At 45.2% G+C, this 57671-nt stretch carries 57 protein-coding genes (2 of these 57 only partly in view); 31 read left to right on the forward strand and 26 right to left on the reverse strand.

Annotated elements, in window-relative coordinates; translation table 11 throughout:
- A protein-coding gene (locus L1D60_RS00790; RefSeq protein WP_239839287.1) for a helix-turn-helix domain-containing protein crosses the window boundary here: on the reverse strand, positions 1 to 523 show its 5' portion. Its footprint begins 347 nt before the window's first position; the window shows 523 of its 870 coding nt (coding positions 1-523); its start codon is at positions 521 to 523; its stop codon lies beyond the left edge, outside the window.
- Positions 524 to 638: 115 nt separating this feature from the next.
- Between L1D60_RS00790 and L1D60_RS00795 the strand changes: the two genes are divergently transcribed.
- Positions 639 to 1790, forward strand: coding sequence for a PLP-dependent aminotransferase family protein (locus tag L1D60_RS00795; protein ID WP_239839288.1), 1152 nt, complete (start codon positions 639 to 641; stop codon positions 1788 to 1790).
- 107 nt (positions 1791 to 1897) lie between these two features.
- Complete coding sequence (locus L1D60_RS00800; RefSeq protein WP_032553574.1) at positions 1898 to 2155, forward strand: DUF2999 family protein; 258 nt, start codon at positions 1898 to 1900, stop codon at positions 2153 to 2155.
- Positions 2156 to 2232: 77 nt separating this feature from the next.
- Here L1D60_RS00800 and L1D60_RS00805 read toward each other — a convergent pair whose 3' ends face one another.
- From L1D60_RS00805 to L1D60_RS00820, 4 genes are all read right to left on the reverse strand, one after another.
- The gene (locus L1D60_RS00805; RefSeq protein WP_239839289.1) at positions 2233 to 3261 is read right to left on the reverse strand and encodes a DUF1214 domain-containing protein; all 1029 of its coding nucleotides are present in this window, start codon (positions 3259 to 3261) and stop codon (positions 2233 to 2235) included.
- Positions 3262 to 3504: 243 nt separating this feature from the next.
- A complete protein-coding gene (locus tag L1D60_RS00810; RefSeq protein ID WP_239839290.1) occupies positions 3505 to 4446 on the reverse strand; it encodes a LysR substrate-binding domain-containing protein in 942 nt (313 codons plus the stop codon).
- Positions 4447 to 4590: 144 nt separating this feature from the next.
- On the reverse strand, positions 4591 to 6063 hold the full coding sequence (locus tag L1D60_RS00815) for a methyl-accepting chemotaxis protein (RefSeq protein WP_239839291.1): 1473 nt from the start codon (positions 6061 to 6063) through the stop codon (positions 4591 to 4593).
- Between the two features lie 4 nt (positions 6064 to 6067).
- The gene (locus L1D60_RS00820) at positions 6068 to 6931 is read right to left on the reverse strand and encodes a transporter substrate-binding domain-containing protein (RefSeq protein WP_239839292.1); all 864 of its coding nucleotides are present in this window, start codon (positions 6929 to 6931) and stop codon (positions 6068 to 6070) included.
- A gap of 351 nt (positions 6932 to 7282) precedes the next feature.
- On the opposite strand from L1D60_RS00820, the gene L1D60_RS00825 reads away from it, so the two are divergent.
- The 3 genes from L1D60_RS00825 (at position 7283) to L1D60_RS00835 (ending at position 9226) form a co-directional block, all read left to right on the forward strand.
- On the forward strand, positions 7283 to 8266 hold the full coding sequence (locus tag L1D60_RS00825) for a rhodanese-related sulfurtransferase (RefSeq protein ID WP_239839293.1): 984 nt from the start codon (positions 7283 to 7285) through the stop codon (positions 8264 to 8266).
- A 133-nt stretch (positions 8267 to 8399) separates the two neighbouring features.
- A complete protein-coding gene (locus tag L1D60_RS00830; protein ID WP_032553577.1) occupies positions 8400 to 8663 on the forward strand; it encodes a YdcH family protein in 264 nt (87 codons plus the stop codon).
- A gap of 92 nt (positions 8664 to 8755) precedes the next feature.
- Complete coding sequence (locus tag L1D60_RS00835) at positions 8756 to 9226, forward strand: GNAT family N-acetyltransferase (RefSeq protein ID WP_239839294.1); 471 nt, start codon at positions 8756 to 8758, stop codon at positions 9224 to 9226.
- Between the two features lie 40 nt (positions 9227 to 9266).
- On the opposite strand, the gene L1D60_RS00840 is transcribed toward L1D60_RS00835, so the two are convergent.
- Positions 9267 to 12194 (reverse strand): alkaline phosphatase family protein, encoded by a 2928-nt coding sequence (locus L1D60_RS00840; RefSeq protein ID WP_239839295.1) that lies wholly within the window; start codon positions 12192 to 12194, stop codon positions 9267 to 9269.
- 281 nt (positions 12195 to 12475) lie between these two features.
- Between L1D60_RS00840 and L1D60_RS00845 the strand changes: the two genes are divergently transcribed.
- Positions 12476 to 13633 (forward strand): diguanylate cyclase, encoded by a 1158-nt coding sequence (locus tag L1D60_RS00845; protein WP_239840420.1) that lies wholly within the window; start codon positions 12476 to 12478, stop codon positions 13631 to 13633.
- On the opposite strand, the gene L1D60_RS00850 is transcribed toward L1D60_RS00845, so the two are convergent.
- Complete coding sequence (locus L1D60_RS00850) at positions 13630 to 13911, reverse strand: hypothetical protein (protein WP_239839296.1); 282 nt, start codon at positions 13909 to 13911, stop codon at positions 13630 to 13632. The genes L1D60_RS00845 and L1D60_RS00850 overlap by 4 nt on opposite strands.
- A 305-nt stretch (positions 13912 to 14216) precedes the next feature.
- Between L1D60_RS00850 and L1D60_RS00855 the strand changes: the two genes are divergently transcribed.
- The gene (locus L1D60_RS00855; protein WP_239840421.1) at positions 14217 to 15071 is read left to right on the forward strand and encodes a pirin family protein; all 855 of its coding nucleotides are present in this window, start codon (positions 14217 to 14219) and stop codon (positions 15069 to 15071) included.
- Between the two features lie 136 nt (positions 15072 to 15207).
- On the opposite strand, the gene L1D60_RS00860 is transcribed toward L1D60_RS00855, so the two are convergent.
- Positions 15208 to 15489, reverse strand: coding sequence for a pyrimidine/purine nucleoside phosphorylase (locus L1D60_RS00860; RefSeq protein ID WP_032553586.1), 282 nt, complete (start codon positions 15487 to 15489; stop codon positions 15208 to 15210).
- Positions 15490 to 15783: 294 nt separating this feature from the next.
- On the opposite strand from L1D60_RS00860, the gene L1D60_RS00865 reads away from it, so the two are divergent.
- Both L1D60_RS00865 and L1D60_RS00870 read left to right on the forward strand, forming a co-directional pair.
- Entirely contained in the window at positions 15784 to 16248 is a 465-nt protein-coding gene (locus L1D60_RS00865; protein WP_239839297.1) for a DUF2850 domain-containing protein, read from the forward strand.
- 373 nt (positions 16249 to 16621) lie between these two features.
- Positions 16622 to 19162, forward strand: coding sequence for a glycosyl hydrolase family 18 protein (locus L1D60_RS00870; RefSeq protein WP_239839298.1), 2541 nt, complete (start codon positions 16622 to 16624; stop codon positions 19160 to 19162).
- Between the two features lie 115 nt (positions 19163 to 19277).
- On the opposite strand, the gene L1D60_RS00875 is transcribed toward L1D60_RS00870, so the two are convergent.
- Both L1D60_RS00875 and L1D60_RS00880 read right to left on the reverse strand, forming a co-directional pair.
- Positions 19278 to 20123, reverse strand: a complete 846-nt coding sequence (locus tag L1D60_RS00875) for an alpha/beta hydrolase (RefSeq protein WP_239839299.1) — start codon at positions 20121 to 20123, stop codon at positions 19278 to 19280.
- 143 nt (positions 20124 to 20266) lie between these two features.
- A complete protein-coding gene (locus L1D60_RS00880) occupies positions 20267 to 20854 on the reverse strand; it encodes a TetR/AcrR family transcriptional regulator (RefSeq protein WP_239839300.1) in 588 nt (195 codons plus the stop codon).
- Between the two features lie 195 nt (positions 20855 to 21049).
- Here L1D60_RS00880 and L1D60_RS00885 point away from each other — a divergent pair, with 195 nt between their 5' ends.
- Both L1D60_RS00885 and L1D60_RS00890 read left to right on the forward strand, forming a co-directional pair.
- On the forward strand, positions 21050 to 22006 hold the full coding sequence (locus tag L1D60_RS00885) for an AEC family transporter (RefSeq protein ID WP_239839301.1): 957 nt from the start codon (positions 21050 to 21052) through the stop codon (positions 22004 to 22006).
- 124 nt (positions 22007 to 22130) lie between these two features.
- Complete coding sequence (locus L1D60_RS00890; protein WP_239839302.1) at positions 22131 to 23171, forward strand: acyltransferase family protein; 1041 nt, start codon at positions 22131 to 22133, stop codon at positions 23169 to 23171.
- Between the two features lie 85 nt (positions 23172 to 23256).
- On the opposite strand, the gene L1D60_RS00895 is transcribed toward L1D60_RS00890, so the two are convergent.
- Positions 23257 to 24081 carry an AraC family transcriptional regulator gene (locus L1D60_RS00895; protein WP_239839303.1) on the reverse strand — a complete coding sequence of 275 codons (825 nt, stop codon included), beginning with the start codon at positions 24079 to 24081 and terminating at the stop codon, positions 23257 to 23259.
- 110 nt (positions 24082 to 24191) lie between these two features.
- Between L1D60_RS00895 and L1D60_RS00900 the strand changes: the two genes are divergently transcribed.
- On the forward strand, positions 24192 to 24668 hold the full coding sequence (locus tag L1D60_RS00900) for a YHS domain-containing (seleno)protein (RefSeq protein WP_239839304.1): 477 nt from the start codon (positions 24192 to 24194) through the stop codon (positions 24666 to 24668).
- Positions 24669 to 24757: 89 nt separating this feature from the next.
- Here the strand turns inward: L1D60_RS00900 and L1D60_RS00905 are convergent, their stop codons facing one another.
- Positions 24758 to 26224, reverse strand: a complete 1467-nt coding sequence (locus tag L1D60_RS00905) for a bifunctional NUDIX hydrolase/phosphatase PAP2 family protein (RefSeq protein WP_239839305.1) — start codon at positions 26222 to 26224, stop codon at positions 24758 to 24760.
- Positions 26225 to 26342: 118 nt separating this feature from the next.
- Between L1D60_RS00905 and L1D60_RS00910 the strand changes: the two genes are divergently transcribed.
- The gene (locus tag L1D60_RS00910; RefSeq protein ID WP_239839306.1) at positions 26343 to 26966 is read left to right on the forward strand and encodes an START domain-containing protein; all 624 of its coding nucleotides are present in this window, start codon (positions 26343 to 26345) and stop codon (positions 26964 to 26966) included.
- Between the two features lie 37 nt (positions 26967 to 27003).
- On the opposite strand, the gene L1D60_RS00915 is transcribed toward L1D60_RS00910, so the two are convergent.
- The 4 genes from L1D60_RS00915 to L1D60_RS00930 form a co-directional block, all read right to left on the reverse strand.
- Positions 27004 to 27534: a DNA mismatch repair protein gene (locus L1D60_RS00915; RefSeq protein ID WP_239839307.1), complete on the reverse strand. Its 531-nt coding sequence runs from the start codon at positions 27532 to 27534 to the stop codon at positions 27004 to 27006.
- 8 nt (positions 27535 to 27542) lie between these two features.
- A complete protein-coding gene (locus L1D60_RS00920) occupies positions 27543 to 27929 on the reverse strand; it encodes an MAPEG family protein (protein WP_239839308.1) in 387 nt (128 codons plus the stop codon).
- Between the two features lie 654 nt (positions 27930 to 28583).
- Positions 28584 to 29051 carry a YjiG family protein gene (locus L1D60_RS00925; protein WP_032553605.1) on the reverse strand — a complete coding sequence of 156 codons (468 nt, stop codon included), beginning with the start codon at positions 29049 to 29051 and terminating at the stop codon, positions 28584 to 28586.
- Entirely contained in the window at positions 29051 to 29788 is a 738-nt protein-coding gene (locus tag L1D60_RS00930; protein ID WP_239839309.1) for a nucleoside recognition domain-containing protein, read from the reverse strand. The genes L1D60_RS00925 and L1D60_RS00930 overlap by 1 nt, the downstream gene beginning before the upstream one ends.
- A 536-nt stretch (positions 29789 to 30324) precedes the next feature.
- On the opposite strand from L1D60_RS00930, the gene L1D60_RS00935 reads away from it, so the two are divergent.
- Positions 30325 to 30489 carry a hypothetical protein gene (locus L1D60_RS00935; RefSeq protein WP_239840482.1) on the forward strand — a complete coding sequence of 55 codons (165 nt, stop codon included), beginning with the start codon at positions 30325 to 30327 and terminating at the stop codon, positions 30487 to 30489.
- A 178-nt stretch (positions 30490 to 30667) separates the two neighbouring features.
- Positions 30668 to 32104 (forward strand): sodium:proton antiporter NhaD, encoded by a 1437-nt coding sequence (gene nhaD / locus L1D60_RS00940; RefSeq protein ID WP_239839310.1) that lies wholly within the window; start codon positions 30668 to 30670, stop codon positions 32102 to 32104.
- Between the two features lie 94 nt (positions 32105 to 32198).
- Here the strand turns inward: nhaD and L1D60_RS00945 are convergent, their stop codons facing one another.
- From L1D60_RS00945 to L1D60_RS00955, 3 genes are all read right to left on the reverse strand, one after another.
- Positions 32199 to 32570 carry a hypothetical protein gene (locus tag L1D60_RS00945; RefSeq protein WP_239839311.1) on the reverse strand — a complete coding sequence of 124 codons (372 nt, stop codon included), beginning with the start codon at positions 32568 to 32570 and terminating at the stop codon, positions 32199 to 32201.
- Between the two features lie 89 nt (positions 32571 to 32659).
- Positions 32660 to 33145: a methylated-DNA--[protein]-cysteine S-methyltransferase gene (locus tag L1D60_RS00950; RefSeq protein ID WP_239839312.1), complete on the reverse strand. Its 486-nt coding sequence runs from the start codon at positions 33143 to 33145 to the stop codon at positions 32660 to 32662.
- Between the two features lie 37 nt (positions 33146 to 33182).
- Positions 33183 to 34574: an Ada metal-binding domain-containing protein gene (locus L1D60_RS00955; RefSeq protein WP_239839313.1), complete on the reverse strand. Its 1392-nt coding sequence runs from the start codon at positions 34572 to 34574 to the stop codon at positions 33183 to 33185.
- A gap of 229 nt (positions 34575 to 34803) precedes the next feature.
- Here L1D60_RS00955 and L1D60_RS00960 point away from each other — a divergent pair, with 229 nt between their 5' ends.
- A complete protein-coding gene (locus tag L1D60_RS00960; protein ID WP_032553612.1) occupies positions 34804 to 35007 on the forward strand; it encodes a hypothetical protein in 204 nt (67 codons plus the stop codon).
- 151 nt (positions 35008 to 35158) lie between these two features.
- Here L1D60_RS00960 and L1D60_RS00965 read toward each other — a convergent pair whose 3' ends face one another.
- Complete coding sequence (locus L1D60_RS00965) at positions 35159 to 36049, reverse strand: LysR family transcriptional regulator (protein WP_239839314.1); 891 nt, start codon at positions 36047 to 36049, stop codon at positions 35159 to 35161.
- A 156-nt stretch (positions 36050 to 36205) separates the two neighbouring features.
- On the opposite strand from L1D60_RS00965, the gene L1D60_RS00970 reads away from it, so the two are divergent.
- The gene (locus L1D60_RS00970) at positions 36206 to 36559 is read left to right on the forward strand and encodes a DUF413 domain-containing protein (protein WP_239839315.1); all 354 of its coding nucleotides are present in this window, start codon (positions 36206 to 36208) and stop codon (positions 36557 to 36559) included.
- 467 nt (positions 36560 to 37026) lie between these two features.
- Complete coding sequence (gene nagB, locus L1D60_RS00975; protein ID WP_032553615.1) at positions 37027 to 37827, forward strand: glucosamine-6-phosphate deaminase; 801 nt, start codon at positions 37027 to 37029, stop codon at positions 37825 to 37827.
- 401 nt (positions 37828 to 38228) lie between these two features.
- Here nagB and L1D60_RS00980 read toward each other — a convergent pair whose 3' ends face one another.
- From L1D60_RS00980 to L1D60_RS00990, 3 genes are all read right to left on the reverse strand, one after another.
- Complete coding sequence (locus L1D60_RS00980) at positions 38229 to 38765, reverse strand: MltR family transcriptional regulator (protein ID WP_239839316.1); 537 nt, start codon at positions 38763 to 38765, stop codon at positions 38229 to 38231.
- 50 nt (positions 38766 to 38815) lie between these two features.
- Complete coding sequence (locus L1D60_RS00985) at positions 38816 to 39964, reverse strand: mannitol-1-phosphate 5-dehydrogenase (RefSeq protein WP_239839317.1); 1149 nt, start codon at positions 39962 to 39964, stop codon at positions 38816 to 38818.
- 142 nt (positions 39965 to 40106) lie between these two features.
- Positions 40107 to 41993: a PTS mannitol transporter subunit IICBA gene (locus L1D60_RS00990; RefSeq protein ID WP_239839318.1), complete on the reverse strand. Its 1887-nt coding sequence runs from the start codon at positions 41991 to 41993 to the stop codon at positions 40107 to 40109.
- A gap of 540 nt (positions 41994 to 42533) precedes the next feature.
- Here L1D60_RS00990 and L1D60_RS00995 point away from each other — a divergent pair.
- The 4 genes from L1D60_RS00995 to norW all read left to right on the forward strand — a co-directional run bounded on the left by L1D60_RS00995 (position 42534) and on the right by norW (position 47276).
- On the forward strand, positions 42534 to 43403 hold the full coding sequence (locus tag L1D60_RS00995) for a glycerol kinase (RefSeq protein WP_239839319.1): 870 nt from the start codon (positions 42534 to 42536) through the stop codon (positions 43401 to 43403).
- 256 nt (positions 43404 to 43659) lie between these two features.
- Positions 43660 to 44316, forward strand: coding sequence for a nitroreductase family protein (locus L1D60_RS01000; RefSeq protein WP_239839320.1), 657 nt, complete (start codon positions 43660 to 43662; stop codon positions 44314 to 44316).
- A 319-nt stretch (positions 44317 to 44635) separates the two neighbouring features.
- Positions 44636 to 46111, forward strand: coding sequence for an anaerobic nitric oxide reductase flavorubredoxin (norV, locus tag L1D60_RS01005; RefSeq protein WP_239839321.1), 1476 nt, complete (start codon positions 44636 to 44638; stop codon positions 46109 to 46111).
- 1 nt (position 46112) lies between these two features.
- Positions 46113 to 47276, forward strand: a complete 1164-nt coding sequence (norW, locus tag L1D60_RS01010) for an NADH:flavorubredoxin reductase NorW (protein WP_239839322.1) — start codon at positions 46113 to 46115, stop codon at positions 47274 to 47276.
- A gap of 270 nt (positions 47277 to 47546) precedes the next feature.
- Here the strand turns inward: norW and gltS are convergent, their stop codons facing one another.
- Together gltS and L1D60_RS01020 are read right to left on the reverse strand one after the other, a co-directional pair.
- Positions 47547 to 48773: a sodium/glutamate symporter gene (gene gltS, locus L1D60_RS01015; RefSeq protein WP_239839323.1), complete on the reverse strand. Its 1227-nt coding sequence runs from the start codon at positions 48771 to 48773 to the stop codon at positions 47547 to 47549.
- 314 nt (positions 48774 to 49087) lie between these two features.
- Entirely contained in the window at positions 49088 to 49444 is a 357-nt protein-coding gene (locus L1D60_RS01020) for a YibL family ribosome-associated protein (RefSeq protein ID WP_032553629.1), read from the reverse strand.
- A gap of 184 nt (positions 49445 to 49628) precedes the next feature.
- Between L1D60_RS01020 and L1D60_RS01025 the strand changes: the two genes are divergently transcribed.
- Entirely contained in the window at positions 49629 to 50426 is a 798-nt protein-coding gene (locus L1D60_RS01025; RefSeq protein ID WP_239839324.1) for a DUF4344 domain-containing metallopeptidase, read from the forward strand.
- 89 nt (positions 50427 to 50515) lie between these two features.
- Here the strand turns inward: L1D60_RS01025 and L1D60_RS01030 are convergent, their stop codons facing one another.
- Positions 50516 to 50902, reverse strand: a complete 387-nt coding sequence (locus L1D60_RS01030) for a tautomerase family protein (RefSeq protein ID WP_239839325.1) — start codon at positions 50900 to 50902, stop codon at positions 50516 to 50518.
- Between the two features lie 298 nt (positions 50903 to 51200).
- On the opposite strand from L1D60_RS01030, the gene L1D60_RS01035 reads away from it, so the two are divergent.
- From L1D60_RS01035 to L1D60_RS01070, 8 genes are all read left to right on the forward strand, one after another.
- Positions 51201 to 51770 carry an LON peptidase substrate-binding domain-containing protein gene (locus L1D60_RS01035; protein ID WP_239839326.1) on the forward strand — a complete coding sequence of 190 codons (570 nt, stop codon included), beginning with the start codon at positions 51201 to 51203 and terminating at the stop codon, positions 51768 to 51770.
- Positions 51771 to 51853: 83 nt separating this feature from the next.
- Positions 51854 to 52483: a sigma-70 family RNA polymerase sigma factor gene (locus L1D60_RS01040; protein ID WP_239839327.1), complete on the forward strand. Its 630-nt coding sequence runs from the start codon at positions 51854 to 51856 to the stop codon at positions 52481 to 52483.
- A complete protein-coding gene (locus L1D60_RS01045) occupies positions 52476 to 53192 on the forward strand; it encodes a ChrR family anti-sigma-E factor (protein ID WP_239839328.1) in 717 nt (238 codons plus the stop codon). The genes L1D60_RS01040 and L1D60_RS01045 overlap by 8 nt, the downstream gene beginning before the upstream one ends.
- Positions 53193 to 53264: 72 nt before the next feature.
- Positions 53265 to 54212: a DUF1722 domain-containing protein gene (locus L1D60_RS01050; RefSeq protein WP_239839329.1), complete on the forward strand. Its 948-nt coding sequence runs from the start codon at positions 53265 to 53267 to the stop codon at positions 54210 to 54212.
- On the forward strand, positions 54209 to 55606 hold the full coding sequence (gene phrB, locus L1D60_RS01055; RefSeq protein WP_239839330.1) for a deoxyribodipyrimidine photo-lyase: 1398 nt from the start codon (positions 54209 to 54211) through the stop codon (positions 55604 to 55606). Before L1D60_RS01050 ends, phrB begins: the two co-directional genes overlap by 4 nt.
- 28 nt (positions 55607 to 55634) lie before the next feature.
- Positions 55635 to 56066 carry a nuclear transport factor 2 family protein gene (locus tag L1D60_RS01060; RefSeq protein ID WP_239839331.1) on the forward strand — a complete coding sequence of 144 codons (432 nt, stop codon included), beginning with the start codon at positions 55635 to 55637 and terminating at the stop codon, positions 56064 to 56066.
- A 1-nt stretch (position 56067) separates the two neighbouring features.
- Positions 56068 to 56781: an SDR family NAD(P)-dependent oxidoreductase gene (locus tag L1D60_RS01065; RefSeq protein WP_239839332.1), complete on the forward strand. Its 714-nt coding sequence runs from the start codon at positions 56068 to 56070 to the stop codon at positions 56779 to 56781.
- 2 nt (positions 56782 to 56783) lie between these two features.
- Positions 56784 to 57671, forward strand: partial view of an FAD-dependent oxidoreductase gene (locus L1D60_RS01070; RefSeq protein ID WP_239839333.1) — the 5' portion only. The gene runs 366 nt beyond the window's last position; only the first 888 of its 1254 coding nucleotides appear in the window; its start codon is at positions 56784 to 56786; its stop codon lies beyond the right edge, outside the window.

A 57671-nucleotide genomic window follows, 5' to 3' on the forward strand; every position in this document is an offset into this window, starting at 1 on the left:
CGGCATTCGCCCACGCTTTTAGGATAAGCCAAGCATTACGTATCGAGCGATTATACCCGGTATGCCTTACATAAGCCGCCAAGCGCGGTGCGACCTCCATGATCTTAGGATCAGGAAGCTCTCTCTGCGCGACACGGTGATAACCTGCGGCAATCTCGGCATCTTTGAGGTACGGCTTTTCTGCAGTTTGTAAGTCGTGCTTTCGCCACTCTCCCGGCGCCATATGAAAGGTAGCCTTAAACGCGCGGCTAAACGATGAGAGCGAGCTAAAACCACACTTGTTGGCTATCTCGGCAACAGAAGAACGGGTATCAAACATCAACTGATTCGCTGCATACTCCATACGGGTACGACGGATATATTGGTGAATCGACTCCCCCACCACACTCTTGAAAATACGGTGAAAATGTTGCTCCGAATATGCCGCGACTTCAGCCAGTTCTTTGGCTGGAAGTTCCTTGCTGATGTCTTGATGAATATAGAAGAGCACATCATTGATTCTGGATATGTGTTGGCGTGACATTCTCTAAATAGCATAAATGGACATATTTAAGAGCATAAATGGACACATCGTTTTTTTCAATGCCATGTAATATCACTGAATAAATAAAAAAGCAGACACAACGAGATAACTACACATGGAAATCGCAAAATCATTACAACAAATCCAGTCTTCCTATATCCGTGAAATTCTTGCCGCAGCAAGCGACAAAAACGTCATCTCATTGGCCGGTGGTCTGCCAGATGAACAAACATTTCCGATTGAACTGATGAAGCCGACTCTTGAAAACCTATCGAACATGCCTGAAGTATTTCAATACGGTTCAACAGCAGGTTACGGCCCGCTGATCGATCACCTCAGCGACACTTATCAATTACCAGAATCACACACTGCGATGATCTGTACAGGCTCACAACAAGGCTTGGATTTGATCGCTCGCGCTTATGTTGATCCGGGCGATACGGTTGTAATGGAAGCGCCAAGCTACCTAGGTGCAATGCAAGTATTTGGTTTAGTGCAAGCGAACATTGTGACCGTTTCTCAAACCGAATTTGGACCAAACCTAGTCGAGCTAGAAGCCTGCTTTAAACAGCAAGCACCGAAGATGTTCTACGCAGTACCCGATTTCCATAACCCAACCGGCGTATGCTGGACATTAGAAAGCCGTCAGCAAGTGGCTGCACTTTGTGAACAGTACAACGTTGCTTTCATTGAAGATGCACCCTATCGCGAACTGCGCTTTACAGGTAGTGAACTGCCACTAGTGTCTTCGTTCTGCCCTGATCATTCTATCGTGCTGCGTTCATTCTCTAAGATTGCTTCTCCGGGCCTGCGTATCGGCGCGGTAACCGGCAAATGCAGCTACCTTGAGCCGCTTATCAAGGTAAAACAAGGTGCAGATTTGCACTCTAGTGTTCCAATGCAGGCACTGCTACTTGGTCTTCTTAAGCACCAAGATTTTGGCCTACACATGGAGAACATCCGCAACCTGTACAAATCTCGCTATGAGGTGCTGTTCTCTGAACTGGAGCAAAAATTGCCACAGGGTTGTACCTTGAAGCCCGTTGACGGCGGCATGTTCATTTGGGTTGAAATCCCAGAGTGCGATACGTTTGCCTTGGCTAAAAGCCTGCTTGGTAACGGCGTAGCTGTGGTACCAAGCCCGGTGTTCTACCCAGATGCGAACGGTGCCAAGGCTGCATTGCGTCTTAACTTTACTAACGCAAATCCAGATGAATTGCGCGAGGCGGTATCTCGCTTAGCAGAAGGGTTAGCTGCGATTAGATAATGACAAAAGCAAGAGTTGATGACGAAAGGGCAATTGCTGTTTCATCCTAATGGCAGCCAGTGCTAAAATGCCCCGAAATTAACAGTCGCTAGTTTAAAGGTAAGGTAATGAACCCAATTATTGCGCTATTAAAAGAGAACAACATCGGTGATGAGCAGATCAACAGCATTTTCAAAACGTTGACTGAAAACCCGCTAGCTGCAATGGCAACCATCAGCCAACTTGGCTTGCCTCAAGAGAAGCTACAACTTCTTATGGGCCAAGTAATGCAAAACCCTGCGCTAATTAAAGAAGCAGTTGAAGAACTTGGCCTAGACTTCTCTAAAGTAGAAGCAGCAAAAGAGCAGCTTAACAAGCAAGGCTAATTTGTTGTGAACCAATGCGAAACGGGCCCACTAGATAATCTAGTGGGCCCGTTTTTTATTTTGACAAGGTTAAGCGGTTATTGAGCAACCACAGCAGAGATGATTGGATCTTTATCGGTTTCCATCACTTTTGGGTTTACCCCGTAGTGACGAGAGGTAAAGGTATAATCTTGTCCTTTGGTATCAATGTTATTTTTCGCAGTTTCACCACAGTTGAAAGAGACTGTAATCGTACCGTCTTCGTTCTTGTCCCATGTATGTGAATTAACATTTCGTACGCCTTCCATCAGATACTTATCACCATCATAAGCCGTTATCGACGTGAAGAATTTGTTCTCTGGATCTTCAAAGGTCGAGGTGTAACAAACATCGGCCTTCATCTTAGGGCTGTTTGAGTACTTATTACCAACAAACGCCTCTGGACTCGCACCGCCCCAACCTGCCGCGTTTTCCAAGTTCCACTGGTGAAGATCCGTCACCTTGTCAGATGTTCGTGGGAAGGTATAGGTAAAGTTGCTCGTGTCGTTGACCTCTTGAGTAAACGCCTGCACCCACGCTTCCACTTCTTCGTAATTGTATGGCTGAGTTTTATAGTCTGTTGCAAAATTGAACTGAGATGAATTCACTTTGTCCAGTGACGCCTTGGCAGCTTCAATGCCATTTTCTGTACCAGAACGATAAAGTAGAAATGCATATTCCGACTCGACTGGTAACTGATACGTGCCATCTTCGACCACGTAGTGCTGGCCATGACCACGCTCTGTCACCACTTGAACTGCCATGTAGTTGTCGGTTTCTGGAATCGAGAAAGTGACTTGACCATCAACGCGCTTCACAATCGCTACCCCGTAGAGCGTATCATCATTCATTTGCACTGTCGGAGCCGCTTTTCCGCGTGGAGGTAAACCCTGCATCTTCACGAACTCTTGCGTCGCACCCTTGCTCGCCCAATTACGGTAGTTACGAGCGGTTTCTGCATGAGTGAAGTTCTCGGCAGTAACTTCAATAGAGTTAGATTGTGCTGCCAAGACTGGTGTAGACATCAAAAGACCAGCGATAATAACACCTGAAACTTGAGCGATTGGGGTACGTTTAATAGCTTTCATAATGCTTCTCTCTTAGAGTCAAACTTACCGAGTCACATCCATTCACTGCGCTAACGATAAGTCATTAAGGTTAACTGTTCAGCTCGCGGCTAGGCTTGCTTTTACAAGGCTCTGGCTTCCAGTGCGGCTAACAACTTGATGACTACTTTACCGACTGAATGACATTACCGGAAATGATTCATAATTATCTTAGAAATGCACCAAACACATATCATGATCAATGACCTACACAACCAACTGAACTTACTGCTCACCCGCTAATGTTGAGAGGATCAACGCTTTCAACCACTGATGAGGAGCGCTATTACTGGTTCGTTTGTGCTCAATAAGATAGATATTCAGGCACAGCTCAGGGAAGGCTTCCATCGTAAGCACAGGGACAAGTTGTTGTTTAAGGTATGAAGAGGTCAACAGCTTATTAGAAGAGACCATCACCGTGTCCGTCTGCTGCATGACCGAAACTAATGAGTGAAGCTGACCACTTTGGAAAACCACATCCCTTTTTCTACCATGTTTGGATAGGTATTTATCAATCGGATTAACCAAACCAGACGCAGAGCGAATATCCAGACTCATATCGACAAATCGATAATTCAGACACTCTTCTAATGTGACTTGTTGTTGCTTGGCTAAAGGGTGATTTCGCGAGACGTAAAAAACGGGATAGGTCGTCGCTATGCATTGAGATGGAAACTCCGATTCATTGTCTGGCTTATCAACATGAAACGAGAAATCCACGCTTCGGTCGGCTAGCTGTTGAGTGGGCTCTTTGGCGACTGGGAACTCAACTAAACTCGCCTTTGGAGCGTGCTCTTTGAGCGCAGTAATCAAAGGAATACTGACAAAACCACTCATCAAAGGAGGCAGTGAAATAGCGAATGTTTGGTCACACGATTCTGGTGTAAACGCGGATCTGGCAATCAGACTCTGCATGTTTCGAAGTAACTCTTCCAAGGGCTCTTGCAGTTCCAATGCCTTCTGCGTCGGCACCAAACCATTGGATTCACGATAAAATAAAGGGTCGTCAAACAATTCACGTAAACGCCCCAAGGTCCGACTCATTGCGGGTTGCGACAAGTACAGCGCTTGTGCCGCTCGGGTGACATTGCGTTCTTTGATTAAAACGCTCAAGGAGACCAATAAGTTGAGATCAAGACGAGAAAGCTGTTGTTCTAGAGTTACCATCTACATGCACCTAAGTTATATCACTTTATTACTATTATCCTTTTTGAAATAAAAATCACCTTTATTGAGACTCTAAAAGACAAAAAGCCCCACCGAAGTGGAGCTTTTGCGCTGGAGCTCAGCTACAGGGTACGGACAGACAAGCTAGTATTTGAAGCGATCGATCTGCCCAGATAGCTCCTCGGTGTGACCCAAAATATCTTCTGCCAGTGATTGCAGGTTGCCATTGACTGTCTGCATGCGGCTCGCACTCGCATCCAGCAAGTTCATATCATCAGCCACAGTAGAGCTCACATTTGATTGCTCTTCACAAGCTGAAGCGACAGAGTCAACCATCTCATTAATTGAAGAGACCGAGCTAATGATACTGGTCAAGGCTTCTTGGATTTCATCCGAGCTCTCTTTGGTTTTCTCGACCAGCTGTTTCGACTTCTGAGTGGCATCAAAAGAGGCCGATGCTTCTACTTGTAAGCGCTCAATAATGGTTTCGATTTCATTGGTAGATTCATGCGTCTTCGATGCCAAAGCGCGAACCTCGTCAGCAACGACCGCAAAACCACGTCCACTTTCACCCGCACGTGCCGCCTCAATCGCAGCGTTCAGCGCAAGTAAGTTGGTTTGCTCAGCAATGGCTTTGATTACCTCAATCACACGACCAATGTCATCGCTACTTACCTTCAATGAATTTGCACAATCCGCAGCACTCTCTAGGCTTTGTACCAGTTCACCGATGTTCTGTGCATTCACTTCAATCGTTTGGCCACTGCGGTGGCTAAGCTGCAACGCATCGTTTGATTGATGCAGCGTATTTTCAGTGTGTGCTGCGATCTCTTTCGTCGCGATATTGAACTGCTCAATCTTGCTCAGGCTCTCGTGAGTTAGGCTCGTTTGTTGTGTGGTTTGAACGTTCATCTCATCACGCAAGTTCGCAATCGCGTGACCATTACCTGTAAGGTGTTGTGTGGTTTTTGCTGTATCAACAATGATGCTCTGTACGGTCGCCACAAACTGGTTAAACGCGCTCGCAAGCTCGGTGACTTCATCATCCCCTTTCTCTTCCACTCGAGACGTCAGATCACCACCACCAGCGGCAATGTCATTCATGTTCTCAGACATCTGTTTGATTGGCGCAACCACTTTACGGTCGAGTACAAAAGAGATAAGCAATAGGTTAATCGCAAAGACACTGAACATGATCAGCGACGATACCTGCATGGCATTGGCCAGTTCATCACGAGCGGCTTGCTGATTAAAACCAATTTCGACCTCACCGACAGGCAGGTTATCCCAGGTAATAGTCAGTGACGACAGCGTTTCTACAGGCAAAGAGTTAACACTCGCTAGCGCCTTACCGTTTTGATCGAGAACCGAAATAGAGGCGATAGAGCTCTTTTGTGCGTAAGCCTCAATGATGTTCTGAACCAGTGCTTTGTCGTAAACATAAACAGGTTCTTGTAGGATAACCTCAAGCTCTGAGACCACTTCAGAGGCATTGAGTTGCGCCTGAGACTCTGCGGCATTCTTACTAATGAAGTACTGAGCTGGCAGAGCAACCGCTGCCACTAACACCATGACCAATGCGATCATCAGTACCATTTTCTTTGTTAATTTGTTCATGTGACTACTTCCGATTCGCTAGTGGGTCAAAATAGTATTTTTCAGGCATCGCCTGTGTCTGTTGTGTGAGGTATGGGTTATCAAGATCGATAATGACGCGTTCTTGTAACTTGGCGAGTGACAGCGCCATCTTTACTTCTTTGTCAGCAAAGAACATCTCTTCATAAGTGCCGTCTTCAAAGATCTCATTGATGATACTGAGCAGATGTTGCTGTAGCTCACTCTCACCTTTCTTTACGAAAAACATGTAAGGCATTCGATAGCGCAGCATGATATGGCTGTCTACAGCAAGCGGCAGCTCAGGATGAGATTCAACCTCAGCAAAGGGTTCCATCACACCGCGAGCAAAGAAATGACAGCGATTGCCCGCCAACATCATTTCAAAGATGTTCGGATACTTAAGCGATTTCGCCGTTTTGATGTTGTTGGCGTCAATGATGAAAGTGTCTGGCCACGTTTTACCTGAGCAGATAGTGAACCTTTGCAGATCAGACAGGTCTTGAACTCCGGCAAGCAGGTTATGATCGTTTTGATGGATCAAACCAATGCGCATACCGAGCATGCCCCTAAATATTGGGAAGTGCACCGGATCAAAGCGCTGCTCCATATCAATACTGGTCGCAGTCCATATTACATCCAGCTTGCCAGACTCTAAGTCCGCCATCACCCTAGAGCCAGCAGGCTCACCCGTTTCGGCATAAACAAATTCGATACTGTCAAAGCGCTCTGAGCGCGCCACCACCTCTTTGATGAGTGTTAAATGCAGCTTTTGGTCGTCAGGTTTACCCGCGACTTTTAGTGGCTCAGCAAATAATGGCATTGAGGTCATACTCGTAACCAGAGCCATTACTGATATTAGTTTCTTCACATCTATCCCCCGTCGATATTGATGCTGTTACCTTATTATCTCGGTAACAGAACAACAAACTGTAAGTTTTTGAGTTTGATATGTGACATATATAGCATTTTGTATGGATTAAACTTTTAAATTGTCATTCATACGAAACAGATAATGAGAAGGCTATCTTTGAAAGTGAGGAGGAAGAAAAACCCTTAGAAAGTAAAAACCACACATAAAGAGGTGCTATATAGCCCTAACTTTGGTTGGTTTTTGTGCTCGACAAGCTTAGCTATACTCACGCCGAAAACTATTTATAAATCCCTCACTGACAAGTGAGATTGCTCTGGAATTACGCTCCAGCTCGCGAAAGGAAAAGTCATGTCTCAATATGTTGTATGCGCACTCTACAAGTTTGTCGCACTGGATGATTACCAAGATATCCGCCAACCACTTACTCAACTGCTTCTCGACAACCAAATCCGTGGCACCTTGCTGCTTGCCCAAGAAGGCATCAATGGCACGGTAGCTGGCCCACGCGAATCAATCGACGCTCTGCTTGCTTGGTTCAAGCTTGATGAGCGCCTAGCTGATGTTGTCTACAAAGAGTCGTTCAACGAACAACAACCGTTCAACCGCACCAAGGTTAAGCTCAAAAAAGAGATCGTAACCATGGGTGTCGAGGGAATCGACCCTCGCCATGTCGTGGGTACATACGTAAAGCCTAAAGACTGGAATGAACTGATCTCAGATCCTGATGTGGTACTGGTCGATACTCGTAACGACTACGAAGTCGACATCGGTACGTTCAAAAACGCGGTCAACCCAAACACAGAAACCTTCCGTGAGTTCCCACAATACGTAGAGGACAATCTAGATCCTACCAAACACAAGAAGGTAGCGATGTTCTGTACTGGTGGCATTCGCTGTGAAAAGTCGACGGCTTACATGAAAGAGCAAGGCTTCGAAGAGGTATATCACCTTGAAGGCGGCATCCTAAAGTATCTAGAGGAAGTGCCTGAAGAAGAGAGCATGTGGGAAGGTGATTGCTACGTGTTTGATGGCCGTGTTGCGGTTAACCACCAGCTTGAAAAGAGTGGTTATGATGTATGTAACGCTTGTCGTTTGCCAATCACTGAAGAAGACAAACAGTCTGCTGATTTTGAAAAAGGTGTAAGCTGCCCTAAGTGTATCGACAAGCACACTGAAGAGCAGAAGCAACGCTTTAGAGAGCGTGAAAAGCAGGTACAGCTGTCTGCAGCTCGTGGTGAGACTCACGTAGGTGGCGATGCTGCACAACTGATCGAACAGAGAAAGCAGCAAAAACTCGAAAAGAAAGCTCAACAACGAGCAAACAATAAATAATTGTTATTTTTGAGATAGATAGGGCACTTTTAGTGCCCTTTTTTATTACTTTCGAGCTTTGCGTTCAGTGACACATTTCTTTAATGGTTGTGCTTCTATACTGATAAGCAAATACCCGAATGAGGACACTCGAATGCTCAATGAAAACCACGCTTTTATCCTAGATTTCCCTGAGTTCAAACTGGATATCGTGCAGCTTAACCACGACGACCCTAAGTTCAAAAACAACATGCAGAAGTACCACGAACTCGACTACACCATTCGCGAACTTGAAGTTTCTGGCAGTCCAATCGATGACGACAACATGCACAATCTAAAAGTAGAACGCATGGAACTGAAAGACACCCTCTACAAGCAGCTTTCTCGCCACCATCAACTTGCTGAAGAGTCCAAATAAAAAGAAATCGAATTCAAGTAACAACGACACATAGCTATATAGATACAGTGATACATAGATAAATAGATAGATACAGGGACGTTCTTTCAACAATGAAACAAGGTGTCGAGCCACATCTATTACGCTACTCGTCAATTCTTCCTTCAGAGGCTGAAGCGCAGTTTTCTGTGATAAAAGAGGCACTCTATTCTCATGTAGACGCCGTATTTGGGTGGGATGATGAATATCAAAGGCAACGAGTAAACAATGACTATCAACAAGACTGGTTTTATTGGATAGATGATGGAGATGATCGAGTCGGTTTAGTCTGCTACAAACCCTACCAAAACGCCTACCATGTACACTTACTGATCATATTCACACCTCATCAAAACCGAAAGCTAGGGTATCGAGTAATGAGAGATATCCAAGACCTCGCCATCAAAGAAAAGCGTGAAACGATTACTCTTTCTAGCTTTAGACGCAATCAGCCAGCGATCGCTTTCTATCAAAGGTTGGGCTATCAGATAACCGATGATAGCGAAGCAGATTTTGTTAGTATGTCGCTTCGTATCAACGTATAGAGACGCCGTTACAAGCCGCCTCTATCCGCTGTTCTATAGACTATTTTTGAATATCTAACTTGTCGACGAGAGACGGGAAGCCCCAACCGTTTTCACCAACCACAACCTGCTCACCCGTTAGGTACTCAAACAAAGTCGGTGCCAATGAGCCATTCGCTTCGATCGTCAGTGGTGTTGAGTTTTCGCCGATCGGCTCGCCCCAGAAACCAATAAAGGCATCTTTCTCAAGGTAATCTTCACCAGCATGTCGCCCCGGTACCTTGGTGTTGTAACCAATCCCCTCTTTCGGAAATAGGTTCACCGTACCGGCTCTATCTTCCAAGTAGATATTGGCCAACTGGTTTACTGAATCGGGCCTTGGTGTAAATCGTGTCAGTTGCGTCCACTCATCTGCGTGACACCAAGTCGAAGGCTGAGACTTAACTGCACGATTTAAACACTTATCGACCAAACGAGAATAAGCGGCAAACTCGGCATCGGTAGGTTTAGGAAGGTAAGTGTTAAGTTGTTGCGTATTCAGTAACTGTGGACGCTGACCAGTCTCTAGTGACTCATAAAACAGCTTGTCTCCTTGACGTGTAATCAACTCATCCACACGCAACTGGTCACGATTACCAATCACTCGTACAGAACAACTCTCCTCAGTACAAGCCTGCTCGCGCACGACCATGTAGTCCAGCGATTCGGGTAGACGCTTTGCTATCTGATCAATGATATCGATGTGGGTATCTTTAGGGGCTGCCAGCGGAGTCCACTCAGTTAACTCTTGATACACAGGCTGTACCTTCCAACCTTGATGCGAGTTAAAGAAGTCCATCATAAAGTTACCCCCCGCAGTCGAAGCCACCACCACATCCACCGCCTTAAGGCTTGGATAATCGAGAGCATTAGTGATCTTCGGACCTTCCCCTTCATCAGATGAAATTTTCTCAACCACGATTGGATAATCAAGCTCTTGCTGAAGACCTTCTAGTACCTGTTTTTCTGGGTTAAGCGCATAGAACACTGGCGTTAAACCGTGATCTCCGGCCATGCCCCACAAGGTTCTCGAATAAACACCTGCAGACTTATAAGTGTTCTCCACTTGCGTCAGCCAGTAATCCAAGCGGTTGAGCTCACCAGTTGGCATCAGAATTTCATCGCTAAACGGGCCAGTGAAGTGAGCAAAATGATCCGGCCACGGGTTATAGATCAAGGTGTAATCCGGCATACCTTGTCCATCTAACTTAGCGTATTGGGATATCGTCTGCTCGACCTGCGCTTTTTTGGCAAACTTGGTGAAAAGATCAAAGCCAGAGATCCTTTCATAAGATTGGATGTCCTCGATTAGCGCTTGGCGCATTTGGGTCAGAGACTGCTCTACATCCGCTCGTTGTTCTAACTCTTTCAAGCAACGCTTTTCGCCATAGTCACGCAAAGACTCACCGAATCCAAGATTCACCAAGCCATCGTAAGTGGTGTGTGCGTTCCAGTCGTACTGAGCATTGCAGTTCAATGTCTTTAAGTAGTTAAGGCGATCAAACATGGTTTGGACCTTGTTATCTGCCATCAACACATCTAACTGCAGCGCATCATTACCGAAGAAGTAATATGCGCGGTCGATCTCTCGATCAACGAAGTGGAAGTTCGGAACGCCTGTTCCCCCCTCTCCTGAGACTTTCGCACCGGTTTTAATGATCGGCAGATTGCGAACACTGATGGTTGGCGTTGAGGAGATACCAACTCGGCTAATATTGCTCTTGTTTTCGCTGTAGAGTCTCTTAAAGAAGGGCAAATAGTACTGGTCTTGATACGTCTGTTCAGCCAATTGCGCCATAAAGCTCACCTGCTGCTTATGTGGCGGCTCAATCACTTGTTCAAGCTTAGGTTTGTACTGTTCGCGGTTTTGGTGGTGCTGATTCGCAACCGAGATAAATGGGGCTGTCGGGTCAACCAAACCTTCAATCAAACCTTGCTGCAAGCCATCAACGGTCACTTGCACCGCAAAGCGACGGTTTTGCTGAGAAGAGAGAAATTCAATCAAATCTTGCGGATTGTCATCAAAGGCTTGCTGCATCCAATCATCAAGTGCGTCTGTTCTCTCTTCTTTAAATACAAATTGGCGATATGCCTTGAGCAAGTTGAGACGAACAAAATCGATCAGGGTGACGGTGAGAGCTTGTGCCTTGTTGTTCGGTTTATTAGCGTTTTCCGGCTTACCATCTTCGACAATGGTCATCATTGCTGAGCGAATGTCGCTTGGCTCCATGCCTTGCGCCGCCTTGTCGATCAAACCTACAACAATCGGTTGGATTTTATTGATGATAGCCAAATCTTGTTCGCTATCAGTCAGGTAAGTATAGCTATCTGGCAGTGTATCCATATCTCGCCACACACCTAAATCAAACAAGGCATCGTAGATCACCACCATATTGGCAATAAACTTGTCATCTACCCGAATACCCTCATGGTGCCCCGTTGATTCTGTTGACGTATCTGGTTGCTGATGATTCTCCGAATGTGCTTCGCTTTTTTCTTTGGCATCGCCAAAATGGTACAAGCTATGTTCAAAGCCCTTTAGCGTGGGTTCATCGTAAATAGTCGCCAGATACTCTTTAAACACATCTTCGCTACCAATGCCTGCATAACGGTCATAATAGCTATACAGAAAGTAACCAAGAGGAATCGAGTAAGCAGGATTCGATAACTGAGCGATGACACGCGCTTTGGTTTTCGCATCCAATGGCAGCGCTAATATGTAAGCGTCTAACGTCACGCCAGCAATCGTAAACAGAGCAGCATCGCGAGTCAGAGTTGCAGAATAGCTCAAACTCGACACAACCTGATTTTTCAAAACTTCACTTGAACTGAATACACCACCAATTACAGGAGTTTCTGAAAGTTGTGCCTGCACACCACTCGCCACTAGGCTTAACGGAAATATGCCCAGAACAAGCGCTGAACGATAAGGACGAAAAAGCTTCTTCATTGAATATCCTTTGACTTCGCGATCGATTTATAAAACTGGCGTATTGTTTCATTCCACATTCATTAGTCAACCTTAGTTTGCGACGAGAAAAATGACAGCCTGTCTGTTATTGAGTGAACTGATACTTACAGAGTGAGTTATTTATATGAAACTTAGAGACTAATCACACTATTAGCTGTTATTTGTATCATTTATTGGAGCAATTTAACCTAAGATTAAGAACATTAATTTCCACGATGGCGTATAAAATGAACAAGTTGGTCGGAAGACACCTAGAAGAGATGGCCGATATTCGTTCGACTCGAAAACAGAAAATCGTCTACTCCTTTTCGCTAACCTCTGCAGCGTTGTTTGTTTTCTATACTTGGGCCTATTTCCAAGATGGCTATTACACCCTGTCTGTCTTTGAAATGATGTTCGCCATTATTGCCGTCATTAACGCCGTTTATATTAAAAAGGTTCAAGAACCCCACTATTGCGAATTGTTGCTGAGCTGCGTATTGCTAATCCAAGGTGTTGTGCTGTTTCTCTATAGCGGAACCATTCCCGAGCGTATGCTTTGGCTTTATCCGATCTTAGCTGCGGTTATCTTTATTAATGAATTTCGCATGGGGTTGATCCTCAGTGTTACCTTCTTACTTTTTCTTAGCAGTTTGATGGCATTTATCCCTCATAAATTCGCACTGCCATTCAACAGTACACACCGCTTCTCTCTAAGTCTTGTGACCATGAGTGCCGTGTGTCACGTGTCATCTTATTACTACACCAAGGCTGTGGGCTATATTCAACGCTTATATCAAGAAGGGATTGAAGACCTTGCTTACCGAGATCAACTCACAGGGCTTGCGAATCGTTGGAGTTTTGAACGTTGGGCAATTGAGAAACTCAACACCGTCAATACGAATAACAGTGTGACGGCTTTAGTCTTCTTAGATATCGATAACTTCAAAACCATCAATGACAGCTTTGGTCATGATGTTGGCGACAGTGTTCTACAACACTTTGCCCAGCGATTGAAAAATAACCTTCGCAGTAAAGACCGATCAACTCATAAGCATGACTATTCGATTGCCCGCTTCGCTGGCGATGAGTTTGTATTAATGCTCTATGATGTGAGAAGCAAGCAAGATTTAGATGGTATTTTGCAGAGAATCAGCGGCTTATTTGAAAACGAAAACCTGACCAACAATCAAGTCGGCACACTCACCTTAAGTATTGGGGTGGCAATGTATCCTAGTGACGCGACTGATCTTGCAGAGCTGACACGCTGTGCAGACAAAGCGATGTATTATGCCAAGCACTCTGGTAAAAACCGTTTCGCTTATTACCAAGACGATCTCACGACACCACTCATTGAAGATGGGCACTGTTCTGAGCCGTGCAAAGCCATCGAGACAATACCAAGTAATGTCACCGCTTTACACCAGCAATCTAGTTAGCCAGCCATATACATAGCCCATAGGCTGACCAGACCAATGATCACTATCCAAACAACTTGACGCTGCTTGCTCGGACTCATTCTCTTTGGTTTAAGAACCGGTTTAAACGCCGCGTTTTTTGCTGATTGGAAGAAAGGTCTATCAAGCTCTTCCTTCTTTTTTCTGCGTCGAAATGCCGCGTTTGCCACTTCGGTAAAACGCTGACGTTGATCAGTGGTGAAGTCGTTTTCGAAACCAACTCGGCCACTTCTATCGTTGTGTTTAGATTGCACAGCCATCGTCGCCTCCTTGGCTAGACTATCCCTTATTGTAAGTATAGTCAGTAATCGCGAACTTTCTGATATTCGAGATCACGATTATCACTCAAGCTCACTGCAACAACGTTAGCATCTTCTTTTGAAAATATTTGAACTGCCATAAATAGCAGCAACAAAACGAACTCATTCCCTATGAAATCGACGCTTCACTGGCGCGTAACCTTCCATTTTTCACTTGTTCGAATTTTTCAAACAAGCCCGTCAGTTTTGTGCCCTGTTTGAGATTGTGCTTCCTACTTAGACTATAGGTATTGAAACATTTGGAGATAACAACCATGGAAAATCGACGTATTACACAAATCATGAATGCTCAGGCAACGTCCGACGGCGATGGTGTGAAAATCCAACGAGCTGCAGGATTCAACAACGCCAGCTTCTCGCCTTTCTTAATGATTGATGAACTCAAATCCGATGAGAGTAAAGATTACGTAGGTGGATTTCCACCGCACCCTCATCGCGGCATCGAGACTCTCACTTATATGCTCCAAGGTCATTTCCAGCATAAGGATCATATGGGCAATGTCGGTGAGCTTCGTAGTGGTGGCGCTCAATGGATGGCCGCAGGTCGCGGAGTGATTCACAGTGAAATGCCAATGATGGAAGAAGGCTCTCTGCATGGTTTCCAAATATGGATAAACCAACCTGCTCGCGACAAGATGAAGCCTGCTCAATACCACGACTTTCAAAGTGAGACCATTACTGAATGGGGTAACGAGAAGATGGGACTACTGCGACTTATCGCTGGCAACGCATCAATTGAGGGCACACAACTATCCGGGCCATTGCAAACGACTGGGGTACCACTCAATGTTTCAGACTGGCGAGCACAATCAGATCAAACGCTGACGCTCACAACCGAAAATGATCACAACGCGTTCGTTTATGTTTATAAAGGCTCGATTGAATTAGGGTCACAATCTCTCGTTGCTGGACAATTGGCGCTATTGAGTAAGGCTGAAATTCTGGAGATGATCGCGAAGGAAGAGTCTGGAGTACTGATTTTTTCGGGAGAACCCATTAACGAACCTGTTGTTCATTATGGCCCGTTTGTAATGAATAGCATGAAAGAGATAGAACAGACGATCCATGACTTTAACAATGGCGTCTTTGAAACCTATTAAGAATTTTGTCTTCTCTTTGGAGGACAGTTAAAACGTGACGTTATCCACTGCCAAGAATATCGTTCACTGATTCGCCACGCTCGCTTGGAGCGTGGCTTTTTTCTTGGTCGCTTGGCGAGTTCAGTAACCGACAGTATTACAAGTACTCACAAAGGTAAGCGGTCGCTTCTGCAACCTTAACATCGAATGAAGAATCACCTGCTACTTCAAACGAATCACCTGATTTAAACGTTGACCAATCATCTTCACCAACACGTTTAATCGTTAATGCACCTTTTACTACTGTCATTCTTTCTGGTGCAGCCGTACCAAATGTAAACTCACCCGCTTGCATCACACCTACACTGACATCTTCACCCTCTTGTGAAAAACCAAGAGATTTAACGCCACCATCGAAATAGGTATTTTCTTTAATCATTGTACTTCCTTGTTTTTATTCAGAACGGCGTGAGCTTATAAAATGCCTCATCACCAAAATTACTTGCTTGAATGTTTTAACTAATTCACCCGTTTCCTACAAGCAATTAATCGTCATAAGTTAGTGCTTTTGAGTGTTCAATCAACTCGCTGCAAATACCAAACTAGCGCCCACTCGAAGTGTGAGTTTGCTTCACAATGTGGATCCTGCTTCTAACTTTGACAACTTTCATTGCAAACTGAGTATTCAATAAATAAAATCGTCCTTTGGAAGATGAAGGAAACAGCCATAAAAATGGGACAAAAGGATTCGAAGAGCAGAGACTTATTGACTCAGGCGCTGTTTTACCTACTTTTATTGACGGGGCTTATTGCCGCCGTCTTTGCTAGTTATACCGCTTATCAAACGCATCAGAAGTTTATCGATCCGAGTAATGTCTACGGCACATGGATTGAGGTAGGCGCGCCACCTTATGACACCGATATCCTTTCCCTATCTGAACAAGGTGTGGTGATGAACCACCGCCTAATCAGTACCAACTTTAAGTTCAATGGCAAGACCATCACCATCAATACTGGGTCTGGTGAAACCGTGTACGCGATAAGTGGCACCTTCAATTCACCTCAACTTAAGCGCTTAGTACCAAACATCCCTACACAGCAATTTGTAAAAGAAGGGTATGAACATACCGCTATTCCGTTAAACAGCAGCGCTGTACAGCAAAGACGCGCTTCTTTGGCTGAGCAATTCAGCAAATAACCCGTTCATTCCAAAACACATCTGATTATTCGCTGTTTTTAAAAACACTACACTACTTCCATTTTTCAACATAAAAATATGCAACATCAAAAATTTGCATCATGTCATGTCGTAAAAGCTCACTTATGAGACCATTCCACTGGCTGCGATAATTTTATAAAACATGGACTCGACCTCTCACCCATAGCGCAACAACTTTGTAACAAGTTGTGATTTTTTCGTTGTCCATCGAAAACGGATTTATTTTCACTTATGAAATAAAAACTCTCTCGAATACTGAACTCGACGCCTCATCTTAGGGGCTGATTCGAAGTTACAGCCAATTCAACTGACCGCTGTGTACTTCAACCACATTCAAGGAGTGAGAGAAAATATGATTCGTTTAAACACGTGTGCGACCGGCATAGCATTAGCGCTATCAGGCACGGCACTGGCCGCACCTACCGCACCAAGCATTGATATGTATGGTTCCAATAACCTGCAGTTCTCAAAGATTGAACTTGCGATGGAGACAACCTCTGGCTACAACGACATGGTTAAATACCATGACAAAGCCAAGATCGCGGTTAAGTTTAACCAATGGAGTGGCACCGCTGGCGATACGTACAACATCTACTTTGATGGTGTAAAAGTAGCGACTGGCGCGATTACTGGTAGTCAAACCACCGCGTCGTTTGAATATGGCCAAGGCGGTTTGTATCAAATGGAAATCGAGGCCTGTGACGCAACAGGATGTAGTAAAAGTGCACCAGCACAAATCACCATTGCCGACACCGACGGTTCTCACCTTGCTCCACTCACTATGAACATCGACCCGAACAACAAGACTTACAATACAGACCCTAACACGGTAGTAGGTACTTACTTTGTTGAATGGGGTATCTATGGCCGAGACTACACTGTCGACAACCTACCAGCTGACAATCTGACCCACATCCTTTACGGCTTCATCCCAATTTGTGGTCCAAATGAATCAGTAAAATCGGTCGGTGGTAATAGCTTCAACGCACTGATGACTGCCTGTAAGGGTGTCAATGATTATGAGGTGGTTATTCACGACCCTTGGGCCGCGTTCCAAAAGAGCTTCAATCAAGCAGGTCATGAATACAGCACGCCTATCAAAGGCAACTATGCAATGATGATGGCTCTGAAGCAGCGAAATCCAGATCTAAAAATCATCCCTTCAATTGGTGGTTGGACGCTATCAGATCCCTTCTTTGACTTTACAACCAAAGCCAACCGAGACACCTTTGTTGCGTCGGTTAAAAAGTTCTTAAATACGTGGAAATTCTATGATGGTGTCGACATCGACTGGGAGTTCCCAGGTGGTGGCGGTGCCGCAGCCGACCTCGGCGACCCTGTTAATGACGGCCCAGCTTACATTGCTTTAATGGCTGAGCTGCGCGCGATGCTAGACGAACTTGAAGCTGAAACAGGCCGTACCTACGAGCTCACATCTGCAATTGGTGTCGGTTATGACAAGATCGAAGACGTAAACTACGGCGATGCTATCCAATACATGGATTACATCTTCGCAATGACTTACGACTTCTACGGCGGTTGGAACAACGTTCTTGGTCACCAAACGGCACTCAACTGTGGCAACTTTATGCGTCCAGGCCAGTGTGACGGCAGTGGCCTTGATGAAAACGGCGAACCATACAAAGGTCCAGCTTACACCACAGACAATGGCATTCAGCTACTGCTTGCGCAAGGCGTACCTGCAAACAAACTGGTCGTTGGTACCGCTATGTATGGTCGAGGTTGGGAAGGCGTACTTCCATCGACTCTGACTGATCCGAACGACCCAATGACAGGCGTTGGTAACGGTAAGCTGAAGGGCAGCACCGCCCAAGGCGTTTGGGAAGATGGTGTTATTGACTACAAAGGCATTAAAGCCAATATGTTAGGCGCAAATAATCAGGGCATTAATGGCTTTGAATACGGCTATGACGAGCAAGCTGAAGCGCCTTACGTTTGGAACAGAACATCAGGTCAATTGATCACTTTTGATGACGACCGCTCTGTGAAAGCGAAAGGTGCTTATGTGCGCAGCCTTGGCCTTGCGGGTCTTTTCTCATGGGAGATTGATGCAGACAATGGCGATATCTTAAATGCGATGCACGAAGGCTTGGCCGATGGCACAACTGACCCAGTCAACCGCAAACCAACTGCATCGGCAGGTGCAGACCAATCAGTTGAAGGCCCAGCTTCTGTTTCTCTAGATGGCAGCGCTTCAAAAGACAGCGATGGCACCATTGCGAGTTACGCTTGGTCTCAAGTGAGCGGTACAGCAGTAACACTGGCTAACGCCAATGCCGCTGTTGCAAGCTTCGATGTTGTTGAAGTGACTCAACAAGAGACGCTTACTTTTAGCCTGACAGTAACAGACAACGAAGGCGCAACATCAACAGACACTGTGGTAGTCACAGTAACACCGAAGAACACAGACCCAGTCAATACGGCTCCTGTCGCGGCTGTTTCGGCGCCTGCTGAGGTGAACGCTGGTGATGTTGTTGTGGTAGACGCCTCTGACTCAACCGATGCAGACAACGATACATTGAGCTTCACATGGAATGTACCTGCTGAACTTAACGCAACGGTTCAAGGTGCATCTGTGAGTTTTGTTGCTGGTGAATATACGCAAGATACTCTGTTTAACTTCTCGGTTACGGTGAGTGATGGTTCGGAAACATCTGTTGCTTCTACTTCAGTAAAAGTCCTTAAGAAAACAACGGGCGGTAGTACGTGTAACAATGCTTGGGATGCTAACACTGTCTACACGGGCGGTGACCAAGTGACTCAAGGCAATACGCTTTGGGAAGCGAAATGGTGGACGAAAGGAGATGATCCTTCACAGTCTGGCCAATGGGGAGTGTGGAAAGAAGTTGGCCCTGCAAATTGTGCTAACTGAGATCAGTTAAAATCCAGGCCCAGCTAAAACCTAGGCTCAAGCCTAATTAACAAAAAGGCCAATCTCATCGCAGATTGGCCTTCTTCAGATCTGACATTTATCTAGAGCGACGCGATTAAATCAGTGCGTCGAAGCTTTCAAAAACTTGCGGGCATTTCATCACTCGACCGTGCCCCTGACCTTGAGTCGTCACCAAGGTCACTCGCTCCATCTCGTTCGCAGCACGCTCCGACACCGAGTACTTAGTGAACTTGTCTTTCTCATCATGCACTATGATGGTATTGGATTGGCGAAGCGCCAGTTTGCCATAAGGGTCGACCGACTGAATTGGGTAATTGAACTGCTCTTCAACTTCACCAACCACCGCTTCAAAGAGCTTCATTGAGTAACCCGATCGAGCCACGCTGCCGAACAAGTTTTCTAAGTAGTCGAGCACTGGCGCGATCAAAAGAAGTGGCTTGTTCTCAAGCTTAGCGTGTTTGCACTCTAACGCCGAAGCCGTGCCCATACTGTGCCCAACTAAACCTGCAACGTCTTCGATGGTATCTAGAATCGCTTCTAAGCCTTTAACAAATGCTGGAATGTGACCGTACACACCATCACTACCACCATGCGCAGGGTGGTCATAAGCAAGTGCGGTGAAGCCTTTGGCTGCAATATGCTCCATCAGAGGATAAAACTGACTCGCGGTACCAGACCAGCCATGAGTGAGCACCCAAACCGGACCAGTACCCAGTGAGTATGTTTTTAGAACACCGTCACGAGTTGTTACTTCGCCCTTAATTAAGCCTTGTGGCTCACTATTCTTGGGCTCTGAACGGACTGGCGTTAGTAGGAGCTTACGCGCAGTTTTCTTAGCGTGGCTTGGCGCAAGAATGTAGTGCAGGTTAGTCGTCGCACCAATCAAGCTGCGCTTGAAGCTGAATTTCGTTGAGGTGTTGAAATAAATTTTGTCACTCATGACGGTTCCTTTTGTCCACTCTATAGTGAGTTGGCCTGTTAGCTCAGCCGAAAAAGAACGACCGTGCTTTTTGTTATTTTAAAAAATGGCACCCATCATTGGGAGCCAGTTTGTCTGTATTCTGTCTATTTTCTAACGGGTTATCACTTCCAACTCGCGATTAATCGTTCTACACCATTCCAAAAATGGTCGTGACTCGCCCGTTGACCATGTAGTGAATAGAACAAATTCGCACTCAAGTACAAACCGTACAACTCAAAGATGGCCTGTTTAGGTTCTAAGTCGGCTCTAAATTCCTGATTATCAATGGCTTTGGTGATCTGAATCGTCAAATAATCGATCCAGACTGCGATCGTTTTCTGCAGTGCTTGCTGGATAACCGACTTTTCACTAGCAACATCTTTCCATGCATCAATAAACATACAACTGCCTTGAAAGGAGTGATTCCAACCAAGCCAGTTATCGAGCAGCTGTTTCAGTTTCGCTTCAATATCACCATCCCCCAACTCGCGAGCTGGCACGATGACACGTTCAGTGAAAACTTGATTCGAATATTCAAGAACCGCTAACTGCATGTTCTCTTTAGAGTTGAAGTGAGCAAACAGACCACTTTTCGACATGCCACATTGCTTTGCCAGCTCGCCAATGGTCAAACTCTCCAGACCATTTTCACTCGCTAGGGCAAAGGCATGACTTAAAATATGCTCTTTAGTTATTCTTCCTTTACTCATCATTCATCACATAAAATTGAGACCTTTTATTTTTAGCACGTTCGTTCTTTTTTGCAATTATTTTTTGGTTCTGCTCAAAATTTGATTTCTGTGTCGATGTTATTTGTGGAAAAATGCGACAGTACTCAATGCGTTTTAATTCATCGTCGCTTATTGCTGCGATCGCTCTTCATAAAAACCTAGCAAGGACTGCACATGACCTCTCTTTGGCAACAATTTGCGTTTTCCGCCTCAATTACTGGGCCTATCTGCTTAATGTTGGTGCTCGGTGTCATGCTCAAACGCATTGGGTTGATCAATGAAAACTTTATCGATGTTGCTTCAAAGGTGGTTTTTCAGGTCACCCTGCCAGCGATGTTGTTCTTAAGCATCGTTCAATCTGATCATGATTTCGCTGCCAGCGGTAAATTAGTGGTATTCGGCGTCGTCGCTAACTTCCTATTCTTCCTATTTACGACGCTGTCGACTCGGTTGGCTTTTTCAGAACCAAAAGATCAGGGTGTCATCGTTCAAGGAGGCTTTAGAGCTAACACTGCAATCATCGGTTTAGCCTACGTAGCGAACATTTATGGCAACGATGGCGTTGCACTGGCTGCAATTTATGTCGCCTCTTTGACTGTGCTTTACAACATTCAGGCCGTGATCGCGCTTACACCCAAAGGACAGGAATCTGGTCAACAAGCGGTACAAGTTATTGTCAAAACCCTCACCAAGAACCCGTTGATCATCGCAATTACACTTGGCGTCGTGTTCTATGCACTATCGATCCCTGTACCTAAAATGGTTTCTGACGCAGGGCAGTACTTCGCCAATATGACGCTGCCGCTGGCACTTCTATGTACCGGTGGATCGTTAGATATTGGCTCTCTAAAGAAAGAGAAAGCTTCAACTTGGTTTGCCACCAGCTATAAGTTGGTACTGGCTCCATTGACCATTACACTCGCGGCGCTGATTTTTGGCTTTAAAGAACAAGATCTCGGACTCATCTTTTTGATGAGCGCAGCTCCAACGGCTGCCGCTAGCTATGTCATGGCGAGAGCAATGGGCGGTAATTCAACCTTAGCCGCCAATATCATTGCGCTGACAACCGTGATGTCACTAATCACTTGTACCCTTGGCATATTTACCTTGAAAGCAACTGGATTAATATAGCTGCGAGTCGCTTCAAATAAACAGGCTTTGACTGGGTAATAACCGCACTTTCTTTTGATTTAAAGCTAGAGCAAGACACGAGAACACTGCTAACTTCTGGGAAAATTTTTCTAAGAGTCTTGTTATGTCTACCGCTAGTTCAAAGCCGTCCACACATATTGCCAGCCTAGAGTTAGGTCGTGTGGTGGCTATTTTGGCGATCATCGGCTTACACTGCCAAATGGCCCTCTCTTATGCACTAATCGATGAGGTGCCATGGGTAGGCTATGTTCTCAACCAAGCAGCTCGCTTTGCCGTTCCGCTGTTCTTTTTAATTTCTGGTTACCTCATTCAACCCAAGCTCACTCGTTCACCTTGGAGCACATTAACGAGTTACTCCAAGCCGCTTCTCAAGGTTTGGCTGGCCTGGAGCGTCATCAGTTTATTGATGCCGTTTAATTTGGGCAAAGTCATGGAAGTCGGTTACCTCGCAGAGCGTGAAGGTTACTGGGGCTTCCTAATGTCGACACCACTGAACAGCTTATTCGAAGGTGGTTTGGTGCACTTGTGGTTCATCCCTGCCCTTATTTGTGCCGTTGCCGTTCTCGCACTGCTCGTCGAAATGAGCCTAACCAAAGCGATCTTGCCTTTGGCGCTCGCGTTATACCTCTACGGAATCTTGGCTGGTAGCTACGCTCCTCTGACTGAATTGGAAGCGCCGATTTTCACACGCAATGGGCCATTCTTCAGCACGCTACTCGTAGCTATTGGATTTATGATTCGACAAAACAGTTGGCGACTCACTTCAATGCAATCTATTGCGATGGCTGCATTGGGAATGAGCATCCACTTTGGAGAGGCTGCTTGGTTGATGGGATTTGACGTCGCATTCAACATCAATGACTTCTTAGCGGGCACAGCGCTCTGGGGCACTGGCGTATTCATGTGGCTACTGGCAAACCCAAACATGGGGGACAATCGTTGGGTTCGAGCCATTTCAAGCCGAATGCTGGGTATCTATGTCAGCCATCTACTGTTAATCATCGTGATGTTTAATATCTGCGGGATGCTTGGCATCACTGGTTTATCGAAAGACATTCTCGCTTACAGCATGACGATAATTCTCAGCTTCGGCTTAGTTGTCGCACTTGAGAAAAGCCCGTTACGTAGCGTGCTGCTTCGCTGATTTATTCTCTGATGTAACCTACTCAAAAAACAGCCCCGCTCATTGCAATCAACGAGCAGGGCTCCCTTTTCAAATACACTTTTCGTCAGTCTGAGCTCTCTTTCAACCATTGCCTTGGCGATACACCTGCGACATGCTGAAAAGCGCGTGAGAACCCTGAATAGCTGGTGTATCCCACCTCATCGGCCACCCAGTTAATCGGCTTATTTTGCAGCAATAGCGACTGAGCAACGGACACACGCCATTTCTGCACATAGTCCCCCGGAGTCTCCCCGACTTCTCGTTTGAACGTTTCAATGAACTGAGTGCGAGACATCGCAGCAAGAGAGGCCATCTCAACCACAGAATAGTGACGTGCCGGAAGCTGATGTATAGCAGACACCACCGATGCAAGGCGCGGGTGAGCAAGTGCAGAAAACACACCTTTGTTTATCTTCTGCTCCTCAATCAGGTGTCGAAAGATCAGCGCCATCAAGGCATCGCTCAACCTATCCATTAAATATTGCTGACCCGAAGATTGCTGGGTCGATTCGCGAAACAGCGCATCAATCACGTGGCTTAAATTTGGGGCGCTTTTAAAAGGAATGACAATCACCTCTGGCAACGCAGACAACAAGGGGTTTGTCTGACCAGAACGATATTCGACACTAGCACATACCAATTCAGCCCCCTCCCCAACACCTTCTATCGCGTGCGAGGTGTTGTTTGGTAGGTACACAATACAGGGCTCAGAAAGTTGTTTAGGCTCACCACCATTTCGGGCTAACACTAGCTCACCACGAGTTAATACATGTAAATGTCCTTGTGTGCCTTGTTCCCCATTAAAAGACGACACTCCACACAAACGACCAGAGTAAAAAACACCGGTGCGTATCGAAAAATATTCCATCAGTTGTGACAACAGGTCCATAGCATCTCCGAACGATTCGCCTACTTTTTAGGTCTTTTGTCTCTCTATAGACCGGACAAGTTCGCTAATTTATTCATACAAGCTAACCAAACAGAGACAAGGAATACGCTATGTCACCTATCAAATCAGCAGGTAAAAAATTCACTCTTGCAGCAGCACTAATTGGCGCGAGTTTTTCAGTGATGGCAGCAGATATCGACATGAGCGTCGATAGCAATGATTTGGCGATTAAAGGCTATGACCCTGTAGCCTACTTTACGGATGCAGGCGCAGTACAAGGTTCACCTGAATTTACGGCCACCTATAAAAATGCCATTTACCAATTTGCGAGCAGTGAAAACCGCGACCAGTTTCGTGCAGATCCACAAGCGTATGCACCTCAATACGGCGGCTATTGTGCATTTGGCGTGGCAATGGGTAAGAAGTTTGAAACAGACCCTAACGCATGGAAAATTGAAGACGGTAAGCTCTACTTGAACTTAGATAAATCTGTTCAAAAACGTTGGTTGGAAGATACTCAAGTCTTTATTCAAGATGCCAACACCAACTGGACAAGCATCAAGACTGTTGAGGCTGACAAGCTTTAAAAATAACACCGCCTTTCGCTTCCTGCCCTTTAATCAAAACGGAAGAGTATGACTCTTCCGTTTTTTTCCCTTTAGATAAATGCGCCTCTCTAACAATGCTTAAAGCGTCGAGTGAGATAAGGCGAACCCACTAAGATCCAGAGCACCCCAATCAAAATAGCCAGTGCATTCACCGCTAAAAGCAAAGTACTGGTTGTTGCAGACGAGACTAAAGCCATACTCACTCCTGCAATCACCATCACACCGATTATTGAAGCAATAACTTGCTGCCAAGGGTTAAGTTTCAAAACGTTCGATTGCTGATTATTCATAAACAAAGAAATGAACAAGCCAAGCGCGGCAAACCAAGCAAACACATAGAGAGGCTGCAACAGTTGTAAGGTACCAAAGAGATAAACCACCAGTAACAACAGCCACAAACGCTTCGATTCAACTAATCGCCTTTGGTTTGCGCATCTAAATTGGTAGACCTTCAACGACAGTAGAGCGATCAAACCACCTAAGCCGATTCCGGCGATAATGTCTGTCGGGTAATGAACACCCAACCAAACCCTAGCGGCGCCAGCAAGAAGCGACAGTGCAAACCAACTGACAATCGCTGCACTTGGACTGATGTAGCCATGCTGTTCACATCGCTTTGTTACCCAGCCTAGTAACAGCCCGACAACTGCCGCCGCTTGGGTTGTGTGACCACTCGGAAAACTAAATCCGCTGGCTTGAGCTTGCTGCAAGCTTGGAAGCAGATAGAAAGGACGTGGAATGGCGAAACCCATTTTTAGAAGGTTGACCGAATAAGCCGTGGCGAGCAGTGCAAAGGCAAGCGTCAGACCATAGCGTAGGGGCAACAATAATAAGAGCAGCACCAATAATCCGACCGCAAATGCCCCTTCACCTAAGCCATTACCAATAGTGAGTAAGCTACCGATGATTGGCATTGATTTAGCCCAAGCTTGAAAAGAGGCCATAAACGGTAATTGCTCTGTATGAAGTTCACTTGCTCCATTGGTCAAGTCATCGAGCACATGAAAAGCGCTGGTGTGGCTCGTCTTGATCCAAGATTTTAGAGCGTCGCTATCACTTGGATAACGGTATTTATCAACAACAGATGGCGTTAAAGGCGCAAGGTAAACCTGACGAATTTCTTTACCAAAGTGCTTGGAGTTAAGAGCAGGGATAATTTTCGCGCCGAAACGGTTCTCGATAACAGGGTCTATATAACCAACACTCTCTTTGGGCTGGCAAGCAAAAACAACTCGATTGTCGTCAATATCAAGCCGCTCACCCACATCGACAGTTATCCCTGTCTCTTCGAACGTTTCTCGTTTCGCGGCAGCCTGAAATGTCTCATCACTATCAATATAACCACCGGGCAAAGAAAACGTGCGCGTCAGGTAATCTTGAACAAGAACAACCTCACCATCACTATTACGAATGACGCAAGTCGCACCTTTGGGTTGATAAGGCTTAACCTGCTGTGAAGCCTGATTTGGTTGAGCAAAGACCGACGAACTGAGTACGCTGATAAAGACGAAAAGTGGCAGTAACGCATGTTGCAAAATAAAGCGCCCATAGTTGTAATAATTAGGTTGCTATTATGTTCCAATAAAGCCTCTCTGTTCCAGCCAAGTTTAGCTATACTCGAACTTAATAAGTCTTTATTTTTCAGGAAGAAGAATGACTCTACTCCGGATCTTTGTAGTTAGCCTTTTCACCTATTCAACGCTTGCTTTTGCCACACCTTGGGCCTTTGTAAAAAGCGAAGATGGCATCACAATCCACAAACGCGACCACGGCAATGGCTTGGTAGAAGTGCGAGCTCAAATGCAGGTCGAGACCAGCTACTCCGGATTCTTGTTGTTACTAGAAGACAGCGACAATGTGCCCAACTGGATCGATAATGTGTCCCACAGTGAAGTGCTGATGCAGATCTCCGCTAACGAAAACATTGTCTATACCCAATTCAAAGCTCCATGGCCGGCCCGTGACCGAGACATGGTTACCTACTCCAAATACGAGGTCGAAGAGGGACAATTTACTCTGACAATCAAAGACGCGTCGAACTACCTTGCAAAGGAATCTGGATATATTCGCATTCGCGATGTGGACGCTATATGGACTCTACAGCCGCTCACTAACGGCTTCACACACATCAACTACACAGCCTATGCGAACGCAGGTGGGATACTGCCTGATTGGCTAATGAATCGCTTGTCAGCCAACAACGCTTTTAGCACCTTTCAAAAGCTCAGAAATCAGCTTCCAAAGTACCAAGGGAAACAGCACCCAAATTTAAATTAATAGCGAATCGATACAGGTCGTCAGAAAGCTCACTACCCTAACTTCGCCTTGCCAAATCGCGAGCGAGAATCAAAGCTAAGCCGAAGATTTGTAGAAAAAGGGCAATGTTTTTATAGAGCGTCATTTGCTCTTCTAGAGCCTGAAGAAGCTCGGATAGGGTTAGATTATCGAGATAGAAATCATCAATGCGTGTCCGTTGCGATTGCTGGGCTTGGTTAATCATCATCATGATCTGAGAAAGGTTTTCAACGGTGATCTCGGGGACCTCTCCGCTCACCCACACACCTAACTGGCCTCGCATCGCTTCCTCTAATTCAGGTGTGACCGCAGAGTTGGATGAGGTACTGATGTCCATGTGTAGCAGCATGGATTCGCGCTTACGTTCTAACGTCTCTATAGTGTTCCACGCCAGCTGAATAGAGTAGATGTTACCTTGCTGGCGCTCGCGGTATTGAGCCTGCTCAACCACCATTTTGTCGAGCACCAGGCTCGACACAACAATGGCGAGAATGTTGAGCACCAAGCCAGCCAATACGATCATCCATGGTGGAGGGAGGCGTAACGCCATGGCTATCCTTACATAAGTTTATCAAATGGTAGATAAACCAAGTTTAGGACAACCAGAGACACCATGCTGCCAAAGGTTAAATACATACCTTGTTTTCGGCCTTTTAGGCTGCGAGCAAGAATGCTCTTCCCGTGAATGATACGACCCGCAATAAAAGCGATGCCGATGATATGAATCAACCAGACATTGGCACCGTTAAACTCTAACAGCGCCATTAGAATCACAGTTATCGGGATATAGTCCATCGCATTACTCTGTGCAGATCGCGCGATTTGCAGCGATTCGACACCACCATCAGCATGGGCGACCTGATTCTTCCTTCTCTGCTTGATCACCTCAACGGCTAACCAGAGCATAATGAGGGCGAGTATAGACGCGTATAACGCTGTAACCATGATATTTCCTTATCTTCAATAATAACTGACGAGTATAAGCCTTCTTGATTCAGTCAAGCTTGCTCATCTCCTTGTAAGAGATCTCTCACAACCGACGTAAGAGATCTCAAATAAGCTTCGCAGAATATACTCAAAAAACAAACTCAACTTATTGTTTTCTAATGAACAGCGCACAAATCTTTCTAATTATTGAACTGAATTATAGTTTTGCTCCATTGCGAGTGAAGTCACAAGAGTGTTTAATTAACTTGTCGACAGGGAGTTGGCAGGAACAGGAAAAGCCTAATGGATTGGGTATCTTCAGGATGAAGATTTGATAGCACAGGAAGGGTTATCAGCAAGGAAGTCACACTCTAGGATGAGTTGCTTATCAGGATGATAAGGTCAGGACACCGCTAGGAAGGCGATGAATTGGATAGGTTAATGGAGTTAACCAAGTCAAGGAACGATGCAGGGAGCATACGTTACCTTATTTAAGAATAAATAAGAGACAACGTTGGTAGCAGGAAGGCTACGAAAAAGAACAGACCCCGTTTGGTGTAAGCCAAACGGGGTTTCTCTATTTTAGGGACCCGATAAAAATCACCAATATAACGCTTCGACTTTTGTCGCGTTCAATCTGATTCATTTCTTGGTCTCTAAATAGTCAGTCGGCTATAAAAGCACATTCATGACCAACATCGCGCCGAACGCATTCAATACAGAGATAGCAATCATCACTGGAATATAACGGCCTTCCGTACCGATAGGCCCCATAATGCGTCCCATGTATTGCACTTGAGAGCCCATTAGATAAATCGCAGGCGCTAAGATCGCAATGTGAGTCCCGTTTAAAATACCTTGGTCAAACAGCGTAATCACAACGCCCACAGCGCCGCCCATCGACATCCAAGCCCCAATGAGTACCGCAGCGGCCTCACCTGGAAGACCGAACACAGCCATAATAGGGGCGAACACACTGCCCATCAGATCGAGTGCACCAGTGATTTGCAATGCCTTGATGATCACAAAAGCCATCAGCACGTTTGGCAGGGTCGACGTAGTCGCGATCACCCAACCTTTTTTAGCACCCTCAACGAAAATATCCGTCACCATAGGTTTCTTTGCTTTTACTTCGCTCATTATGCTGCCTCCTCTGTCATGTTTTGTTTTTTATTGGAGTCCGACTTATCTTCTTTGCCCTCTGTGATATTTAGATAAATACGGAACAGGTTGGCACCAACAAACTTAAAGACAAACATCACCGCAACAGCAAGACCGATCGAAGATGAAACCGCTAATGAACCATCGATCGTGGTGAGGGTGAACAGCACGGCACCAGAAGAGAAAAAGTTGACAATGGCAGCACCAGCCGTAAATTGGAACATGGTAAACACATCGGTTTCACGCTTAGTCAAATGCCCCTCGTCTTTGAGCTGCCTAGTCATAGCGGCCCCGGCATCCGTACTTTGTAAAGACGCAATCAAGGCTAGGCCCGAATTACCTGGAATCCCCATCAATGGACGTAGAAGAGGTGTTAACAACTTGCGAGCAGCCTCTAGTGCGCCGTAGTGTTCAAGGACATTAATCATTCCTAACGCAAACATCACGGTAGGGATCAAAGTCAGCGCGAAAATGAAACCGTCACGCGCGCCACTGCCGCCCTTACCACGTAGTGATGTGGTGGCAGCTTGGACGCCGTCTGCTGTCTCACTGACATCATAGGCGACCTTACCGAACGAACCATTTAACGTGGTAAAGTCAAAAACACCATACCACTCATTAGATTTGAGCAGGCCGGAAAAGAACACTATCGCGAATGCGAGAGCTATATAACAACCAATCGTCACTTTACGATCGGTTTGAGCAGGATTAGTCATAATTGCCTCTATACATCTTGTTTATGTGGAACAGAACACGTATAGATAGTGCAAAGTAATGCACATTGAGATAATGACCAAAATCAAGAGAGCAATAATATTACCCAATCAAACATAGGCAAAATATAAAACTGTGAATTAGCTTAAATTGCAGGTTATGAGGCTATATATTATTTAATAATTAGAATACAAAACCAATTATTGATAGAAAACAAACCATAAACAATTGCCAACATTAAGTATCAACCTCCTCAATTTAAATAACACTCCGTTCTCATTATCTCTGAAAGTCATGTGCGAGATCTCTTACACTAAATTTCACTAAAATTATATTTCCAATACATTACATATACTTAGAGTATGACACCAAACCCCAAACAGACCGTACAGAACACTGAATAGGCACTATTTACGAGCTTGATGATGCTGAGCCTTAACAGCAAAGATATGAGCTCAAAGTGAAATTTCAGCGTTCATGGCTGCTATAGACTGCGATCAGCCAATAGGAAGGAAAGAGAGCAGTGGTTATTATGGAAATGAGAACATTAAAATACCAAGTAATGGGCAAAGGTATGTGGATCAGTGCAACTGTTTCACGTGTTGTCGCTGACAAACTTGCGCTGGAGTACCAATCTTACGGTTGGCCCGTTGAAGTGTGTACCGTTGATCAAGCTGTCGTTTTTGATCGCAGTGCTGCTTAATATTGGCAACCACAGATAAAGCTCTATCAACAAATGAGTTGGTAGAGCTTTTTCATTTTTATCTCTAATACGATTCACTAATCTCTTGAATTATTAAGAGTTCTATCACACTACGCAGCCATATTTAGGTCTACGCTTTTACGCGTACAGACTCATCTAATTTCATGGAGCGTAAATTATGGCAGGCACAAAGATCTTCGTCTTTCTCTTGGCGATTCTTCCCTCTTTATCTTTTGCCAGTGAGACAGGAACAACTCATGCCCTCAATCTCACTCAGTCTTCAATTGGCTATCTGTGTCTGGCCATTTTCGTTATCGCCTACGTGTTTGTGATGATGGAAGAGTATCTGCAATTGCGAAAATCGAAGCCAGTTCTGCTCGCAGCTGGCCTCATATGGATTGCGATTGGCTTAACCTACCAAAACCATCAACAAATTGAAGTCGCCCAACAAGCCTTAGAGCACAACCTTTTAGAATACGCAGAGTTGCTACTGTTTCTACTCGTGGCTATGACCTACATCAGCGCCATGGAGGAGCGTCGTCTATTCGATGCACTGCAAGCGTGGATGGTGGGAAAAGGCTTTAACTACCGTTCACTGTTTTGGCTCACCGGTATTCTGTCGTTCTTTATTTCTCCAATTGCCGATAACCTAACCACTGCGTTATTAATGTGCGCTGTGGTTCTCAAAGTCGCAGGCTCAAACCCGAAATTTGTTAACCTTGCCTGCGTTAATATCGTAATCGCGGCCAATGCAGGCGGGGCATTTAGCCCGTTCGGTGACATCACCACACTTATGGTTTGGCAAGCGGGCTATGTGAACTTCTCGGAGTTCATGCCATTGTTTATCCCATCAGCGGTCAACTACCTCGCTCCTGCGTTAATTATGTCTTACTTTGTTCCGACCACGCAGCCAGACACCGTCCACCAGCATGTAGAGCTCAAACGCGGTGCAAAGCGCATTGTATTCCTGTTTGTCATGACCATAGCAACCGCCGTTGCCTTCCACGCTGTGATTCATTTCCCTCCAGTGATCGGCATGATGATGGGGCTAGCGTATCTGCAATTCTTTGGCTTTTTCTTGCGCAAAACGCTACCCAAATCATTGGCGAAGAAGAAAGCAATTGCGATTGCCAACCATGATGAAGCGGCACTCAAACGCTTAGGTTCAGTGGTGCCATTCGATGTGTTCAGACGTGTATCTCACGCCGAGTGGGACACACTGTTGTTCTTCTATGGTGTTGTAATGTGTGTGGGTGGTTTGAGCTTACTCGGCTACTTAGAATTAGCATCAGGCGTCATGTACAGCCAATGGAACCCGATTTGGGCCAACATCATGGTGGGTATCCTCTCTGCGATCGTCGACAATATTCCTGTGATGTTTGCAGTGCTATCCATGGAGCCAAGTATGTCGATTGGCAACTGGCTTCTCATCACGTTAACGGCAGGGGTTGGAGGTAGCTTGCTTTCGATAGGCAGTGCTGCTGGTGTCGCTTTGATGGGGGCAGCGCATGGCAAATACACCTTCTTTGGTCACCTAAAATGGATGCCAGTTATCGCGATCGGTTATGCCCTCAGCATTGCCGTACACCTCGCCATGAATTCGAGTCTGTTTTAAAACCTAACTTAATCACTGGCTAAAAAGACAAAAGCACGGTAAAGCGCTTGAAATGGAGGTATTCGCCGAGTGGGTTCGTTAGCAGCTCGGCGAATTACTGTTTCGATTCAGGGACACGTGTCCAAACGTTGCTCAATTGAAGGCCCGGACAGCCGTTGCAAGTCAGCTTTCTTCCATCGTTGTGAATGCGCATCACTAACCCTGGACCTATTTTGCTGCTCGCTGAGTTTAGTTCGATACTGATCAAATCATCGTCGACGCTGTAGTCGCGAGTGATGCTGATATCCGTGGTTTGGTAGCGTACTTTGCCCGAGTCAAAGATCAAATAGCTCTCGTTTTCCGGGTTTTCATACATACCGCTGAATAGGACCAATTGAGGAACCTCAAATGGTTTCGTTGTCTCGCTCAAACACCCAGTCAATAAAACGCTACTACACCCAATCGCCGTAATAAATTGTCGGTTCATAGAGTTTTCTGTTTTTATATTTCTTTATTAAGTTTTTAAATAATAAGCAGTGATTTATATAAATACCAGAAAACAATAAGAGCATTTATTCAACTAATTGATAGAATGCCTTCTAATTTCAACAGCGCGGACTTTCTTTCGACACCGCCCGCATAGCCGGTCAGTTTGCCGTTTTTACCAATAACGCGATGACAAGGCACTATGATAGAAACTGGGTTCTTTCCATTAGCCAAGCCTACGGCTCTGACCGCTTTGGGATTGCCGATTTCATCTGCAAGCTGTTGGTAACTCCATGTTTCACCGAAAGGAATACGCGTTAGAGCTTGCCAAACTGACTGTTGGAATGGCGTCCCTTCGGCTGCAATTGGTACAGAAAAATGGTCTCGCTCTCCGGCAAAATATCCATCTAGCTGTTGCTTAGTTTTCTCAAACAACGCAAAACTATCATCTTGTATGCCCAGATCTTCTGGCTTAGTGGTATGCGTTTCAAACCAAATACCCAGTAATCCTTCATCGCAGCCTTGTATCGTCACAATACCCAGTGGGCTGGTGTAATAAGTAAATCGTTTCATCATTATCATTCGTTCTCTTAACGGTGCTTCACCGCGGAATTTAAAAATGGCTCCAGCAATGGAATGTTGCGTAGCTACCCCATGGTGATACCTTGCTTGCTGTCACGGTAGGGTGTTGGTCGATGTATTTCTTCACGATTAAATCACCAGTGAGCAGGTGATCCGGTTCGCTCAAACCTCTCAATAATGCGTACTGTACTGTCCAAGGGCCAATGCCTTTAATATCGAGCCATTGGCTTGGATGTTGATGATTGTTCTCAACCATATAAACCGCAAATCTGTGTAAGGTATCTTTTCGACTCTGCGGCATTCTTAAAAAGCTAATGTCAGCCTGAGCAACTTGTTCCGGCGTTGGAAAATAGGTCGCTTGTTCTTTTGGTGACAACTGCTTGGCTAGCAAATTCAATTGACCTATCGCCGCTTTCACCGACACCTGCTGCCCCAAAATAGCGCGAACACCGGCTTCCCAAGGCGACCATACTCCAGGAATGCGAATACCGGACTCTTGGATCAATGAGGCGTCGACATTGCCTAGGTGCGCTTCAACTCGATTGATGTCGACATCGAGATCGAACATTCGACGGATTTGACGAATCAAATTTCTCAACTGATTCATCTGGCTGAGTTCGAACTCGACTTCCAGCACATTGGTTGGGTGTTTGCTGCTCTTAACACAACGAATACGAAACCACCCTGTCGCCTCGTTGATGATTACCGTTCGTTGATAGTAATCCTCCCCGACTTCCTCAACACCCTCAATCATACGTTTGCGATAAAAGTTCAACATGTGTTGCCAGTTAATCGTCCCTTTCATGGGTAAAGACACAATATTGGTCGTAGCGCTGTCAGATCCGGACTTTCGGATCTGTGATGGAGACAATTTCAGCACCTTAAGAAAGGCATCATTAAATCGACGTGTACTCTTAAATCCACAAGCAAACCCAATATCAGTAATGCTCATCTGACTATTATGGAGGAGCTGCTTTGCAAACATGAGTTGGTTATAGATTGCGTATTGCTTAGGGGAAACGCCCATATATTTACTGAATAAGCTGCGAAGATAGCGGTCTGAGATGCCTAAGCGCTGACACAGAGCCGCACTGTTACCTTCGGCTAAACCACCTTCTTCAATCAGCTTTTGTGCTCTGAGAAAAGTCGTCTCAACGCCCTTCCAAGCTGGCGAGAAAGGGGCGCTATCTGGGCGACAACGCAGACAGGGGCGATAACCCGCTTGCAGTGCCTGCGCTTGATTCGAGAAATATTCGACGTTTTGTTCTTTCGGCGGCGAAGCTGGGCAGATGGGGCGACAGAAGATCCCTGTCGTCTTCACGGCAATAAAAAACAGTCCATCAAAGCGTGCATCTCTCGCAAGGCGCGCTTGTTGACACTGAGCACTGCTCAGATCGCTGTATTGATGAATCTTGCCTTCCATATGCCTACCTTAAAAACCATAACATTAAGTGATGAGTTAAAGTGTAACGACAAGCGAAACGAACGCTAGCCATTTTCGGAAGTGAATATGCATTAAATTGAATTTTTTAATTTGCTTTTGGCAGAGTTCAACTACCCTTAAGAGGGAAGAGAGGGTTCTCTCGCAACGTCACAGCTGTCACTTGGCGCTTAAGATGCCGAGGCTAGCTGAATAACAAGGATAATTGGCTATGGATCTGCACACCTGTCGCATTGTTCTCAAGAACAAGCAAGTTCTCACCTGTCAGTCTGTCGAACAGTCTCTTGGCTTTCTCGAAGATACTTCGCAAAGCGGCATCTCAATGATTGAGATTGACGCCACTGACGGTCATCAAATCCACTCTTACATGTCTCACTCGTTAGAAGAGTCTATTGAGAACTTAATGAATTTATGACATCTCTCATGTGTCGCTCGCCTTCGCTGGCTTAAAACTATAATGGCTCCCAATCGGGAGCCATTATTTCTTTATCTATCTATTTCTAAGAGTCTATGAGTCTAAGTACTCAGCCTTTTGACCAACTTCTACCAATCACAGCCCCAACGGGCTATTCAGGCGCAATCTCAGCGGCTTGCTGCAGAGTATAGGCTGTGGACGGGTCAATCTCTTTAACCAACTCTTCCACCTGCATGATTGCATCCACCGAAGTACTCGATTTACGGTAGCTCAGATAAATCGGACGATACCAATCCTCTACCCCTTTTACCTTGTGCAGTTGACCTGACTCAATAAAGGGTTCAACCAAAGATACTGGAAGATACGCACTACCGCCTTTTTCTAGAATAAAGTCCAGCGCTATACGCGCTGTTGATGTGCGTAGATAAGGAGCTGGCACTTTTGGGTGTCGCTCTGCGTGCTCTGAGCCGAAACGCGTTCCCCAATCCACATAGACGTATTTGTTTTGGAATACGCTTTCAAGGTCGTCGGGCTGTGTCGATACCAAGACGAGAACTAAATCCGCGACCTTTTTGCAGTTCAGCTCCTCCGCTTTGATCTGATCGAAAGCAAAGGCCATATCCAGCGTGCGCTCTAGCAGATTTCGGTTGAGTTGCTCGCGACCCATAACCTCAGCCATAAAGCCGTAACCACCGAAAGAGTCTGTCACTACACTCAAACAGTTCTGCAAGTAAGCATCCCAGATATTTGGTGTGCCGCCCAAGGTTAATTGAAGCGCCTTACCACTCTCTAAAGAGAGTTCAAACTTAGCCTGTTGAAGCGTTGAGACCATCACTTCTGCATAGCCAATCAAACGCTCACCAGAGGAAGTCAGCTTAATATTGTTGCGATCACGTATAAAAAGCTGAGTATCAAAATAGCCTTCAAGCTGTTTGATACGGGCACTCACGGCCGCTTGTGTTAAATACAAGTTTTCAGCAGCACGACCAAAATGGCGCACCCTTGCAACCTCAAGAAAGGTTCTAAATACTTTCACATCCATCAAATACATCTCTGTAATAAATCTGCTAACTAGCAGATCTAGGATTGTTTATCGTAAGGGCAAAAAGGTTTTGTTTTCCATTTTTCCCTTTTAACAATATTTTCGCGTGAGTAACAAAAACACTAATTTCAATCCAACCACATTACTGAGGCTGTTATGTCTGAGACCGAATTCCGACACGGAAAAAAACGTTTTTATGACACCAATAAATTCCCAAGAGGGTTTGCTAAGTCAGGTGATTTTACTCTTGTCGAAGAAGAAATCCTAACCTTGTTTGGTGATACCATGCTAGCACTTGAATCGGGCGAACTTGCACCGACGAATGCTGAAGAAAAACACTTTGTGAAAGTGTTATCGCACCCTCACAAGGCGAAGTCTAAGTTAGAGCGTGTTTGGTTGAAATACATCCAGCTTGCTCGCGGGCGTCGTCGCTTCCACACTCTTAATGGCTGCAAACGTGGCGACGTACCAAGAGAAGAGTACGACAGCGAGTTAGTGTTGGAAGATTAATCTTCTTAGCTCAAGGTGTTTCCACGCCTTGAGCTTACTGACCTACGTACGCCCTCTACAAGTGTAGCGAATAAGCGCTCCTTTACAATATTTTTATAAATTTCATAATGATAGCGAGATTCTTCTCATTATCACACTTCTGCGCGCCTCAAGCTTAAAGCAACCGAAAACTCTTCACTTATCATTCTAAACAGCAAAAATAAATTTCATTTTTTTGAGCTCGCGTTTTGCGACAAATCAAGAGACGATAATTCAAACAAAAACTCCTTTTATGACAAGCAGATGAATCTTGTTTAACGATGATAAATATCCCTATATATATTGTGCAATTTTGAGACTTACTGTCACAGATGTCATTAAAAAACTAAAAATTTGACCTAAAACAATGGCAGAAACAGATCACTTATTTTATAATGCGAATTAATGTTTCAGCACACTATAAATTATTTATCTTAGGGGCTACAAAAATGAGACTTATTCCTTTAAACAACGCGGCACAAGTAGGTAAATGGGCAGCTCGTCACATCGTTGACGCAATTAAAGCATTCAACCCAACAGCTGATCGTCCATTCGTTCTTGGTCTACCTACTGGTGGCACACCACTAACGACTTACAAAGAACTAATCGCGCTATACAATGCGGGTGAAGTTAGCTTTAAAAACGTTGTTACATTCAACATGGATGAGTACGTAGGTATCGATCCTAACCACCCTGAGTCTTACCGTACTTTCATGTACACAAACTTCTTCAACCACGTTGATATTCAAGAAGAGAACATCAACCTACTAGACGGCCAAGCAGAAGACATCGACGCTCACTGCGCAGCTTACGAAGAAAAAATCCGTTCTTACGGTAAAATCAACCTGTTCATGGGCGGTATCGGCATCGACGGTCACATCGCATTCAACGAACCAGGTTCTTCTCTAGCATCTCGTACTCGTATCAAGACGCTAACTGAAGAGACTCGCATCGCGAACTCTCGTTTCTTCGACAACGACATCAACCAAGTGCCAAAATACGCACTAACTATCGGTGTTGCGACTCTACTAGACGCTGAAGAAGTAATGATCCTGACTATGGGTCACAACAAGGCGCAAGCTCTACAAGTTGCTATCGAAGGTTCTGTAAACCACATGTGGACTGTTACAGCGCTTCAAATGCACCGTAAAGCTATCATCGTTGCTGATGAGCCAGCTCAACAAGAGCTTAAAGTTAAGACTCTACGCTACTTCCAAGAGCTAGAAGCTGAGAACATCCAAGACCTATAATCTCAGGTTTTGTTGAAACGAAAAGCCACCTCGGTGGCTTTTTTTGTGCCTGCTATTTCAATGAATCCATGCCACCTATCGATAGCGTAAATTCAGGGAGAAGTGACACTAGCGGAGACAAAGTCAACCGCGTGCAAAACGCCAATGGCAGTGAGAAGTCATTCTGAAAACAGTGAAGTAGCGAAGATAATGAAGAAAGAGAAGAGCGAGAATAAATAGAAGAAAGCGAGCTTTCCCTAACTCAAGTTGGCAACCTATAGGGGAAGGTTGATCTAAGCCGAGCTGACTACACTCAAAGGCTAAAACTCAAAGAAAGGGAAAGCGGTGCAATTAGATAAATGAAATAACCAGAATAGATGGCATAAGCGACCGAAAATAGATAGCTGAAACGCAAAAAGCGATCACACAATCAGTGCGTTGTCGCGACAAAGAGTATTGATGAGATCAGTAATGGCCAGAACGATGGTCGACTGAACCTTCTGATTGTGGCGCCCCAAAAACATATCGAGCATTGGACCCGACATCGACGCAACCATGTCAGCATCGTATTCAATCGGCATGATCTTTTGAATGGCGTGAATTCGGTTTAGCTCAAACAGAACATTAGGGTCAGTGAATGAAACCTCATCACCTTGAATTTTCGCCCACTCTTTCAAGGTGACAAAAATCTCTAGGTCATCATAGACTTCTTTACTGATGACACCCAAACCTAGCAGCAATTTAGCGCGAACCATGATCTCGCCTAGTGGACCTCCACTGTTAAGGAGCGGCTCAACAACAAACTTCACTGCGGTGTCATCTTTCTGGAATATGCTTTTCAGAACCGTATCTACCGTGTCATCCAATGCATCGTAAGCCGCCATAAAACAAGCATTGGCTGTCGTCGCCTCTGCAAGTGCTTCAAGGAGTTCTGTTTCATGGCTAGGATGTATTGGCATAACGGCTCTGCAATAAGAAAGTGCCACAGAAGTGGCACTTTGATGATTTATCATTTCAATGCTTGGTAAGCTTGTTCCGCTAGTTTAACAACTTCTGAGTCGATATTCAGCTCAGAATAATGCGCTAATGTCTCAGCAAAACCTTTTTCTGCGAACATTGCTTGAAGTTCAACCGCTTGAGGGTCATCTTCATTCTTGTAGTGGAATGCTGCAGCAATCGCTTTAATCAAATTCTCATTTGGTAAGCCGTATTCTAGCGTACCATTCAATGGTTTGACTAGACGATCTTGTGGGCTAAGTTTACGGATTGGCTGACGGCCAACACGGTCAACTTCGTCACGTAGATAAGGGTTTGCGAAACGACCCAGAATCTTTTGAATGTAAGCTGCGTGAGCTTCAGGATCAAAACCGTAGCGTTTGATCAGCACTGCGCCACTCTCTTCCATCGTTGCCGTAACCTGCGCTCGAATCTCATCATTCTCAATAGAGTCTTTAATTGTCTCAAGACCTGCAAGTACACCTAGGTAAGCCGTAACTAGGTGGCCAGTGTTAAGAGTAAATAACTTACGCTCAACAAACGCCATTAGGTTGTCTGTACACTCCATGCCTGGAATGCTTGGGATCTCGCCTTTGAACTGAGTCTCATCCACGATCCACTCGCTGAACGTTTCAACCGTTACCGCTAGAGGGTCTGTCTCACCCGCTTCTGCAGGCGGCACAATACGGTCAACCGCTGAATCAACGAAACCGATGTTCTCTTCAGTGAATGCTTTCATCTCATCAGATAGATGCTCAAGCACTGCCGCCTTAAGCTGGCTAGTACCACGAACCATGTTCTCAGCTGCGATGATGTTCATTGGTGCAGTGTTGCCTGCTGCTGCACGCTTCTCGATACCTTGAGCAATCGACTTAGAAATGATCTTTAATACTGTTGGACCAACCGCAGTAGTGATTAGGTCTGACTCAGCGATGCAGTCAATCACTGCGTCTGTCGCTGAGTTAACTGCCGTTACGTTCTTAACAACTTCAACAACGCACTCTTCGCCAACAATCTTAACTGGGTACTCTTTACGCTCGATTAGCGCATTAACGACTGTCTCATTTACGTCTGCAAAAGTGACTTCAAGACCTGCATCAGCAAGTAACTTACCAATGAAACCACGACCGATATTACCAGCACCGAAATGTAACGCTTTCATAATGTTTAGACCTTTTAACTGTGTAATCTATATAGGTGACGGTTCAACAACTTACTTCTAAACCGTGAGCTATCTAGACTGGGAAAATGAGGCCAGGGGGGACTGGCCTCGTTCACTCAGGAGCTTGACTTAAAGCTTCTTATTATCCGTTTAGAATCTTCAGAACATCCTCTGGATTAGTGGTGTTCTGTAAGCGTTCCACTGCTTCTTCGTCATCAAGTGAATTCGTGATAGCCATCAGTACCATGTTGTGCTCGTCACCTTGAGCTGCAATACCGATTACCATCTTCGCGATATCGTCTTCGTCTTCGCCCCATTGAATACCTTCTGGGTACTGACAGAATACGATGCCGGTTTTTTGTACGTGCTGTTTCGCTTCAATCGTGCCGTGTGGTACTGCGATAGACTCACCTAGGTAAGTAGAAACCAGTTCCTCACGAGCAAACATGCCATCAACATAAGCTGGTGCTACGTTGCCAAGTTTTACTAGTTGCTCACCAGCAAACTTAATCGCTTCATTCTTGTCTGTTGCTTTAAGACCAAGGAATACTGCATCGCTTGTTAGCGCTAGACCTTCTTCTTTAGACTCTTCTTGTGCTGCTGCTGCAGGCGCTGCTTTTGCTTCGCCGCTCTGTGCTTCAACAAGCTCTGCTACCAGGTTGTCGTATACCGCACCATCTAAGAAGTTGCTTAGAGACATATGCATTGCACCAGAAATGGTTTTGCGTGCACGGTCTGTTAAGTCTTTGTGTGTAATAACAATCTGTGAATCTGTTGGCAGGTTGTTAATCGCGTAGTTAGTTACTGTGATGTTTAGGCCTGCTGCATCCACTTTCTTACGTAGTAGACCTGCACCCATTGCACTTGAACCCATACCCGCGTCACATGCTACGTATACCGCTTTCACATCTGCTAGGTTGATGTCTGCACCTGTTGCTGCACCTTTAGAAGACGCTTTCATGTCTTTCATTTGTGCAGATGCTTTCTCTAGTGAATCTTCGTCGTCACCTTGTGCTGTTGTTTTAAGAAGAATTGACGCTACGACAAACGATACTGCTGTTGCTGCGATAACCGATAGAATCACACCGATGTAAGAACCTTTAGGTGTCATCAGTAGAATCGCGAAGATAGAACCTGGAGACGCTGGAGAGATTAGACCCGAGCTGAACATTACGTTAGTGAATACACCAGCCATACCACCTGCGATAACCGCTAGAATCAGACGTGGGTTCATTAGAACGTAAGGGAAGTAAATTTCGTGGATACCACCTAGGAAGTGGATGATAGAAGCACCCGCAGCAGACTGCTTCGCACTGCCTTTACCAAATACCATGTAAGCAAGTAGTAGACCTAGACCTGGACCTGGGTTCGCTTCGATTAGGAAGAAGATTGAACGACCGATCTCTTCAGACTGCTGAATACCTAGAGGAGAGAAGATACCGTGGTTGATCGCATTGTTTAGGAAAAGGATTTTCGCAGGCTCTACAAAGATAGATGCAAGAGGTAGTGCACCCGCTTCAACCATTGCGTTTACACCAGCCGCTAGCCCCCCAGAAAGTACTTTCACTGCAGGACCGATTGCAAGGAATGCAATGATTGCGCAGATCATACCGATGATACCAGCAGAGAAGTTATTCACGAGCATCTCGAAGCCGCTCTTCACTTTACCGTGAACAGCTTCATCGAATTTCTTGATTGCAATACCACCTAGTGGGCCAACAATCATCGCTCCCATGAACATTGGGATGTCCGTACCAACGATAACACCCATTGTTGTGATGGCACCAACAACCGCACCGCGGTCACCGCCAACCATTTTACCACCAGTGTAACCAATCAGTAGTGGCAGCAAGTAAGTGATCATTGGACCAACCATAGACGCTAACGTTTCGTTAGGAAGCCAACCAGTTGGAATGAATAGTGCAGTAATGAAACCCCACGCAATAAATGCGCCGATGTTTGGCATTACCATATTGGATAAGAAACGACCAAAGTTTTGAACCTTAATCTTAGCTTCTGGTGATAACATAGGTAGAACCCCGTAGTGTATTGGTTGGTCAAATGACCGAAAGTGTGTGCTCAAAAGTTGAGTAAAATCTAACACAAGATTTTAAAAACGCACGCTCACGCCAATTTAGTGATACAGATCACACAGAAAAAACAACAAGGAGTTATCAACGATGACTTTGATCACATATTTAAGGTGAATCTAAATTACAACCCAAAATAAATGAGATTAAGTCTCATTTAATGATGATTTAGATCACACTTTACCCCTGGAAGGTAAAAAATAATTAGTGATTTAAATCACACTTTAGGCAACACCACTCAATAAAGCATAGATTGCAGGCTAAAAACACAGCATACCAAGTCTAATTTATATGCATCAAAGTGACTTAAAATAGATATTATGTAATTTAATTACACAATTGTCGTGTAGGGACATTTAACTACTAATCAAAGTTACGGTTCTCATATCATCAGGTGTCTACTCTTCTTATGTACAATTAATGATATAAAGAGAACAACGAAATACATCGGATGCCGACGAATCAGAAGAGTGCCCCTTATGACATCAGATAAGCTATCAACATCAGCACTTGCCAAACTAAAAGGTCTAGAGCCCAAAGTTCTTTTTAACCAGTTAAAGAGTGCTGGCTATATTGTACGAAATGAGGATAAGTGGGTATTAACGGAACGTGGCGAAGCGTTCGGTGGAGAATATGTCGAGCACACAAAGTTCGGTCAATTTATCGTTTGGCCTGAAAACCTACTAATCGATACCGCTTCTACTGCTGGAACCACCCTTACAGCAACTCAGCTCGGTCAATCACTTCAACTCAGCGCTAAAAAGATCAATCTATTGCTCAATGAACTGGGTTGGATTCGCCGTGAAGATGATGGATGGCACGTAACGAACACGGGTTTAAAAGTGGGTGGTGAACAAAGAGAAGATAAAGTCAGCAATAATGTTTTTGTGGTTTGGCACGATACGGTGGCCAAGAACAAGCGCCTCAAACAATCTGTGGTTGAGTTTCTAGGTAAAGATGCGGAAAGCCATTCAACGGATGTCTCCTTTTCTAGCTTTAGACAGAAATTCGAAGCCAAGCACCGCACCTTAGATGGGCACTACGTTCGATCCAAGGGTGAACTCATTATCGATAACTGGCTTTATATGGCGGGAGTTGTGCATGCCTACGAGCGACCTCTCCCTATCGCAACTGAAATCGTCAGTGATTTCTATTTACCATCCGGTAAGGTCTATATCCAATTCTGGGGAAGTGACAAAGGCGCAACAGACGCCAAGCAAAAAGAGGCAACGCTGCAAGCTTATAAAGAGCACGGTTTTGACCTAATTGAAATCTATCCCGAGGATATTCCTAACCTCGATAGTGTGCTCCCTCCTCTATTAAGACAATTCGGCATTAAGGCCTATTAAACGACTCCACCCCCTCAGTAACACCAATAATCCAACCAAGCTCACATGATTATGGACAATTTAGTCCATAGTCATTTGAGATCTTCGCTATTTTTCTCTTACTTAAGTTCCTTTATCTTACACCCATCGATTTGAGCTACCGCAGATTCTCGATCATTGGGGCATGTTCGATGACCAGTTAGGTTGTCCGTTTATTGTTGACGTTACTGAACATTAAACCCTAAAACATTTATTCATATAGATACTAGGAGCCAACATGACTCATCCAATCATCAAAGATTTGAACACTCGCTACACTGCTAAAAAATACGATGCTGACAAACGCATCTCTGCGGAAGATATGGACATCATCAAAGAAGCGCTGCGTCTATCTGCGTCTTCTATTAACTCTCAGCCTTGGAAATTCATTATCATTGAGAGTGACGAAGCTAAACAACGCTTCCACGACACTTTTGAAAACATGCACCAGTTTAACCAACCGCATGCAAAAGAAGCGTCTCACACTATTCTTTTTGCTCACGATCCTAAGTTCACAAAAGAGAAATTTGCTAAGCGTGTAGATGCTGAAGTAAGTTCAGGCCACCTTCCAGCAGACATGTACGACATGTTCATGGGTGCTTACGCATTCGCAGACATGAATACAGACGAAGAAGGTTTCAACGGCAACTGGACTAAAGCTCAGGTTTACATTGCTTTGGGTAACATCCTACACACTCTAGCGCGTCTAGGTATTGCATCTACTCCAATGGAAGGTGTTGATTCTGCACTGATTGGTGAGAAGTTTGCTGAAGAGCTAGAAGGTCACGTTGTTGATGTAGCACTAGCAATTGGCTACCACAAAGATGGCGAAGACTATAACCACGGCCTGCCAAAAGCGCGCCTAGCATTAGAACAAGTTGTAGAGACCCTATAATTCGTCTCTAAGATACGATTATCGTTCACATAATCGCACTGCTTTATTTGGCCAGACACACGTCTGGCCTTTTTTGTGTCTGGAAAGAAATCAAACCGAACTAACGAAAACATTTCAATCATTCTTACCTCCCAACGTCGCTTACAACTCTCAAGTAAAAGGACGCATAGGAGTCATAAAGACCCAAAAACAAACCTAGTCAAAATGACACAAAACAAAAGAAACAATCAAAAACAATCAATATAAATCAACAGCTTAAAAAGTTGGCACAAGCGATGCACTGTAGACCTTAGAAACATTCATAGAAGGTAGTATCGTTATGACAATTCACGTTAAATCAAATGTCCATTGGGTTGGTATTCACGACTGGGAAACTGAGCACTTCCACGGCAAAGAGTACCATATGAATAAAGGGACAAGTTACAACTCGTACTTGATTCGTGAAGAGAAGACTGTGTTGGTTGACACGGTAGACCATAGATTTACTGATCAGTTCTTGGCAAACCTAGAGATGGAGATTGACCTCAATGAGATCGACTACATCATCTGTCAGCACGCTGAGGAGGATCACTCAGGGGCGCTCTCGGCGCTGCTAGCTAAAATTCCTAACACACCCGTTTATTGTACTGAAGCTGGCGTTAACTCCATCGTTGGTCACCACCACCAGCCCGACTGGAACTTCCGCACAGTGAAGACAGGTGACACGTTAGATATTGGTAACGGCAAACAGCTTATCTTCGTTGAAATGAAAATGCTGCACTGGCCTGACTCTATGGCGACCTATCTTACCGGTGATGAGGTGCTATTTAGTAATGACGCTTTTGGTCAGCACTACTGCGACGAGCGTCTATTTAACGACCAACTCGATCAAGTAGAGCTTCACGAGCAGTGTTTACGCTACTTCTCGAACATCCTGACGCCATTCGCCCCTCTGGTAAAAGCCAAGATAGAAGAAGTGCTGAGCCTTGGTGTACCGATCGATGTCATCGCCACCTCACACGGTTGCATCTGGCGTGACAACGCAACTCAGATTGTCGAACAGTATTATGAGTGGTCTAAAGCGTACAAAGAAGATCGCATCACCATTGTTTACGACACCATGTCGAACAATACTCGAATGATGGCCGATGCCATTGCCAAGGGTATTCGTCAGGGTAGCCCTAATACTGCGATTAAGGTCTTTAACATTTCGAAGCACGATAAGAATGACATTCTCGCTAACATCTTCCGATCTAAGGGGGTGCTCGTTGGCTCTTCGACTATGAATAACGTCATGATGCCCCAAATTGCAGCACTCCTTGAAGAGATGCATGGCCTGCGCTTCGCCGACAAAAAAGCTGCTGCTTTTGGTTCATCGGGTTGGACTGGTGGTGCCGTCAAACGTATCGACCATCGCTTACGTGAAGCAAACTTTGAGGTGAGCCCACCACAGCACATCCATTGGAAACCAGATACTGATGCTCTGCGTCAGTGTATTGATTACGGTGCGACTCTGGCCGAGGTCTGGAACCAAGATGAGTCATACAGCCAGCCTAAAGTAGTCGAGCCGCAAGCAACCAGATTAGAAGCATCGGACACGCAAACAGACGCACCTGACTCTGAAAAAGTTGAACAACCACTGCCACATGCCGACGACTGTACTTGTTGGCGCTGCACTGTTTGTGAGTGGGTTTACGATCCTAAACAGGGCGAGCCAAACCAAGATGTCGCTCCAGGCACACCTTGGGATCAAGTACCCGATGGCTTCCTATGCCCCGAATGCCACTTGGGCAAAGAAGTGTTTGTGGAGGTGTAACATGGCTCCCATCATTGTTATAGGCAGCGGTTTTGCTGCCTTACAAACCATCAAGATGATACGTAATAGTGACGCTGAACTTCCAATCACGGTGCTCACCGCAGACCAAGGGGTGGAATACAACAAACCAAGCCTGTCGCATGTGTTCAGTGAAAAGCAGTGCCCAAGCGATCTTGTCACGCATACGCCACAACAGCTTGAGCAAAAATACCGTGTATCCATGATCACCAATACACGAGTCACCTCACTCAACACTAATGATCGCACCCTGATCACAGAGCACTGTGAGCGTTATAGCTACTCGAAACTCGTATTGGCGACAGGCGCAAACACCTTTGTGCCACCAGCATTGGCAGAGCATCAAACCTCGCTATTAACCATGAACAGTTTGCAAGAGTTCACTCAAGGTCACGAAAGACTTCAAAAAGCCAATACCGTCGCGGTAATAGGGGGTGGACTTATAGGCGTCGAACTCGCTCTGGATCTGCAATCATCCGGTAAGGAAGTGACCATTGTCGAGCCTGCTCCAACGCTACTCGCAAGCTTACTCCCTAGGTTTATTGCAGGAGAGCTAGAAAACGCCCTAACTGACGCAGGTGTGCAAGTTAAGACGCGCTCGCAGATCACGCACATAACAGATAACGGACTAAACAAAACCTTGTCGCTTGATGTGCCGACATTCGCCTCAAATGAACAAAAGCAATCTATAGACGTCGATGAGCTGATCGTTGCAGCGGGGCTTAAACCCAATATCGCACTGGCTAAACAAGCCGGTATCGCTACTCAACGCGGCATTTTGGTTAATGAACAGATGCAGACTAGCGCACCGGATGTTTACGCGATTGGTGACTGCGCCGAGATAGAGGGGCAAATACGCGCTTACTTGCAACCGGCTATCTTATCGGCCAATGTGCTTGCGAAGCAGTTGATTGGGCAGCCGAGCAAGCTAGCCTTACCGCATATGATGACAAAAGTAAAAACGCCTAAGTACCCGATACTTTTTTCAGGAACCTTTGGAAAAGATGACCGTTGGGAGGCCAGCATCAAGTCTAATGGTATCGTAGCAAGGGCCTTTGACGACAACAGTAAAATGGTAGGCTTTGTGGTCACAGGTGAAGAGTCTTCCTCTTCTTTTGCGTTATTTCGTGAATTGCAAACGGCTTAACGCACAACAAGAGTCGAAAAGAAGAAAAAAATGGGCGGTTCAAACCCAAGCTGAACTGCCCAATAATTAACTCAAGAAGAGCGATTCCGAGTTACAAATCTAATGAACCTAAAAGGTAACACGGCTTACGCAATTATGGTGTAAGTGCTTGTAAGCTAGTCACTTAATAATCCCTTACTTTGTTACTGGCTTTGTATTTTAGCTACAAAAAAAGCTCCACGATTAACGTGGAGCTTTTCATTTAAGGGGCTTGTTTAATCACCAAGCAGATTAACCAATAAACGAAATGTAGCCTTGCAGGATGATCAAGTTAACGATATCGATGAAGAATGCACCCACAATCGGTACCACCATGAAAGCTTGTGGCGAAGGACCAAATCGATTCACCAATGAGCCCATATTCATCACTGCCGTTGGCGTTGCGCCCAAGCCAAAACCACAGTGACCACCAGACATTACCGCAGCATCGTAGTTTGAACCCATCACCTTGAACGTTACGAAGTACGAGAACAAACCAAGAACAACGGCTTGCACGGTCAAAATCACCAAGAATGGGATCGCCAGATCAAAGATGTTCCACAGCTTCAGGCTCATCAACGCCATTGCTAAGAACAGAGACAACGACACGGTACCCAGAATATCCACCGTTTCACTGTCTGTTTTGTGCAGCTTCGTCACTTCGAATACGTTGGTGATGAACACACCGATAAACAGTGCGTAAACAAAGTCTGGGATCATCAGCCACTTAATTTCAAAGGTCGATACCCACTGCTCTAAGTACTTAGCACCAGTAATACAGATAAGAAGGATAAACAGAACTTCAATCACCTTCTTGGCTGTTACTTTGTCTTCTTCATATTCGTTGTAGGTCACAAGCTCAGGGAAGCGTTCGTGGGTATGTGTGCCCGTACCGTACTCTGATTCAAGGCTGTTTTTGTCAATCAGTTTTTGTGCAACTGGGCTACCAATCAAACCACCGATGATCAGACCAAAGGTCGCCGAAGCCATCGCGATTTCTAGCGTATTGGCAATACCATAAGTATCCGCAAAGGTTTGAGACCAAGCCGCGCCTGTGCCATGACCACCCGACAGCGTAATTGAGCCTGCGATAAGACCCATTAGTGGATCTAACCCCAATCCAGTTGCCAAAGTGACGCCCACACCATTCTGAATAATGATGTATACCGATGCGACAGCAAGGAATAGAAATACCTTTGCACCGCCTTTCATCAACTGGGTGTAGTTCGCGGCTAGGCCAACCGTTGCGAAAAACATCAACATAAATGTGTTTTGCAACGGTAGAGAGAACTCTAAATCAATGCCGTTGAAATGAAGACCTGTGATTGCAAGCGCGACAAGCAAGCCACCAACAATGGGCTCTGGGATATTGTACTTTTTAAGAACTGGGAGCTTCGCGTTAACAAAATGACCTAGAAACAAAACGCTTATCGCGATTAGGAAAGATTCTAGTGGCCCTATTGAAATTAAATGATTCATATCACCTCTATATTTTTACGTTCCTCATCTTCCCTAATGAGTCTAGTTTTATCTGTAGTTTTTGGTGCTGCTCTACCTGTGTTTATGCAAATGGTGAGATAGTGAGTTTATAAAACGCTCCACAATAGAGCGAAAGACAACCAAGATGTTAGTCCTAGGTCAAATTTGACGAGGTTTAGGGTGTTTTGTGACCATAATCACCTCGAAAATTCACGACAACATTTGGTAACTTTTAGTATTAACCATCGTTCTGGAAACCTAAAAAAGCAAAAAGGAGCTATTAATAGCTCCTCTTTCATTACCAGCTTTGGCAATTAGAATTTTTTCGGTGCGTAACCAGTCATAACCTCTAGACGAAGCTCTTTGCCGATCTTTGTCATTGGGTGAACAACTACAAGTCCCTTTACAGACTTTTTCAGTTTGCCCATATCCGCTTGCTCAGCTTTGGTAATTTCACGGCTAAAAGGCATATCTAGCAGTGCTTTACGCTCTTTGTTTACGTCGTAGCTTTGCTTGTGTTTCAGCTGTGCAATTTTCTTGGTTAGCTTTTTAATTTCGTCTTCAAATTGACGAACAACGGGACGATCATTACGAGCCTTAGCAGCCGCTAACTTGTGGCGACACTTGTCTAGACGGTTGTTAATTTGTTGAAGTTCGTTTTTAGCACTCATAATAATTTCCTAAAATTAAGCAAGCCAATGCGGATTGGGGCGCGGAGTATAGCACAAGGGTTGACTCGAACCGAAATTTATCTGCTAAATACACACCAAGCTAAATATAGCCTACACTCACAAACGATCGTTAGACTCTAAATTTCGACACTAGAGCTCAAAAACAGAACAATAGGAAGTGAATATGCAAGCCATCAGGAAGACTGTGACTCTCGGTTTTATGACATGTGCGCTACTTGCCACCCCTTATGCGTCATCAGAAACGCGACTCCCTGATAACATCACCATCGAATATCTAAAGCCCACCGGCCAACAAGACTCGAACATTAAAAAAGCCATTCAAGATAGTGAGGTTAACGACACACTTATGGCATTGTCAGAGCAACTGTTTCCATTCAAGACGCCGTTGGTGATTCGATATGGTGGAAATGAAGGCCCAATGTATGACCCAAGTACGCATGTCGTTCATATGCCATACACCTTCTACGCAGAGTCGGCGAACTACTACCGTAAAAACAAATATCAAGAGAAGTATGACAAGTCACCTGAAGCGGGAGCCGTCGATACTTTGCTGCATACACTTCTGCATGAAGCAGCCCATGCTTACATCTACGATCACAAGATACCGGTATTAGGCAAAGAGGAAGATGCCGCGGACAACTTTGCGACTCTCATGTTGATTGATTACATTGAACATGGTGCTGACGCGGCAATCAGTGCAGCCGATCTATTCGCTTATGAGTCAGATGATCGACCTGAATACTACGATATGGGGGACTATATCGACGAGCACAGCTTCGATCTCCAACGTTACTTTTCGACACTCTGCCTCGTTTACGGCAGCGATCCAGAAAGTCACAGCAATCTGTTAGATGAAGTTGAAAATGACTACTTAAAAGATCGCAAAGAATTTTGTATCGAAAACTACGACACTCTAAGCACCAATTGGCATCACTATTTAACCACCCCAACAGACAATTAAATTCATCACATTAAGTATCAAACCAATAAGCCTTGAGCGACGTGTTTGACGCTCAAGGCTATCAAAGATGCACAAGCTATTAGTAACGTTTAGACATTGATTTTATATTTTAGGTCTTGGGCTTCATCGCCCGTCATACCGCGAAAGCCCCAGCAGTGTGACGGCTGCTCTTTAATGGTGATCTCGATATCAATAGGTGACAACCCCAACTGTCGTTCAACCTCACTGAAAATGGTCTTGATGAGTCGCTTTTTCGTCCCCACCGTGCGCCCTTCCATCATGTTGATCTCAATAACCGTATAAGCCTCAGTACGACCTTGAGGGAAGAAGAAATCTTCTTTATCTAAAGGGACAAAACGGTGCGCTCGTTTATCGTCAGGTAAGCCTAACTCTCGGTTTAAGCACTGCTGTAATACGTCTGACAACTGTTGCTTAATCGGGTTTATGTGTTCCTTAATTCCATAAATTACAATCATGACCATTCCTTGGATTTCGATGATTTGAGTACGTTCAACGAGTTCTATAACTATGCTACGAGTCTGTATCAACCACATCACACATACTACGCAATAATCTCTGTAAAAGAGAGTGTCATTGCTTCTTTTCTAGACAGCTCTAACAGAATGCTCGATGGCCAGTCATTCTCCATGAACTGAAGACTATGGCTGTTTGATCGAAAATAAATAGCCCAGCGTATACCAATAACAACCTCTCTTTCAGCACTACGGATGATTAAGAAAGAGCATCTTTATTATTTATTGGGGCAGGCTTTCAATGGAAACAAAAACTGACTACGCAATCTTCCCATTGCCACTCTTCATTCTCCCCGGCGGTCGACAACGCCTGAGAATTTTTGAGCAAAAATATCTCACCATGGTAGCGCAAGCTGCTCAAGGGGACGGTTTCGTCATTGCAACTCACGACAATCGCAACAACAGCCCACTCAAAGACTGGGGCACTAAGGTAAAAATTGTCGACTTCAATCTGTCTGACGACAAGCTACTCGAGATCGACGTAGAAGGTGAGTACTTGGTAAAGCTATTCAACGCTCGAAGAGATGAAACAGGACTCTTGAAAGGCGATTTTGAGACCCTTCCTCACTGGCCAAGTCTGGACTGCCAGCTTCCTCCTGTGTTTAGCGATTTTTTAGTGCAGCTATTCAGAGAGCATGATGCGATCCGAGAACTCTACCCCAATACGAATTTTGAAGACCCACAGTGGATTTGTGCTCGACTTCTGGAAGTCATGCCGCTACCGATAGAAAAGAAAATACGCTTTACCTCTCCATCAAGTTTTCCTGCGCTGGTTCCTTTTTTAAATCAGATAATTACTGGGCAAGAATAACAAATAATTTTTTTCTTTTTGTTTGATCCAAACATCACTTTCTTCCGTATTACTCCTCAAACCCGGATGAAGGTTAGTCTATTATGCAATTAGGTAAAGTAAAAAACGAAAAAGCCAAGGAGTCTGTCATCGTACCCGACAGTAAAGTGCCGCCAGAGTTATCCAGCTGGCTAGTTTTAGTTGCATCTCATCGAGACAAGCAAGCGTTCACACGCCTGTTTCAGTTTTTCGCACCCAAAATCAAACGTTTCGGCATCAATAAGTTGGGGAGTGAAGCCTCTGCCAATGAATTGGTCCAAGACACAATGACCAACGTTTGGAAAAAAGCGCACCTCTACAATAGCGAGAAAGGTGCTGCGACAACTTGGGTCTACACGGTAATGCGCAACGCAGCATTCGACACGTTACGTAAGGTCAAAGCAAAGGCCGAGCAAAACATCGCTGATGACATTTGGCCCATCGATGCGGCTTTATCTGAAGCGAGCGATGACGAAAGCGAGTACAGCGATCATTTAATGAGTCGACACGTTCGCAATCAAATAGACAAATTGCCACCCGCGCAGAGAACCATCGTTGAAGGGGTTTATTATCAAGAGCTGTCTCAAGAACAATTGGCGCAGCAACTCGGAGTGCCTCTCGGCACAGTGAAATCAAGACTGAGACTCGCACTCGCCAAGTTGAAGCTTCATATGGGAGAACAGAACCATGATTAAACATCACCCAACTGCGGAAATACTCAAAGACTTCGCCACTGGTGAACTTCCAGACTCTCTCTCTTTGATCGTATCGAGCCATGTAGAGATGTGTGAACAGTGCCAAGCCGAAGTTATGCGTCTAACCGAGCTCGCTGCATCCGATAGTTTTGGTTCAGATGAAATCATCGCTGATGAGCTAATTGAAAATCAGGTTAATGCGGTTTTACATGGCAATGATGACATTAATTCTGCCGAGTTCGACATGAGCTTAATTGACAGCATCACTGCGGATGAACAACTCGACGTCGTTGTTGCGAGTGAAGAACGCTCACCACAACGAATAAAAGTCGCCGATACAGAATTCGAATTACCACGTGCTCTAAACCAAGTGGTGAGAAAAGACTGGCTTAACCTAGGCAAGATCTCACGAGCTCGACTCGAATTTGAAGATGGCGATCATCACACCAGTCTTCTGCACATCGACAAAGAGGGTGCCGTACCTTGCCATACCCACAAAGGCTTTGAGATCACCCTGCTTTTAGAAGGCAGTTTTGAAGACGAAATGGGTGAATACCATAAAGGCGATTTCATCTGGTTGGATGGTGAACATACTCATCAACCTTTCACTAAGGAAGGATGTGTATGTCTGACGGTGTCAAGCGATGCTCTATACTTTACAAAAGGTGTGAGTCAGTTATTTAACCCAATTGGCAAATTCATTTATTAATGATTGAAACAAGTTAATAAACACACCATCTTATATACAACGTCTTGAGTAATGTTTAAAAGGATTTGACCTATGAACAAAAAAATAAAAATCGGCATCAGCGCTTGTGTTGCAGGACACAAAGTTAGATTCGATACGGGTCATAAACGCTCTCGTTTCTGTACCGACGACCTAGCCGACTACGTTGAGCTAGAGCCAGTGTGTCCAGAGATGGGAGTCGGGCTTCCAACGCCCCGCCCTACGATTCGCCAAACCAGAATGTTGGATGATGTGATTCACGTGTCTCGTCCAGACGGTACTGGCGACGTCACCAACGAGCTCATTGAATATGGGCAAAACTATGCGAAAAATAACGAGCATATTGCCGGTTTTATTGTGTGCCAAAAAAGCCCGACATGCGGCATGGAGCGCGTAAAAGTGTACCATCACCACGGCCGTGGCTCTGAATCGACAGGCATTGGTATGTTCACCAAACAGTTGATGGACCATAACCCGCTGCTACCGATAGAAGAGAACGGTCGACTAAATGATCCGATTCTTCGCGAGAACTTCATGACTCGCGTGTTCACATACCAGAAGTGGCTCGATTTGGTCGATGAAGGCATTACCAAGCACAAACTTATCCAATTCCACAGTGCGCACAAGTACCTTGTAATGTGCCACCACGTCGAAGGCTATAAAGAGCTCGGCAAACTGTTAGGTGAAAGTGATCTGGAAATTAACGAGCTCGCTGAACGCTATATCGAAGGGCTAATGACAGCGCTGCAACATCACGCCAATCGTGGTACGCATGCCAATACACTTCAGCATTTGCAAGGCTACTTCAAAAAGCAGCTTAGCAGTACGCACAAGAAAGAGCTGTCACGCCAAATCAATGATTTCCGTGAGGGTGTTATCCCGTTATTGGTGCCTCTAACGCTGATCAATCACTACTTGATGGAGTACCCGAACGAGTACTTACAATCACAAGTTTATCTGAACCCGCACCCACAAGAACTTAAGTTGAGATACGGATATTGAGCACTCTACTCTGGATACGACGCGACCTGCGCGTTCATGACAATCCAGCTTTGATCTCTGCAATTGAAAACGGCGCTACCCACGCCGTTTTTATTTCTACACCTAAACAGTGGCAGCAACACCACTTAGCACCGATTAAAGCGGACTTTATTTATCGTCACTTAACTTTGCTTTCGGAGCAGCTCGCCTCGTTGGGCGTTGAGCTTGTTCATTTAAAAGCAACCGATTTTACCGACCAAGCAAGCACTCTTGCCAATTACTGCCACGCGCATAGCATTACCGAAGTGGTTGCCAACTCTGAGCCAGAAGTAGACGAGCAGCAGAGAGACGAAGCGGTTCGCGATCTCGGTATCACGTTGACCATCTTTGATTGCGACACCATAGTTCCTGTTGGGCGAGTTCTCAACCAACAAGGGGAAATGTTCAAGGTGTTTACCCCTTTCAAAAAGGCTTGGCTCAAATACGTTCAAGGCGCTGGTATTGAATGCGCCCACTATCCGAAAGTTGCGTCAGAAAACGCACAACCCAAACTAGACACCTTATCCAGAGAGTACGATTTTGACTTCCCAAGGGAGGACTCCTCCCGCTGGCCGTTAGTCGACAATGTACTGGGTCAAGTCGTACCGCAATTTCTCGCTGAGAAGCTTTATCACTATGCAGAGAATCGAGATATCCCATCAATAAAAGGGACCTCTGGGCTTTCACCCTATCTTGCCATTGGCGCTATCAGCCCACGCTGGTTAGCCATTCAACTGATTCAAGAACACCCGGAACTTTTGGTCGATACTCAATGTGCTGAGTTTTCTTGGCTCAACGAACTTATCTGGCGTGATTTTTATAAGCACCTGATATTTCACCACCCAAGGTTGGTTAAGGGTGAAAACTTCCAAGAGAAATACAACGGCCTCACTTGGCACAACAATCAAAATGACTTCCAGCGTTGGTGTGAAGGCAAAACCGGCTACCCATTGGTGGACGCTGCCATGCGCCAATTGCTCGAAACGGGGTGGATGCATAACCGCCTGCGAATGGTAGTTGCCAGCTTCTTAACCAAACACCTGTTAATAGACTGGCGTTGGGGCGAGCGCTTCTTTATGGAGCATCTTATTGACGGTGATTACAGTGCCAACAATGGTGGATGGCAGTGGGCTGCGAGCACCGGCTGTGATGCACAACCTTACTTTCGAATTTTCAACCCGATCACGCAGAGTGAAAAGTTTGATCCTAAAGGAGTTTTCATCCGTAAATATCTTCCAGAGCTGCAAAACATTCCCGATAAAGACGTGCATTTCCCGCACACATTCATCGCTAAGAGTGGACAAAACAGTAGTTATTGGGGACCTGTCGTTGAGCACAAAGAAGCACGATTAAGGGCCCTAGATTTTTATAAATAGCACGACAGATGGAAGTGAGAGTGAACCCATGGAAAATTCACGATGGCTAGATAATTTTCTTGATATGTATAGGCAGCTGGGTACTGAAGACTTTGGTGCACTCCAAGATGTATACCACCAAAACGTCCTATTCAAAGATCCACTTCATCAAGTAGATGGGCTAAACGCACTTACCCGTTACTTTGAGAACATTTACACCAATGTAGCCAGTTGCCACTTTACTATTGTCAGTACATTTGAATCGGGTGAGGAAGCAGCTGTCTATTGGTCGATGGAGTTTACACACAAGCAACTCAATGGACGCAAGCCTATCACCGTTGAAGGGCACTCTCATTTAAAGATGAAAGACGATCTGGTGATTTATCATCGAGATTATCTTGATGTGGGCTCCATGCTCTATGAGCACATCCCAGTTCTTGGCTGTGCGATCAAATCCATCAAGCGAAGAGCGAGTCAATAGCATGAGAATCCTCATTACAGGTGCTACCTCAGGCATCGGTCGCGATTTAGCAATCAAATATGCTCAGCTCGGGCACTCCGTTATCGCCTGTGGTCGCAGCCAAGACAAACTCGATTCATTAACGAGCGAACACAGCAGTATCGAACCACTGTGTTTTGATCTTTTGGATTACGAAAACTATCCGAACATCGATTCAGATAGAGGTCTCGATATGGTCATCTTGAACGCAGGTGATTGCGAATACATCGATGACCCCATTAATTTTGACGCAAAGCTGCTTGAACGAGTGATAAACATCAACTTGGTTTCCATCGGTTATGCGTTAGAAGCTTGGCTTAAATCTATTAAGCCCGGAGGGAGAGTTGTCTTAGTAAGTTCCAGTGCAGGGTTCTTGCCGCTACCAAGAGCAGAAGCCTATGGCGCTTCTAAAGCTGCACTCACTTATTTAGGCCGAACGCTCGCCGTCGACCTCGCAGCACACAATATCCACGTATCTCTCGTTCACCCTGGCTTTGTTGACACCCCACTAACTGAGCGAAACACGTTCTCTATGCCTATGATTATAAGTAGTGAACAAGCCGTTCAAAGAATCATCAGTGGACTCGAACAAGGAAAGAGCGAAATAGATTTCCCTCGCAGGTTTATCTTCATCATGAAGTGTCTGCGATTTTTACCTCAGTCGGTTTGGCATAAGCTTGCCTCAAGGATGGTATAACAATGAAAAAAATTGCCATTATTGGCTCCGGAATCTCCGGACTCACTTGCGCACACGTATTAGATAAACACCACGACGTCACGGTTTTTGAGAAAAATGATTACGTGGGTGGGCACACCGCCACCGTCGATATTGAACACCAAGGCAAGGCATTTTGTATCGACACAGGTTTTATTGTTTTCAATGATCGCACCTACCCCAACTTCAACAAACTGCTAGAGCAGCTTGGCGTCGATCGCCAAGAGACAGAAATGAGCTTCAGCGTTCATAACACTGGCACTCAGTTTGAATACAATGGTCACAGCATCAACTCGCTGTTTGCCCAACGAAGCAATATCTTCAAGCCACAGTTTTGGACCCTGATTCTCGAGATCATCAAATTCAATAAGCTGTGTAAAGAACGCTTTCAAAACAATCAGTTTACCGAGGATGAAACCCTAGGCGACTTCCTCAATCACTACCGTTTTTCCGACTTTTTCAGCCAGCACTATATACTGCCTATGGGTGCCGCTATTTGGTCGACAAGCTTGGAAGAGATGGAGCAGTTTGAGCTTAAGTTCTTTATCCAATTCTTCTTCAACCACGGGTTACTCGATATCACCAACAGGCCGCAGTGGTACGTGATTCCAAAAGGCTCACGCTCCTATGTCGACGTTATCCTATCTCGCTTATCTAAACCCGTTCAGCTCAACAGCCACATCAAACAGGTGACCCGCTACGAAAGCGAAGTTGCCATTGAATTTGAATCCGGTGATGTAGAAACATTTGATGAAGTGATCTTCGCTTGTCACTCTGATCAAGCACTGGCGCTATTAGGCGACGCCACAGAACAAGAGCAAGCGGTGTTGGGTGAAATCCCATACAGTCTTAACGAAGTGGTGCTTCACACA

This window comes from Vibrio sp. Isolate30, from assembly GCF_022397975.1.
Taxonomy (GTDB): Bacteria; Pseudomonadota; Gammaproteobacteria; order Enterobacterales; family Vibrionaceae; genus Vibrio; species Vibrio fortis.

Excerpts from the sequence above, each read along its gene's own strand:
- L1D60_RS00875 (WP_239839299.1), bottom strand. The coding sequence starts at position 20,123 with ATGAGTGACAAAATTTATTTCAACACCTCAACGAAATTCAGCTTCAAG.
- L1D60_RS00845 (WP_239840420.1), top strand. The coding sequence starts at position 12,476 with ATGGCCGATATTCGTTCGACTCGAAAACAGAAAATCGTCTACTCCTTT.
- L1D60_RS00895 (WP_239839303.1), bottom strand. The coding sequence starts at position 24,081 with ATGGACCTGTTGTCACAACTGATGGAATATTTTTCGATACGCACCGGT.
- L1D60_RS00980 (WP_239839316.1), bottom strand. The coding sequence starts at position 38,765 with ATGCCAATACATCCTAGCCATGAAACAGAACTCCTTGAAGCACTTGCA.
- L1D60_RS00915 (WP_239839307.1), bottom strand. The coding sequence starts at position 27,534 with ATGGCGTTACGCCTCCCTCCACCATGGATGATCGTATTGGCTGGCTTG.
- norW (WP_239839322.1), top strand. The coding sequence starts at position 46,113 with ATGGCTCCCATCATTGTTATAGGCAGCGGTTTTGCTGCCTTACAAACC.
- L1D60_RS00935 (WP_239840482.1), top strand. The coding sequence starts at position 30,325 with ATGAGAACATTAAAATACCAAGTAATGGGCAAAGGTATGTGGATCAGT.
- L1D60_RS01025 (WP_239839324.1), top strand. The coding sequence starts at position 49,629 with ATGCAAGCCATCAGGAAGACTGTGACTCTCGGTTTTATGACATGTGCG.
- L1D60_RS00960 (WP_032553612.1), top strand. The coding sequence starts at position 34,804 with ATGGATCTGCACACCTGTCGCATTGTTCTCAAGAACAAGCAAGTTCTC.
- L1D60_RS00810 (WP_239839290.1), bottom strand. The coding sequence starts at position 4,446 with ATGGTAACTCTAGAACAACAGCTTTCTCGTCTTGATCTCAACTTATTG.
- L1D60_RS00870 (WP_239839298.1), top strand. The coding sequence starts at position 16,622 with ATGATTCGTTTAAACACGTGTGCGACCGGCATAGCATTAGCGCTATCA.
- L1D60_RS00830 (WP_032553577.1), top strand. The coding sequence starts at position 8,400 with ATGCTCAATGAAAACCACGCTTTTATCCTAGATTTCCCTGAGTTCAAA.
- L1D60_RS01040 (WP_239839327.1), top strand. The coding sequence starts at position 51,854 with ATGCAATTAGGTAAAGTAAAAAACGAAAAAGCCAAGGAGTCTGTCATC.
- L1D60_RS01020 (WP_032553629.1), bottom strand. The coding sequence starts at position 49,444 with ATGAGTGCTAAAAACGAACTTCAACAAATTAACAACCGTCTAGACAAG.
- L1D60_RS00860 (WP_032553586.1), bottom strand. The coding sequence starts at position 15,489 with ATGATTAAAGAAAATACCTATTTCGATGGTGGCGTTAAATCTCTTGGT.
- nhaD (WP_239839310.1), top strand. The coding sequence starts at position 30,668 with ATGGCAGGCACAAAGATCTTCGTCTTTCTCTTGGCGATTCTTCCCTCT.
- gltS (WP_239839323.1), bottom strand. The coding sequence starts at position 48,773 with ATGAATCATTTAATTTCAATAGGGCCACTAGAATCTTTCCTAATCGCG.
- L1D60_RS00900 (WP_239839304.1), top strand. The coding sequence starts at position 24,192 with ATGTCACCTATCAAATCAGCAGGTAAAAAATTCACTCTTGCAGCAGCA.
- L1D60_RS00850 (WP_239839296.1), bottom strand. The coding sequence starts at position 13,911 with ATGGCTGTGCAATCTAAACACAACGATAGAAGTGGCCGAGTTGGTTTC.
- L1D60_RS00800 (WP_032553574.1), top strand. The coding sequence starts at position 1,898 with ATGAACCCAATTATTGCGCTATTAAAAGAGAACAACATCGGTGATGAG.
- L1D60_RS00825 (WP_239839293.1), top strand. The coding sequence starts at position 7,283 with ATGTCTCAATATGTTGTATGCGCACTCTACAAGTTTGTCGCACTGGAT.
- L1D60_RS00965 (WP_239839314.1), bottom strand. The coding sequence starts at position 36,049 with ATGGATGTGAAAGTATTTAGAACCTTTCTTGAGGTTGCAAGGGTGCGC.
- L1D60_RS00880 (WP_239839300.1), bottom strand. The coding sequence starts at position 20,854 with ATGAGTAAAGGAAGAATAACTAAAGAGCATATTTTAAGTCATGCCTTT.
- L1D60_RS01060 (WP_239839331.1), top strand. The coding sequence starts at position 55,635 with ATGGAAAATTCACGATGGCTAGATAATTTTCTTGATATGTATAGGCAG.
- L1D60_RS00815 (WP_239839291.1), bottom strand. The coding sequence starts at position 6,063 with ATGAACAAATTAACAAAGAAAATGGTACTGATGATCGCATTGGTCATG.
- L1D60_RS00950 (WP_239839312.1), bottom strand. The coding sequence starts at position 33,145 with ATGATGAAACGATTTACTTATTACACCAGCCCACTGGGTATTGTGACG.
- L1D60_RS00865 (WP_239839297.1), top strand. The coding sequence starts at position 15,784 with ATGGGACAAAAGGATTCGAAGAGCAGAGACTTATTGACTCAGGCGCTG.
- L1D60_RS01000 (WP_239839320.1), top strand. The coding sequence starts at position 43,660 with ATGACTCATCCAATCATCAAAGATTTGAACACTCGCTACACTGCTAAA.
- L1D60_RS00990 (WP_239839318.1), bottom strand. The coding sequence starts at position 41,993 with ATGTTATCACCAGAAGCTAAGATTAAGGTTCAAAACTTTGGTCGTTTC.
- L1D60_RS00945 (WP_239839311.1), bottom strand. The coding sequence starts at position 32,570 with ATGAACCGACAATTTATTACGGCGATTGGGTGTAGTAGCGTTTTATTG.
- L1D60_RS00910 (WP_239839306.1), top strand. The coding sequence starts at position 26,343 with ATGACTCTACTCCGGATCTTTGTAGTTAGCCTTTTCACCTATTCAACG.
- L1D60_RS00920 (WP_239839308.1), bottom strand. The coding sequence starts at position 27,929 with ATGGTTACAGCGTTATACGCGTCTATACTCGCCCTCATTATGCTCTGG.
- L1D60_RS00995 (WP_239839319.1), top strand. The coding sequence starts at position 42,534 with ATGACATCAGATAAGCTATCAACATCAGCACTTGCCAAACTAAAAGGT.
- L1D60_RS01035 (WP_239839326.1), top strand. The coding sequence starts at position 51,201 with ATGGAAACAAAAACTGACTACGCAATCTTCCCATTGCCACTCTTCATT.
- L1D60_RS00985 (WP_239839317.1), bottom strand. The coding sequence starts at position 39,964 with ATGAAAGCGTTACATTTCGGTGCTGGTAATATCGGTCGTGGTTTCATT.
- L1D60_RS00970 (WP_239839315.1), top strand. The coding sequence starts at position 36,206 with ATGTCTGAGACCGAATTCCGACACGGAAAAAAACGTTTTTATGACACC.
- nagB (WP_032553615.1), top strand. The coding sequence starts at position 37,027 with ATGAGACTTATTCCTTTAAACAACGCGGCACAAGTAGGTAAATGGGCA.
- L1D60_RS00885 (WP_239839301.1), top strand. The coding sequence starts at position 21,050 with ATGACCTCTCTTTGGCAACAATTTGCGTTTTCCGCCTCAATTACTGGG.
- L1D60_RS00840 (WP_239839295.1), bottom strand. The coding sequence starts at position 12,194 with ATGAAGAAGCTTTTTCGTCCTTATCGTTCAGCGCTTGTTCTGGGCATA.
- L1D60_RS00955 (WP_239839313.1), bottom strand. The coding sequence starts at position 34,574 with ATGGAAGGCAAGATTCATCAATACAGCGATCTGAGCAGTGCTCAGTGT.
- L1D60_RS01045 (WP_239839328.1), top strand. The coding sequence starts at position 52,476 with ATGATTAAACATCACCCAACTGCGGAAATACTCAAAGACTTCGCCACT.
- L1D60_RS01065 (WP_239839332.1), top strand. The coding sequence starts at position 56,068 with ATGAGAATCCTCATTACAGGTGCTACCTCAGGCATCGGTCGCGATTTA.
- L1D60_RS00925 (WP_032553605.1), bottom strand. The coding sequence starts at position 29,051 with ATGAGCGAAGTAAAAGCAAAGAAACCTATGGTGACGGATATTTTCGTT.
- norV (WP_239839321.1), top strand. The coding sequence starts at position 44,636 with ATGACAATTCACGTTAAATCAAATGTCCATTGGGTTGGTATTCACGAC.
- L1D60_RS00835 (WP_239839294.1), top strand. The coding sequence starts at position 8,756 with ATGAAACAAGGTGTCGAGCCACATCTATTACGCTACTCGTCAATTCTT.
- L1D60_RS00805 (WP_239839289.1), bottom strand. The coding sequence starts at position 3,261 with ATGAAAGCTATTAAACGTACCCCAATCGCTCAAGTTTCAGGTGTTATT.
- L1D60_RS00930 (WP_239839309.1), bottom strand. The coding sequence starts at position 29,788 with ATGACTAATCCTGCTCAAACCGATCGTAAAGTGACGATTGGTTGTTAT.
- L1D60_RS01050 (WP_239839329.1), top strand. The coding sequence starts at position 53,265 with ATGAACAAAAAAATAAAAATCGGCATCAGCGCTTGTGTTGCAGGACAC.
- L1D60_RS00795 (WP_239839288.1), top strand. The coding sequence starts at position 639 with ATGGAAATCGCAAAATCATTACAACAAATCCAGTCTTCCTATATCCGT.
- L1D60_RS00890 (WP_239839302.1), top strand. The coding sequence starts at position 22,131 with ATGTCTACCGCTAGTTCAAAGCCGTCCACACATATTGCCAGCCTAGAG.
- L1D60_RS01030 (WP_239839325.1), bottom strand. The coding sequence starts at position 50,902 with ATGATTGTAATTTATGGAATTAAGGAACACATAAACCCGATTAAGCAA.